This window comes from Streptomyces sp. AF1A (genome assembly GCF_047340315.1).
Classification (GTDB): domain Bacteria; phylum Actinomycetota; class Actinomycetes; order Streptomycetales; family Streptomycetaceae; genus Streptomyces.
The window spans coordinates 1-57,671 of the sequence record NZ_JBLEBI010000027.1 but is presented as its reverse complement, the minus strand read 5'-3'; the positions used below and the strand labels follow the sequence as shown (position 1 = coordinate 57,671).

The following is a 57,671-nucleotide window of genomic DNA, read 5'->3' as shown; positions in this document are numbered from 1 at the left end:
CCGCGACGGCGGTCGAGCACTCGCCGGTGAGCAGCGCGCCCACCGCGAGGTGCACGGCGACCAGCGACGAGGAGCAGGCGGTGTCCACGGCGAGGCTCGGGCCGTGCAGGTCCAGGTGGTACGAGACCCGGTGGGCGATCATCCCGGTGCTGCTGCCCGCGCCCAGCTGGGGCGTGGGCCGGTCCCGCCCGGACAGCGTCAGCCGGCCCCACTCGCCGCCCATCACGCCGACGTAGACCCCGGTGTCGCTGCCGGCGAGGGCGACCGGGGAGATCCCGGAGTCCTCGATCGCCCGCCACACGCACGGCAGCAGCAGCCGCTGGTGCGGGTCCATGGCGGCGGCCTCGCGCGGCGGCACGGCGAAGAAGGCGTGGTCGAATACGTCGATGCCGTCGGCGAAGCCGCCCCGCGCGACCTCGGGGTGGACGGCCGGGTCCCAGCGCCCCGGGGGCACGGCGCCGATGGCGTCGCCCGAGCCCAGCAGCAACTCCCAGTAGGCGTCGGCGCCGTGGGCGCGCGGGAAGAGGCAGTCGATGCCGGTGATCGCGATGTCGCCCATCAGCGCTCCCCGCCGTCGAAGGCGTCCGGGTGCGCCACCGGCAGATGGGCCAGCAGCCGCCCGACCGTGGGGTGGTCCCACAGCAGGGTCGGCTCGGCCTCGACGCCCCACTCGTCCTCCAGGTCACCGCACAGGCTGAGCGCCACCACGGAGTCGGCGCCGTAGTCGGCGAGCGGCACGTCCGGGTCGATCGTCTCGGCCGGCCGGTGCAGATACGCGGCGAGCCGGTCCAGCAGCCACCGCTCCAGGGAGGTGCCGGGCGTGGTGGGCCGGTGCGCGGGTGCGGTCATCGTGGAACTCCTTCGCGAGCACGCGGGGTCAGCCGCTCACTGGGGTGGTGTAGAGGTCGTAGCTGAGCTGGGCGCCGTAGCGGAGCTGCACCTCGTGCCGGATCCGGGCGGTGCACTGCGCGGGCAGGTCGGCGACCCGGAGCCCGAGCCTGCGGGCCACCCGGTGCAGGGCCGCGGCCGCCCAGGACGCGTCGGCCAGGAAGGGGTCGCCGCCGCGCCCGGCCTGCCGCCACACGCCGAGCACGGCGGCGGCGGCCAGCAGCAGCGCATGGCGGTCGACCAGCGCGAATCCGGCGGCCGGCCAGACGCCGGGGCGCGCACCGCGCTCCAGGCCGCGCACCCGCGCGCGCAGGTGGGCCAGTTCCGCGGCGAGCGCCCGGGCGTACGCGGCGAGCGCCCGCTCCGCCGGGCCGGCGCCAGGGACGCCGTCGGCGGCCGACGGCAGGCAGGCGGTGAGCGACTCGTGCCCCGACGCCAGCCGCAGCCGGTCCGCCGCCGTGGGCGGCACCGGGTCGCCGGGCCGGAACAGGGCGCCGGGCGGCGGCTGGGCGCTGCCCCAGGAGGTGCGGGCGAGCCGGAACAGCTGGGGGATGATCGTGGCCTGGCAGGCGGCCGTGCCCGCATGGCCGAGGCTCAGCACCGGGACGTCCCTGATGTGCTTCTGGAAGATGCCCAGCGAGCCCTCGCGGGCGTAGATGCCGGAGCCGAGCACGGTCGACAGGTCGTACATGGTCTCGATGAGCACCCTGGGCAGCAGGTACTTCAGGGCGGCCGAGTAGACGCTGGTCTGTTCCGGCAGCAGGTGCAGGGCGCGCAGCGCGAACACCGCGAGGCTGTCGTACAGCAGCAGGTTCACGAACGCGCCGGTGGTGGAGGCCGAGGCGCGGGCGGCGTCGGTGCGGCGGCCGGACCGGGCCGGTGAGGTCTGCGACTGCTCGAACATCACCGCGGTGCGCAGGACGGTGTCCACGGCCGCGACCGCGCAGGAGGCGATGACCGTGCGGCTCAGCTGGAAGGAGCGCAGGGCGGTGGCCACTCCGGTGCCCTCCGGGCCGAGCAGCGCCGTCTCCGGTACCGGGCACGCGTCGAACTCCAGCCCGGCGAACCGGCAGCCGCGCAGGCCGACGGCCACCCGGCGGGGCAGCAGCGCGGCCCGGTCGGCGGGCAGGGCGTCCGGGCGCAGCAGCAGCGCCGAGTGGCTGCGGCTGCCGCCCTCGTCGCCGGTGCGGCAGAACAGCACCAGCGCGTGGGCCCGTTCCAGGTTGTTGATCAGCGGTTTGGCGCCGCCCAGCACCAGGCCGTCCGGGGTGCGGCGGGCGGTCACCCCGCTGCGCACGTAGTCGTTGCTGTGGGCGGTCTCGTGCTGCGCGATGGCGGCCTTGCCGCCGCCGAGCAGCAGCCGGGCGACCCACGCACGCTGGTCCTCGGTGCCGGCCAGCCACACGTCGGAGGCGGCCATCCAGCTCATCATCCCGTAGCCCATGGCGAGCCCGACGTCCCGCCGGAACACGGGCCGCATGACGGCGACCAGATCCTCGTACGAGCACAGCCGCCCGCCGAGCCCGGCGGGCACGAACTCGGCGGGCGTGCCGAGGGAGTCGAGCAGTTCCTCACCGGCGTCGAACCGCTCGGCCAGCCGGTCGGCGGTGAGCAGCGCGGCGTACCCGTAGGGGTTGGCGGGGTCGGTGGGGTCGCCGAGCGCCGCCTCGACGCGCGCGGCACGGGCCCGGCCCGGCGCGGGGTCGCCGCACGACGGTGCGGGTGTGCCCGGCGTCTGAGCGAGCGCCGCGCTCACCACCGGCCGCCACCACCGGCCGGTTCGGGCAGCAGCAGGTCCTCGCCGAGCGCGGTGCGGCGGGCGCCCAGGAGGTCCCGCACCGCCGGGTCCAGGACCTGGTGGACGGCCTGCAGTTCACCGGACAGCAGCATGCGGCGGGTCTCCGCGCGGCGCACCTTGCCGCTGGTGGTGCGCGGCACCGTGCCGGGGCGCACCAGGAGCAGGTTGGCGAGCGGGGCGTTGCACTCGGCGCCGACGGCCTCCTGGAGGCGCCGGACGAGCCTGTTCGTCCGGCCGGCGTCCTCGAGTTCGGCGCGGGTCTCCTGCACCACCACGAGCTGCTCGCGCCCGCCCGCGTCGACGCAGAACGCGGCGGCGGCGCCGGGCCGCAGCCCGGCGGCGGCCTCCCGCACGGTCCACTCGACGTCCTGCGGGTACAGGTTGCGGCCGTTGAGGATGATCAGCTCCTTCAGCCGGCCCGTGACGTACAGCCGGCCGTCGGCCAGGACACCCAGGTCGCCGGTGCGCAGGAACCCCGTCTCGCCGTCGTCCAGGGTCGCCCGGAAGGTCTCCTCGCTCTCCTCGGGGCGCTTCCAGTAGCCCATCGCCACGCTGTCGCCGCGCAGCCAGATCTCCCCGACGCGGCCCGCGGGCAGCTCCCTGCGCTCCTCGGGCTCGACGATCCGCACGTCGTACCCGGTGACCGGCCCGCAGTCGACCAGCTCCCGCGCCCCGGCCACCGCCTCCGCGCCCTGCGGTTCGGCCAGCCGCCCGCGCTCCAGTGCCTCCGGGTCGGCCGCGCGCGTGCGCCAGGGCTCGCCGGGCGCGCCGCCGGAGACCAGCAGGGTCGCCTCGGCCAGCCCGTAGCACGGGTACCCGGCCGAGGCCCGCAGCCCGGCGACCGCGAAATGCCGGGCGAACCGGCGCAGGGTGTGCGGCCGTACCGGCTCCGCGCCGTTGAGCACCAGCCGCCAGCGGGAGAGGTCGAGGGAGGCGGCCTCCGCCTCGGGGATGCGGTCGACGCACAGGTCGTAGCAGAAGTTGGGGCCGCCGCCGACGGTCACGCCGTAGGTGTCGATGGCGCGCAGCCAGCGCATCGGCTGCCGGACGAAGGACTCGGGCGCCATCTGCACGGACATGCCGCCCAGCCAGACCGGGTGCAGCAGATGCGCGATGAAGCCCATGTCGTGGTAGTGCGGCAACCATCCGCCGAAACGATCCTGCGCATTGGTCCCCAGCACCTGCTGCAGCAGCCGCTGATTGTCCATCAGGTTGCGGTGGGACACCATCACCCCGCGCGGATCGCGCACGGAGCCCGAGGTGTACTGCAGGAACGCCAGGTCGTCGGGGCGGGTGCGCACCGGCTGCCAGGCGGCCGGGTCGCCGAGCTCCGGCCGGTCGGTGGCCAGGCAGTCGACGCCGTCCCGCCGCGCGTCGGCCAGCCACCGGGAGACCTGGGGCGCGCTCGCGGCCTCGGTCAGCACCAGGCGCGCGCCGGTGTCGTCCAGCATCGCCCGCACCCGGTCCGCGCGCCGCCCGTGACCGCCGGCGCCGTCCGGCAGCGGCGCGGGCACGGCCACCGCGCCCGCGTACAGGCAGCCCGCGTAGGCGCTGAGGAACTCCGCGGTGGAGGCGTACAGCAGCAGCACGGGGGTCCCGCCGGCCCGGCGCTCCTGCAGCACCGAGGCGATACGGCGGGCCCGCAGGCCGAGTTCGCCGTACGACAGCCGTACCGGGCCGACCGCCGCGCCGCGATGCCGCAGCTCGACGTGCGCCTCGGCGTCCGGCCGCTCCGCGATCCGCTCGCACAGCACATCGGTGAACGTGACCGGCCCGGTGGTGGACAGGTTCGACATCGCTCCCCCTCGCGACGATGACCGGCCGCACTCCCCCGTCCGGAGTACGGCCCCATGCCTGCTGTGCATGGTCGGACCTGCCGCTAAAGGGCCGCTTGGAGCGGCGGAAGGGGGATGCGGGGAGCCCGGTCGCGGCGTCGTACGGCCCGTCACCGCGCGGTGCGGGACGGCGGGCGCCGCCATTGTCCGGGGCAGACCTCGAGTTGCCGGTACGACACGCCGACCGTAACGTCCGTTTTGCCTGTGTTTGATCCACGTTTGGTGCTCGCCGGGCACCCCCCGCCGAGCACCGCCCATCTCCCAGGAGGAACCCTTGTCGGTCTATTCGCCGTTCCAGTCTGCCAGCGCCGCGGGCCAGGGAACGTACGGGCAAGCGCAGTCGTACGGACCGTTCCCGGCGGGGCATCAGGCCCGCCCCCAGGACCTCTGGGACAGCCTCGGCACACCGCAGCACACGGCCCAGACGGTCCAGCAGGTCGCGCAGACGGTCAAGACGATCTCCGACATCGTCGGCATGCTGAACGCCTCCCCGGCCGGACAGCAGCAGGGCATGCCCGGCCAGCAGGGCCAGTACGGCCACTTCGGCCAGCAAGGCCAGTACGGCCAGCAAGGCCAGTACGGCCACCAGCAGTTCCGCCCCCAGGACATCTGGGGGGACATCGGCTCGGCCATGAGCCAGACCGCTCCCTACATGCAGCAGATGCTGCCCGTCGCGGCCGCGATCCTCGCCGGCGCCTCCCACGCCGGAACGCACCAGGGCATGCCGGGCCAGTACGGCCAGCAAGGTCAGTACGGCCACCAGCAGACCGGCGCGCAGGGCGTCTGGGGCGGCATCGGTTCGGCCTTCAACTCGGCCGCCCCGACCGTCGAACACGTGGCCAAGGCCTTCGGCCCGCTCGTCCCCATCGCACTCGCCATGCTGAACGCGTCCCACGCCGCACAGCAGCAGGGCATGCCGGGCCAGCAGGGCGTGCCGCAGTACGCCGGCCAGCAGGGCGTGCCGCAAGGCCAGTACGGCCACCAGCAGACCGGCCCGCAGGACGTCTGGGGCGGCATCGGCTCGGCCATGAGCCAGACCGCTCCCTACATGCAGCAGATGCTGCCCATCGCGGCCGCGATCCTCGCCAGTGCCTGCCCCGCCGGACAGCAGCCCGGCATGCCCGGCCCCTACGGCCGGCAGTACTGACAGGACGCCGGAATGACGGATCCCGGCACCTGGTCCGGCAGCGCCGCCGGCACCGGGCAGGACACCGGATTCGGCCGGGCGGCGGCGTCCTCGCCCTGGGGAGGCGGGGTCGGCATGCCCGTCCCGCCGGGCGATGCGGGGCGCGCCCAGTGCGCGTCCCTGATCCTGCGGACGCACGCATGGCTCGAGCGGGCGGTCCCGCAGATGCCCGAGACGAACGGCCTCGTGCCCGTGGTGACACGAGCGGTCCAGCTCTACCGGACCGGTGACTACGCCGAGTGCTACGCGGTGATGAACGGTGTCGGCCAGGGCATCGCTCTCGCCGCGGCCCTGGCTCCGGTTGTCCCGCCGTGGTGAATCCCGGCGACCGCGGTCCGGGACCGGGAGAGATCCGGTCCCGGACCGCGCAGTACATGGTGGGTGCGACGGACCCCGGACTGCTCTCACGCGTCGCGGCGGAGCTCGGCGAGGAGGAAGGCATCACCGTGCGCACGGTCAGCGGGGCACCCGGCCGGCCCTCCGTCCTCGCGGTCTCGATGCCACCCGAGCGCGCCGACCGGCTGCGCGCCCAATACCTCGAACGGATCGCGATCGAGCCCGACGAGTCACTTCAGCACTACTGACACCGGCGGCGGAAGTCCGCACACGGATGACGGAGGAACGCAGACATGTCCGACACCCCCCAAGAGGCCCACGGCGACCACGCCCCGGAGCTCCGCCACCGGCCGAGGCAGTACCTGGTCGCGCCGATCCCGGAGCATCTGCTGCCCGCAGGGTTCACGCCGGTCGAAAGCGACGCCCTGTTCAGCCAGTTGCAGCAGGACCCCGAGGTCAGCGTGCACGGGCGCATCGTCCCGGCCCGGCACCCCTCGCTGGAGGGAAAGCCCCCCTTCCCCGAGGTGGCCGTGGTGCAGATGCCGCCGCACCGCGCGGCAGCCCTGGACCGGGACCCCCAGGTGCACATCGAACCGAACCACCACCTGCGCGTGGCCTGCCCGTATCCGACGGCCTGCGCACCGGCCGTCGAGGCACGCCGGTCCAACCCCGGTGTGCAGTTGCCCGCGGCCCCGCCGACCCAGGTGCCGTTCATGGTCTCGGCCAGTGACGGCGGCCCCCTCGCGAACGCCATGGTCGTCGTGCTGACCGACGAGCGGAACTTCCAGGCGACCACCGGCCCCGACGGGCGCGCGGTGGTGACCCTGACCGTGCACGACCCGACCATGGTGAACGGCGTCTACGTCAAGCCCGGCGGGGACTACTGGGAACGCTGGATCCCCCGCCCGGAGCTGTCCACCGAATCCGACAACCTGGTCATCCTCCACCCGCTGAGCGAGACCTTCCCCGGGCTGCCCGAGCGCCAGGCCAGCGGCTGGGGCCTGACGGCGATGGGGCTGGACCGCATCCCGCCCACCTACCGCGGGCAGGGGGTCAAGGTCGCGATCATCGACTCCGGGGCCGCGACGAGCCACCCGGAGCTGCGCAACCGTGTCACCCGGGGCATCGACCTCGTCGGCGACGAGGAAAAGCAGTGGTCGGTGGACGTCGTCGGCCACGGGACGCACTGCGCGGGTGTCATCGGCGCCGCCGACAACGGGGTCGGGATGCTCGGCATCGCCGTGGAGGCCGAACTGCACGCCTGCCGCGTCTTCCCAGGCGGGCGGTACAGCGAGATCATCCAGGCCCTCGACTACTGCATCCAGAACGAGATCGACGTCGTCAACCTCAGCCTCGGCGGCGACGAGCCCTCCGCCCTCGTCGCCCAGAAGATCGAGCAGGCCCGCCAGGCCGGCATCGCCTGCATCGTCGCCGCGGGCAACTCCGGTGGTCCCGTGGGCTTCCCCGCCCGGCTCCCGTCCGTGCTCACCGTCGCCGCGATCGGCAGGCTCGGCCAGTTCCCCTCCGACACCTACCACGCCACCCAGGTGTGGGGGCAGCCGAGCGCGCAGGGCTACTTCTCCGCCGCCTTCTCCTCCCACGGACCCGAGGTCGACGTGTGCGCCCCCGGGGTGGCGATCCTGTCGACCGTGCCGGACCACAGCTACGCGGTGTGGGACGGCACCTCCATGGCCACCCCGCACATCACCGGCCTGGCCGCTCTGGTGCTCGCCCATCACCCCGACTTCCGCAACGGCTACGGCGTGCGGGACGCCCACCGCGTCGACCGGCTCTTCCAGCTCCTGCGCGCCTCGTGCACCCCGCTGGACCTCGGCGACCCGGGCCGCACCGGTGCCGGTCTGCCCGACGCGATGCGGGCCCTGGGCCTGATGACCTCGCCGGAGGCGGCCGCCACCGCGGAACTCGCCCAGCTACGCGAGGCCATGCGGATGGCCGGCCTGCTCCCGGCGGTCCCGGGGGCGACCGCCGACCCCATCGAGCAGCTCCGCCAGCTGCTCAGAGCCGCGGGCCTGCTCCCCACGCCGTGAGCGCACGAGACCGTCGCCCGAGGTACTCGCCGGGACCGTCCCCGCACCGGCGGGGGCGGTCCCCGGTGCGCGCGCGAGCCCGCCGGACCGACGGATGCCCGGCTCCTTCGCGCCGCGGTCGCGGCCGCGCCCGTCCGGCGCGGCCCGCCTCCTCGTGCCGCTCGCTCCCGGGCCGCCGGTTAGCCCACCTGGCGGGGTGCGCCGGTGCGGATCCCCGATCCGCGCGGCCGCCCGTGCTTCGATCGAGCCAGGAGGCATATGACATGGCTGACGATCGATCACATCGCACCCGTTCCCCCCTCGTTCCGTCCCGCCGCAACGTGCTGGCCGCGGCGGCCCTGGCGCCCGTCCTCACCGCGGTGCCCGAGGCCCGGGCCCTGTCCGGGCCGCACGGCCGCGCCCTGGTGGCGCCGGTGCTGACCAAGCTGACGGACTGGGCGGACGTGGGCAAGGCTCTCGGCCGGCCCGGCGACATGAAGCGGTACATGTACCACACGGGTCTGCCGCGCCGAGACCTCAAGGTGTACTCCCGCGGCGTCCGGATCGACCCCGCGCTCGCCCTGGGTACGCACGTGTCCTTCGTCCGGTACGCGGACGGCAGCACGCTCCTGATGGGCGACGTCGTGGTCACCGAAGGCGAACTGCAGCATTTCACCGATGTCCTGCAAGAACACGACATCATGCAGACCGCCATCCACAAGCACCTGCTCGCCCACGAGCCGGAGGTCTGGTGGATCCATGTGCACGCCCACGGGCACGATCCGGTCACCGTGGCCCGCGGCCTGCGCGCCGCGTTCGACCGCACCGGCACTCCTCCGGCCCAACCGGCCACCTCCGCTCCCCGCGTCGACCTGGACACGGCCGCCATCGACGCCGCCCTGGGCGTCAAGGGCGTCCCCGACGGCGTGGTCTACAAGTCCACCTACGTCCGGAAGGAGACCGTCGCCGACGGCCCGCTGATCCTTCCCCCGGGGCTCGGCGCCACCACCTCCGTCAACTTCCAGCCGCTCGGCGGGGGCAGGGCGGCCGTCAGCGGTGACCTGGTGCTGATCGCCGGCGAGGTCCAGCCCGCGCTGGTGGCCCTGCGGCGCGGCGGCATCGAGCTCGTCGAGCTGCACCACCACAACCTGACGGACGAACCGCGCCTGTTCTTCGTCCATTACTGGGGCATCGGCGATGCCGTCGCTCTCGCCAAGGCCATCCGCCGGGCCGTGGACATCACCAACGTCGTACCCATGCCGGGAGGAGCCAGCTCATGACCACGGACGACGAGCCGATCACCTGCCCGTTCGACTACAGCGAGGCCCTGGACTTCGACCCCGAGCTCGCGGACCTGATGCGCCGGGACACCCCCGCCCGCATCCGGCTGCCCTACGGCGACGCGGACGCCTGGCTGATCACGAATTTCGAGTCCGTCAAGCAGGTGACGACCGACCAGCGGTTCAGCCGGGCGGGCATCATCGGCAAGGACTACCCGCGCATGACGCCGGAGCCCATCGTCTCGCCCGAGTCGATCAACGTGATGGACCCGCCGCAGAGCAGCCGCGTCCGCCACCTGGCGTCCCAGGCCTTCACCCAACAGCAGGTCGAGGCCATGCGGCCCCGCATCCTCCGGCTCGCGGACCGCCTGCTGGACGACATGGAGCAGGACGGGCCGCCCGCCGATCTGGTCAAGTACCTCTCGGACCCGCTGCCCCAGCACACCGTCCTGGACCTCCTCGGCGTCGAACGCGCGGAGTGGCCCCGCATCCAGGAGTCGGTGCACCAGCTCCTCGTCGTCGGTGAGGACAACAAGGAGGTCGCCGCGAGCGCCAAGGCGGACCTGACGGCGTACTTCGGCAAGCTCGTCGAACAGCGCCGCTCCTCGCCCGGCCCGGACCTGATCAGCGCCATGGCCGCGGCGCGCGACGGCCAGGAGCAACTGGACGACAGGGAACTGGCGGTCATGGCCCTGGTGCTGGCGCTCAGCGGCCAGGACACGGCGACCTGCCAGATCAGCGACATCACCTACCTGCTCCTGACGCGCCCCGAGCTGATGGAGCGGCTCAGGAGCCGCCCCGACACCCTCACCGACGTCCTGCACGAACTGCTCCGCGTCATCCCGTTCCGCAAGGGGGTGGGCATCCCCCGCGTGGCGCTGGAGGACGTGGAACTGGACGGTGCCCACATCCGGGCGGGCGACTTCGTGCATGTGTCGTACCTGACGGCCAACCGCGACCCGAAGCGCTACTCCGACCCGGACCTCATCGACCCCGACCGGCCCAGCGCCCCCCACATGACCTTCGGCTGGGGCGGACACCGGTGCATCGCCATGCCGTTGGCCATGGCCGAGCTCGAAGTGGCCATCGGACGGCTGGTCGAGAGGTTCCCCGGGCTGCGGCTCGCGGTGCCGCCGGAGGAGCTGCGGTGGGACGCGAAGACGATCAGGCGCTTCCCGCTGAAGCTGCCGGTCGCCTGGTAGGGACACGCGCACCACGAGCGATGGGCCACTTCCGGGGGCGCTCCCGGAAGTGGCCCATCGCCATGTGGTGGGAGTACGTCGCGCGGATTCGTACGCGGATACCTCCGGCGCGCTCAGCGACGGGCCCCCGTCCGGCGCACTCGGCGACGGACCGCCACGAGCCGGTCAGACCGGACGCGTCAGGCGCCCCGCCGGCACACGGGCCCGAACCCGCACGACCCGTCAGACCCGCCCCTCGAAACGACCCGCAAGCACACGGGCCCGGGCCTGCTGGACCGCCCCCGCCCGGGAGGCGGCGAACCGCAGCAGGCCCGGGGGCGTCCGCAGGTGCAGGGTGTCGACGACGACGCTGCCGGCCCGGTCGCCCTCGACGGCGAAGCGGTAGCTCATGCGGACCCGGCCCGGGCTGCGGACCTCGCCGGAGACCTCGGCGGAGCGCGGCAGGCCGTCCGGGACGGCGACGAGCGAGACGTCGATGAGGTTGTCGTACCGCAGCACGCCCAGGAACCGGAACCGCTCCACCGCCGTGTAGTGCACGGTGCCGCCGTCGCGGCGCACGTCCCGGACGGCGACGACGAGCGGCGACAGTCCGACGTAGTGCGCCGGCTCGGCCAGGTGCGCGAACACCTCCTCCGGTGACGCGTCGATCCGGAACGTGTGCTTCAGCTCGATGGACGGCACCTCGGACCCCTCCCCCACGGCGACACGACGGCACGGTGATCCTCCCACCGTCGGCGCCGGCACGGCAGCGATGGGGCGTGAAGCGCGCACCCCCCGCCGCATCGCGCCGCCCGCCAGCGGTGGTGGCCCGCGCCGAGGGGGTTCAGGATGGAGGAAGCGGCGGATTCGGAGCCACAGTGATCATCGCGCTGGACCGGTCGCCCTCCTGCCCGGCCCCTGCCCTCGCGTGCACGGCCTGCTGCGCGAGTGCCCGCTCCCCGGCGCCCAGGGCGAGCGATGGTCGGAAGGAAGATCGTCATGCCTACCGACACCGAGCTGCTCAGCACCGACGACAAGGGGCTGGAGGAGCTCTTCCGCAAGAGCCCCGCCGGTGAGATCCCCAAAGGCCCGCTGGAGGGAACGGCGATCATCACCGGCGTGGGCCCGGCGGGAACGCGTCTGCTCGCCGGCCTCGTCCATCTGTTCGGGTGGCGGGGGAAGGTGTTCAGCCCGGACGGCTACCTCAGCAACCGGCTCACACCGCTGGACATCCTGTCCATCGTCGCGACGGTCGGACCCGGCCCGAGCCGCCTGGACGACCAGGACTGCATCGTCATCGACTACTCCGACACCTCCCTGGTGTTCGGGGGCGTGCGGGACGAGCTCCGCCAGGTCGGCCCGGACCTGTACCTGGGCCTGATCTGGCTGTTCGGCCGCAGGATCGGCTGGTTCACGCTGCGTGAACCGAACAGCGGCACCGAGTAGACACCGAGCAGAGGGGGCCCGCCTTGTTCACCCCCGGCACTGGTATCCGCAGCACAACGCGCGGAAGGACGCGCGGCGCCGGACGGGCCGAGTCGCACCTCGCACGGTCGGGCAACGCCCTGGCCGCCTCGGTCACGATGGCACTGGCCCTCACGGCGCTTCCGGCAGCGGCGCCTCCGGGCACGCCGGCCCCGCTGCACGGGACCGTCACCAGCGCGGGCAAGCCGCTGTCCCACGCCGACGTCAGGCTCTTCGCGGGGGACCAGCAGGGCGTACGGGAACTGGGGCACGCCACCACCGACGCGAGCGGGTCGTTCCAGATCCGGCCCGGCCGGCGCACCGGCTCGGTGCTGTACGTCGATGCCACACGCTCCGGTGACCGCTCCCTGCGGCTGCGCTCCGTCGCCGGATTCGGTCCGGGCGGCGGCGTGCCGCAGCGTTCCGAACCCGCCGTCACCGTCAACGAGTTCACCACCGTCGCCGCCGCCTACGCCCTGGCCCAGTTCACCGGCCCGCGCGGCGTCACCGGGCCGAGCCCCGGCCTGGAGAACGCCGCGGCCACGTCCTACAACCTCGCCGATCCGGCCACGGGGAAGCCCGGCAGGGTCGTCACGGACCAGAACAACGGCAACAGGAACGACACCCTGGCCACCCTCGGCACCCTGGCCAACCTCGTCTCCCTGTGCGCGCCGGGAGCGGACGCCGGACGCTGCCGGGACGTGCTGCGCCTGGCCACGCCGCAGGGTGGACCGGCCCCGGGCGACACCACGCAGGCGGTCCTCGGTCTCGCCCGCAATCCGAGGCTGGCCACGGGCAAGCTGTACGCCCTGGCCCGGCAGGCACAGACGTACACGCCCGCCCTTCCGGCGGCACCGGCGGCCTGGGTCCTGGCCCTGCACTACACCGCGCCCTACGTCTACGCCCCCGGCCGTATCGCCTTCGACGCGAAGGGCAACGTCTGGGCCGCCAACAACTGGCTGCCCGGAACGCGCAACCCCAGTCCGTACGTCACCGTGCAGGACCCGGTGGGCAATCCGACCCTGAACAGCCCGCTCAGCGGCGGCGGCATGAAGGCGGGCGCGTGGGGCATCGCCATCGACCACAGGGGTTCGGTATGGGTGCCCAGCTATGCCGGCAACGCCATGGTGAAGTACTCGGCGGACGGCAAGCTGCTGTCGCCCGGCACCGGGTTCAGGAACGGCGACCTCAACCATCCCCAGGGCACCGCCGTGGACCAGAAGGGCAACATCTGGATCGCCAACTTCTACGGCCTGAAGGGCAACCAGGGCCGGGGAAGCGTGATCGTCTACCCGCACGGCGACCCCTCGAAGGCGATCACCATCACCGGTGGTGGCCTCGACCACCCGTTCGCCCTCCAGATCGACGGCTACGGCCGGGCGTGGGTCTCCAACGCCCGCCTCAACGGCGCGAAGTTGCTGGACTCACGCCCCCTCAAGGGCCACGCGGGCGGAAGCGTCACGGTCATCGGCCCCGACTTCAAGCCGACCTCGTTCTCCCCGATCAAGGACGAGTCGCTCGACTGGCCCCTGGCCCTCGCCGTCGACTCGAAGAACAACGTCTGGGTGCCCAGCTTCCTCGGCAACTCCGTCACCAGGATCGGACCCGACGGCAAGGTCGCAGGCGTCTACGGACTGCCCACGGCCATCGCACCCTGGTCCGTGGCCGTCGACGGCTCCGACCGCGTGTGGGTCGCCGGGTTCGGCGCCCCGTCCGTGTCCGTGCTGTGCGGTGTGAACACCCGCGCCTGCCCGCCCGGCTCCGCCACCGGCTCCCTGCTCTCCCCGCCCGGCGGCTACCGCAGCGCCTCCATCCAGCACCTCACCGCCGTCCAGCTCGACCAGTCCGGCAACGTCTGGCTGGCCAACAACTGGTCCCGGCTCGCCCCACCCACCGGCGGCAACGGCCTGGTCGAACTCATCGGAGCCGCCACACCCGTCTGCACACCCCTGACCCCCCTCCCGGCACGCCCGTCGTCGACCACCTCGCCCGCCTGCCCACCCCAGACCAGCACGCAGCCGAGATGACGGGGCTCTGCTCAGCAGGGGACGCCTGCCGTCGCCTCACCAGGGCCTGACTGCCGTCCGGCGCCCCTGTCCGCGGTACGCGACCGGCCGGTCCCGGCGCCGCGCCGAAGCCCGGCCCGGGTCGCTGCCCTGAAACGGCAGGCGGAACGGGCCGCGTCCCGCCGCCGCTGACCAGGGGCGCCCGAACGGGCGGACCTCCCTGTCACCGTGGGCACCAACGGCAGCGACAACCCCGCCTCTTCAGGAGCAAGCAGCTAGGACGCGAGCTGCCGTACGGATGAGTACAGGTTCCGGCCGTTCTCCAGGGGCTGATCGGGAACGTGTCCCAGCCACAGCGTGACGCCGTGGTGCCGTTCCCAGTAAGCGGCGTACGCCGCGTTGGCGAGCCGTTCCGGCACGAGTACCAGCGGCACGAGGGCCACCAAGGGCTCCCAGAACAGGGCAGCGAGCAGCGTCGGCACCACCAGGAAGGCTACGAACCTCAGGGCCTGGCTACGAGGGAGAGACGCCCCCAGCGTGGGAAGCACCGTGTCGGGGTTCAGGGGAACCGCCCTCTCGAAGTCCCGCTTCTCACCGCGCCGCCCGAACACAGGACTGACGGCGACGACGCCGGCGATGACCAGCCAGCCGGCGTCCACCTCGGGGATGTCGCGCACACCGAACGTCACGACCGCGCTGATGGCGACGGCGCACACGGCCTGGACCACCATCGTCAACTCGTTGTGGACATACCTGAGCATGCTCTCCCCCTCCCCACCCGCCTACGTGCAGCCGAGCACCGCCCCCACTATGCCTGCGCGGGGGGATCGACGGTGATCGCGGTGCCGGGACCATCCCCGCGGGCGCGGGGAGCACGCGGACCTCGTCGGCCAGATGGTCAACGGCCTGGGACCATCCCCGCGGGCGCGGGGAGCACCCACCTAGGGGCCCGACCGGCGTCCCTGGCCGGGGACCATCCCCGCGGGCGCGGGGAGCACACGTGGCTGGAGATTCCGGGCAAGGGTCTGCTGGGACCATCCCCGCGGGCGCGGGGAGCACCGCTTGAAGCGATCGGTCGCGAAGCCCGTCCCGGGACCATCCCCGCGGGCGCGGCGAGCACTTGCGTCGCGTGGTGGGAATCATGGCCCCAGGGGGACCATCCCCGCGGGCGCGGAGAGCACTGGCTGCTGCTGGTAGAGGGCCCACCAGACGCGGGACCATCCCCGCGGGCGCGGGGAGCACCTGTTCGTCGAGCTCGACCCGACGGTCGAGGAGGGACCATCCCCGCGGGCGCGGGGAGCACACAATGGCCGAGGGATTCGGTCCTGACTATCCGGGACCATCCCCGCGGGCGCGGGGAGCACCGGCGCGTCCGGTGGCGCATGGCGCGCGCCGAGGGACCATCCCCGCGGGCGCGGGGAGCACGGCGAGGGCGAGGGCGGCCTCGGCATGGTCGTGGGACCATCCCCGCGGGCGCGGGGAGCACGATCGGAGGGGTTCAGGGGCGCACGTGACCGTGGGACCATCCCCGCGGGCGCGGGGAGCACGGCCGCCCATGCCTCCATGAACGAGGTGGCCTGGGACCATCCCCGCGGGCGCGGGGAGCACCCGGCCGTGGTGCCCGGTTCGTGCACGAGCGCGGGACCATCCCCGCGGGCGCGGGGAGCACGGAATGTCCGCCTGCATGAATTCGCATACCCAGGGACCATCCCCGCGGGCGCGGGGAGCACGGTCCTGATCATCGGGACCCTGTGGCGGCTCGGGGACCATCCCCGCGGGCGCGGGGAGCACGCCCCGAACTCGGAGACGACCTGCCGGCGCTGGGGACCATCCCCGCGGGCGCGGGGAGCACCATGGAACAGGCGGCTGCCGGGTTTGAACCGGGGGACCATCCCCGCGGGCGCGGGGAGCACCTCTTCGATGCGGGCGAGGTTTGCCTTATTCGGGGACCATCCCCGCGGGCGCGGGGAGCACGTGAGGGTCTTACGGCCGACGGTGGTCTGTTCGGGACCATCCCCGCGGGCGCGGGGAGCACTTCGCCGTCCTCGCCGAGAAGTCCGACGCAGAGGGACCATCCCCGCGGGCGCGGGGAGCACCTCGCCGTCGAAGCCCTCGCCGCCGCCCTCGCGGGACCATCCCCGCGGGCGCGGGGAGCACCATGGATCCCCCTTTGAGGCGACCTCGATGACGGGACCATCCCCGCGGGCGCGGGGAGCACACCGCCCCAGTCGGTGTCGGGGACGGCGGCGAGGGACCATCCCCGCGGGCGCGGGGAGCACGCGGTTCGGAGTTCGTCGGCGGGTGTCATCGGGGGACCATCCCCGCGGGCGCGGGGAGCACATGAGCTCGACGATGTTCGGGTGGAGCGGCCAGGGACCATCCCCGCGGGCGCGGGGAGCACGGTTAGGCGATGGATTCGGCGGCGCCGGGCCGGGGACCATCCCCGCGGGCGCGGGGAGCACTTCGCAGGTCAGCGGCCAACAGGGGGGTCGGTGGGGACCATCCCCGCGGGCGCGGGGAGCACACCGAGGCCGAAGAAGGGCCGGAGTTGCTGTCGGGACCATCCCCGCGGGCGCGGGGAGCACCCGGTGAGCCTTTACCGTTGGACCGGAATGCCGGGACCATCCCCGCGGGCGCGGGGAGCACACGCACGAGCTGGGCAAGAGCTCGGGCGGCACGGGACCATCCCCGCGGGCGCGGGGAGCACCCGGACAGCCCTGACTCCCCCCAACTCGCCCTGGGACCATCCCCGCGGGCGCGGGGAGCACCCGATCCGTCACACCCATCACGCCCTTGATCACGGGACCATCCCCGCGGGCGCGGGGAGCACCAGAATGCCGCCCCCGAGTATCTGCGCGGCGTGGGACCATCCCCGCGGGCGCGGGGAGCACGTCGACCCGACCGACTGCCCGGAGTGCGCCGGGGGACCATCCCCGCGGGCGCGGGGAGCACCAGGAAGTCCATCGTTCGGTCGATGATCTGCCGGGACCATCCCCGCGGGCGCGGGGAGCACTCAATCCGGATTCGGAGGGGAGGCGGGAGAGGGGGACCATCCCCGCGGGCGCGGGGAGCACTTCGATCCGTAGCGCCAGGCGATCTCGCCGAAGGGACCATCCCCGCGGGCGCGGGGAGCACAATTCCTGTTGGTTCAGGGTCTCCACGGTCGCGGGACCATCCCCGCGGGCGCGGGGAGCACACCTGCGCCACCGCGAGTTTCGCCTGTGCCAGGGGACCATCCCCGCGGGCGCGGGGAGCACCAACGGTGTGTACACCGCCACCGCCGGCTCCGGGGACCATCCCCGCGGGCGCGGGGAGCACGCTGACTGGAGGGTGCCGCGGACGGTGACGTTGGGACCATCCCCGCGGGCGCGGGGAGCACGCTTCGCGACCTGCGGCTTTATCCCTGAGGCAGGTCGCTTTGAAGCAGTTTCACTGATTCCGGCAAAGTACGGATAAGGGGCATAGCTACGCCCACTAGCTCTTGCCGTAGCGTCGTCGCTTGGATGCGTTGCTCCAGCCTTTTCGTGGAGTGGTCGTGGCATTTGAGGGGCTCTGGGGGTTCGGGCGGCGGATCAGGGTCAGGCCCTCGTGGTCGACCGGGTGCCAGGCATGGTCGTAGGTGCGGAAGGTGAAGCCCTGTTCATTGTTCGTCGTGTGGGCAAGGAGGGCACGGCCCTGGCCGGCGTACTGCTGGACCTCGTCCCAGAGCAGGTCACGGATTCGGGCGGACGGGTTGCCGATGAAGACGCCGGCGGAGATTTCGAGGAGCCAGCGCGTGAGGAAGCCCCTCAGGCCGGACGGGCAGTTGGTGAGGACGATGACGGTCACCAGGAGAACTCCACGTCGGCGTTGGCGTCGTGCTCATCGGCTCCGTCGCCGTAGTTGCGGCCCGCAGCGACGGTGTGGCCGCTGTCGCTGTGGAGGGTGACGACGTCAAGGTCGTCGTTCGTCGCGACGGCCGAGGCAGCGTCCGGGAGCAGGAGGCGTTTGATGTCGTTGACGCAGCGGTCGAGCAAGGACGTCTCGTTGATGCGGTCCCGTAGGGCACGGCGGGTGCGCGGGCCGACGTCTTCCGCGTCCTCTGCGGCGACGTCGAACGCGAGCGGGATGCCGATCTCCGTCTTGTACAAGTCGGCGATATCGAGGACGAAGGACAGTTCGTGGCCGGAGTGGACGAAGCCGAGCGCCGGACTGCAGCCGAGGGAGGCGACGACTGCGTGGGCGATGCCGTACATGCACTGGGCGGCGGCGGTGACGGCCTGGTTGACCGGGTCGCCGCTGATGAAGTCGCCAGGGGTGTAGCGGCGACCGTGCCAGGGGACGCCGGTGCGGGCGGACTGGGCCCGGTAGCAGTCCTTGAGGCGGCGGCCTTCGCGGCCGAGGAGTTCCTGGCGGGTAAGGCCGGCCGGGTCTTCGTTGGGGAAGCGCAGTTTGTACATGGCGCGGGCGACGGCGAGTCGACTGCGGGTGTTGGCCCATTGCAGGGCCTGCGCTTCGGCGAGTGCGGAGGAGCGGGTCAGGGCGCGGCCGCCGGCGTAGTAGCGCACGCCCTGCTCTCCCACCCAGCAGACGGCGGCACCGGTTTCGCCAAGAACGCTCATCGCCTGGTGGGTGATACGGGTTCCGGGTCCGAGGAGGAGAGTCCCGATGGTCGCCGACGGGATGTGGGTGGTGCCGTCGGCGTCCTCGGCGGTGATGGCGTTGGCGTCCCGGTGCACTGTGCAGCGCTCGAGGTAGACGAAGGACACCCGTTCGCCGGTGCGGGTGAGCTGGCGCGGGGTGAGCGCGGTGCGCCGGGAGACCGTGGTCACCGTCTCACCTCGGCGTGCCGAGCGGTGCGAGGGTGAGCAGGCCGCAGCCGTATGCCTTGGCCTTGCCGATCCCTTGGGTCAGGGCGCGCCGCATCAGTTGCGGGTCGGTGATTTCGAGGCGGCCGTCGAAGGTGACGGTGACCAGGCTGACGGGTGCTTTGCGGCCGCTCTGGGTCGCGGTGCTGCGGGACTTGTCGAAGGCGAGGGCGCGTTTGTCACGGACGGTCAGTTCGTACCGGTCGCCGTGGTGGGGCTGTTTGGTGTCAGTGGTGCCGCTGGGAAGCAGTCGCTTGTCGTCCGCCTTTTCCAGTACGCGGAAGCCGCACGCTTCCTGGCGCTTGAGGAGCCAGCCCATCTGATGCACGGGGGTGAGATGTGCGGTGCGCTTGGTCGGTTCGTCGTCCTTGCGGCGGGCGTGGTGGACGGGGTTGGCGGTGAGGCGGAACGCCCACCGGTCGCCGGTGGCGAGCCGGTCGAGGAGCGGGCCGTAGGGGCGGCTCTGCCAGCCGGGCTCGGCCGGGTCGGCGGCGGCCGCGGCGGGCCAGCCGGCTTGTTCGACGAGGTGGGTGAGGTCGGGCCGCTCGGGGCTGACGATGTACAGCATGACTTCGGCGCGGGTGGTGTGGTCCAGCCGCCACAGCACGCGCGGGCCGTCTGACGGGGGTGTGTCGGTGGGCAGGAGCGTCGGGAAGGACGACATGACGGCCGCGTGCATGGCCTGCGGTGAGGACAGCAGGCGGCGGGCACCGGACCGCGCGGTGTTCACGCGGAAGCGGGTGAGGTACATCAGTCGCTCTCTTCGTCCAGGGCGTCGAACGGGTCATGCCGAGACAGGTGTCGGGCGGACGGGTTGGGGACACGCACGCTGCAGGTGACCTGGGTGCGCAGGGTGTGGCGCCGGTGCTCGGCGGCGAAGCTGAGCGGCTGGTCGCGCAGGGTGTCCGCGGCGCTCTGCTCGTGCTCGTCCGCCTCGCGCAGCACGGTGAGTTCGACGTCGTCCTGGTCGCGGTACTGCTTGCGGTACCAGGGCGAGGCTTGCCAGGGTTCCCGGCGCAGGGCGTCCTGCAGGCCGCCGTGGTCGTGGAGGTGGAGCTCGATGGGGAGGGAGGGCGGGCAGGAGCGGCGGCCGAGGAACGGCGCGTACACCGGGGTACGCAGCGCTGTGTGCAGGTCGGCGAGCAGTTGGTGGTCGCCTTCGAGCGCGGCGACGAACACGGCGTCGGCGAGGTAGAAGCGTTCGGACAGCGGCATGGACTTGCCGGTGACGCCGTGATGGGCGGTGTGGAAGTCCCGGACCCGGGTGCCGGGCTGGTCGATGCGGACGCCGAACCGCAGGGCGGTCAGCGGCCCCAGCCCCTCGTCGTCGCCGCGTTCGATGCCGGCTGCGGCAGCGAGCATGCCGATGACGCCGCTCTTGGTGGGGGCGGACTCGGTGGTGCGGCGGGCGAAGCGGGCCGAGGCCCCCCAGGACTGCAGGGGGCCCGCGAGCCGGAGGGTCAGCACGGTCATGCGGGCTTCTCCAGGCGCTCGGCGACGGCCTGACCGACGGCGGTGACGAGTTCGCCGATGCTCTGCGCCTCGGTGCCGATCCCGGCGAGCTTCTGGGTGTTCGGGCCGACCCGCAGCACCCAGGTCAGCGTCGATTCCTCGGCGCCGTACGCGCGCTCGATGTCGGGGATGTACTCGGCCAGGCGTTCGGACGCCTCGCGGACGTAGCCGCCCCTCTCGCCGCGCACCGGGTCCTCGAAGGCGGCGACAAAGCTGACGGGCCGGGTGGTGCGCAGCTTGACGATCACGGCGTCGGGCAGCGTGTGGTGCCCGAAGGTGTTGATCTTGCCGGTGGGCAGGGAGGCGACGAAGCCGTGGACGAAGGCCTCCACGGCTCGGCGGACCGGATCGGTGCGCGGCTCGTCGTCGCGCAGGCCCTGCCCGAGGTTGGCGGCGAGCTGGTGGACGCCGACAGCGGCGTAGCGGTAGAGGGTGGCGGAGTTGAAGTCGACGGTGCCGATCATGCCGGCGCCGGTCTCTGCGTCGGTGTTCTCGTCGTCGACGGCGGTGTAGTAGTCGGACTCGTTGTCCACCCGGTGGACGCTGATGGCGTGCGCGACCTGAACGGACGCGTCGACGTTGATGTCTGCCTCGTCGGCCACCATGCGGCCGAACAGGGCGATGTCGACGGAGTGATGGGTGTCCGCGATCTGCTTCGCCCGGCCCTTGTTCTCCTTGTCCTTCAGATACGCCGTGATGTCGGGGGCGCCCTCGACGGCGAGGCGGGCCAGGCCGTCGAGCTGGCGGGCGCTGAGAAACACCAGGTACTTGGACTCGGGTGCGGGTTCCGGCTCACCGTCCTTGGCCGCGGCCGCCTTGCGCTTCGGAACCTCGGTCTTCAGCCCGATGGCCTTCACGGTCTCGTCCGCGATGCGCAGCGCTGTCTCGCCGGGGAGAGAGGGATCGAGGGCGGTGATCCGGTCGGCGATCGCCTCCACGATCTTCTTGGTCCGCACGCCGAGCTCGCTCGCGTCGAGCAGGTGCTCTTCCTTGAAGTACGTGCGGGTGGCTCGCTTCCAGGCCTGGCTGGAGACGCGGGCGCGCGGCACTCCGCCGTACACCGCGGTCTTCGGCGCGCCGGTGTCGTCGCGGTTGATGTTGCTCGGCGGGACGGTCTGCAGGGCGTGTACGTCGAGGAAGATGCGGTTCACGAGGCGTCCTTGTCGGTTTCCGTGGTGCTGGTGGTGTCGGAGCTGGCGGAGGATGACGTGCCGTCGGTGGGCTTGTCGTGCCAGGCGTGGAAGGAACGCCCCCACTCCCTGCGGACGGTGTCCGCGCCGCCGGGCCACTGCCAGGCGTAGAGCTGCCCGGCGAGCTGCGCGTGATCGAGTTCGATGCCCTCACGGCGCAGCAGGACGACGATGTCGCGCAGCCGCTGGGCAAGGACGGCCAGGTCGGGGGAGGTACCGGCCCGGACCAGGCGCTTGTGCACGGGTTCGTCGATCTCGCCGGGCTTCATCATCCGGCGCACCGCGGCTCCCAGGCCCCGGCGGCGGCCCGGCCGGTCGGCCTGGTACATGCCCGTGGAGCGGGACTGCTGGTGCAGCGCGTAGAGGGTGAGCGCGACGTGCAGGGCGTCCTCAGCCCGGATCAGTTCGTTCTCGCTCAGCGGCCGCGCCCCGTCCGGCGTTTGGTGCAGGGGACCGGTGTCGATCAGTGCCCACAGATCCGGTAGCTGCCCGGCCTCCCGGCCGGCGCCGCGACGCAGCCGGGCGAGCGCCGCGACGGCGTGAGGCCGGTCCTCGAGGTAGCCCCGCTGCAGGGCGGCGATGTGGCCGGCAGCGAGCCGGACGACGCGTTCGCGCGGGGTGACAGGTGCGGTGACGGTGGTCATGCGGGTGCCTTCACGGTGGTCTCGGGTGCCGGGCTTGTGTCCGCGTCCGCCGGCGTGTCAACGGAGTCAGGGCGCCCCAGGCCCTTGTACAGAGCGGAGCGGAACCACTTGGCGGCCAGCGCGGAGTTGAACCACTCGGTGCCGTGCTTGAGCTTGACGATCCGGCCCTGCCAGGCCGCGTCGCCGGCCGCGGCCATCAGCCGGTCGCCGAGCTTGCTGACGATTCCGTACACCTGCTGCTGCCAGTCGGTGCGCTTCACGTACGGGTCGTCGGTGTCGGCCAGGTGGGCGAGCCAGGTGCGGTACGGGGCCTCGAGGAGACCGTAGGCGAGATCGCGTGCGCTGGAGCGGGGACCGTCCATCTCGGTGCCGGCCGCGCGGGCGAGGTTGGTGGCGAGGTCACCGAGCGCATTGACCGCGAGGTCGGCGTCGCGGACGGCCGCGACGGCCTGCTCGGCATAGCGCCGGTCCTGCTCATGGAGCAGGACGACGGCCATGGCCACGTGGTCGTCGACGATCTCGTCGATCACCGACTGCTGCGTGCCGTAGCGTGCGCCGATGATCCGGGCCCGGACGAGGAAGCCGCGCTCCAGTTCTCCCTCCGTCACCAGGCGGGCCACCCATTCCAGGATCCCCGGCCGCAGGTAGTCGGCAGGCTCCGGCCCTTGGGCCGAGCCGGCCTCGTTGGCGACCAGAGCCCCGAGCCCGCGCCATGCAGAACGCTCGGGCGCGTGCTCGCGCGGCAGATAGACCGGGCTCCGGCGCAGTTTCGCCTCCTGAGGCTTGCTGCGCCGCCATGCGGTCATCGGCTCTCGGTGCTGACGGTCGCGGGGGGCGAGCGGGTCGCCGTAGCCGAGGACGACGCCGTGCACGCCGCTCTCGTCGAAATGGAGCCGCAGGCGCCGCGTCTGCCAGGTGTACAGGTCGCGTACACCGGTCGGGGCGCGCTCGGCGCCGCCCGGGCCGCACGGTTCCCTCCGCCATGCCGGCGCATCCGCTTCGTCGATCTCCAGGTTGGAGGTGTCGGCGGCCACCAGGTTCAAGAGCAGCGTCTCGCGCAGGGTGCGGCCTTCGACGAAGACGCCGCCGAGGTTCCCGGCCCAGCCGACGCCGAGCGGGTAGACCTTGCCTCCCTTGGCGCGTTGGTCGCCTTCCACGCCGGTCTTGATGCCGGAGGTGTCGTACGCATGCGCGTGGACGACCCAGCGGGCTGCCTCGGCGAAGGTGAGCCGCTCGCAGGCGGGCATGCGGGCGGTGAAGAACGGTTCTCCGTTGGGAACGTCGGCCACGATCCGATTGAGGGAGAACACCTCGTCCTTCGCCGTGCGCAAACCTGCGGTCTGGAAGAACGGCGCCTTGGCGTCCAGCAGGTCGAACCGGCTTCGATGCGCCTCGAGGTACGCGCCGACCGGCGCAAAGCAGGACTCGTCGGCCCACAACTCCGCCCACTCGTCGGTGTCCTGCGGGCCGTCGAGTGCGTCGTGTGCCACCGCGAGCAGCAGACGGACCAGGGCGAATTCCTGGGTGGGCAGGTCACCGACGACGCGCCGCAGGTCGTGCGCCTGCTCGAACACCTGGCGCAGCGACAGTTCCTCCTGGCTGCCGTCCCCTCTGAGCACAGGGATCCACGGCTTGGTGGTGAGGTCGAACGACAGCGCACCGTCACTGTTGCTCTGGTCGGTTTCAGGCACGAGTCACCTCAAGACCGTCGCTGGGGCTGTACCGGAGACGGAAGCCTGCCAGGTGGGTCTGACAGTCCTCGTCGAGCGGCAGGATCAACTGGCCGGCGAGCCAGTGACTGGTTTTCACCTGCCAGGCGCGGATGTGGAGTTCCTCAAGTTCGTCGATCGCCCGGTCGATGACGTCGGCGTAACTGAACTGGATCGGCAGCCGCAGTCCACAGCTCGCCGCGGTGCGGGCCGCAAAAGCGGGGGGCACCTGGTCCGTGGGCAGGGGGAGTCCGGCGCGGGAACGGCCTTTGCGGTCGGGTGCGAGCCACGGCACCGTGGCGAGGGTGCCGTCGGCGTGCCGCTGTACGACCACGACCTCCAGGCTCTCGCGGCTGTCGCGGACCTGGGCCCGCCCTTCGCGGGTGTCGTCCGCGTCGCCGACCCCCGCTGCGATCCAGCCGAACAGTGGCCGGCCGGGGCGGCCGGCGGCATCCAGCCGGAACGTCGCGGCGCGCTCGGCCTGGTCCGCCCGGTGCTTCTCATAGCGCGCGCGAGCGATGTCCAGCTCCTCCGCCCAACCGGGCGGGACCTCGAACTCTTCGGCGTAGGCACGCTGCACCAGTGGGCTGATGTCCGCCGGCAGCCTTACGGGGCACTCCTGTCCGCCGTGGAGGTGCGGCAGCAGGACGGCAGCGGAACACAGCAAGGCGTACGCCCCGTATACGGCGCGCGAGCCGCGCACCGGCGTGGGAACGGGGGTGCTCCAGTCGACGCCTGTGACCAGGCAGCGCGCCCGGCGCAGCGGCTCCGGTCGGTCGGTCTGTTCCTCGCCGCCGCGCAGGTGCCGGTGCAGGCGTCCCATGCGCTGCAGCAGGAGGTCGATCGGGGCGAGATCGGTGACCAGCAGGTCGAAGTCGACGTCCAGGGACTGCTCGGCGACCTGGCTGGCGACGACGATGTGCGCCTCCTGCGGCCGATCGGCCTTGCCCGGCGGCCCGAACCGTTTGAGGAGGCCGGCGTCCTTGGCGGCACGGTCGACGTCGATGAAACATGAGTGGGCGACGGTGACGTTCGACTCACCGAACCTCTCTCGCAGCGCAGCCGCTGCCTCCAGGACACGGCGCACCGTGTTGCGTACGACGAGGACGCAGCCGCCTGCGGCGAGTTCCCTCTCCAGCCGGTCGGCGAGGACGTCCAGGTCGTCGTCGAGACGCTCCAATTCGACATCCGTGGCGCGGGCCGAAGCCGCAGGGCGCCGCATGACCGGTTCGCCCCCGGGCGTGACCGCCGTCAACAGCGGATACTCGTCGGCCTGGGCAACGGCCTCGAACGAGACCACGGCCTCACCGGTGACCTTCCCCGCGTACGCCTCAGCCAGCTCTTTGCGCCGTCCGGCCGGCAGCGTCGCGGACAACACCACCACCGGCACCCGGTACGCACCCAGCCACGACAGCACCCGGTCGAGATACACGCTCATGTACGTGTCGTAGGCGTGCGCCTCATCGATGACGACGACCTTCCCGGCGATCGCGAGGTGACGCATCGCCAGGTGCCTGCTCTTGAGCCCGGCGAACAACAACTGATCGACCGTGCCCGTAACGAACGACGACAGCAGGGCCTTCTTCCGCCCCCGCAACCAGGCGTGGGCGACGAGTTCGGCGGCAGCGAAACGGTTCCGGCTCGTCGGCCGCCACTCACGTTCCTCGGATCCGTCCACGTCGACCGCGGCGATCCGCCGGCCCTTGCCCATCAGGTCGGTGAAGTCGTCGTTGAGCGCAGCCTTGGAGTGGGCCAGCTGCACCGAGTAGCGGGTTCCTTCAGGGGCCGGCAGACGGTCGAGCCAGTGCAGCAGCCGGGGGAACATCGCGTTGCCGGTGGCCATCGTCGGCAGGGCGAAGAACACGCCACCCGCCCCGAACCGCGAGGCAAGGACCTCCACAGCGGCGAGCGCCGCCTCCGTCTTCCCCTCCCCCATCGGCGCCTCGATCACCATCAGCCCCGGCTCGTCCATCCCCCGCGCCAGTTCGACGGCCGCCTCCTGCACCGGCCGGACCTTCGCCCCCGGCGGAAGGTCGAACCGGGATGCGAACAACTCCTGCACATCCCCGACCGGTTCCTCGGCATGCCACGGGCCCGGCAGATCCAATCCACGCCAGGCGGCCGCGATGCGCTCCGGGCCGGTGCGGGGTACGTCCTCAGGGAAGTAGGGAAAGAGGTCGGGATTGCTGGCGATCCAGTCGGAGACGATGACGAGCGCGGACAGCAGCACTTGTACTGGCTGTGGCAGTTTCACCACCCGCCAGGCCGTCAGGCGCTCCCGTACGCCGAACTCATCCGCGCACGCGTCGAGCAACTCCTCCTGCACCCGCTTCCACAGCGCCCGGCTCACCCCGTGCGTGCGCAGCAGATGCGGGTGACCGTCGAGCGTCTGGATCTGGCCGTGCTCGGGCGGCACCCCGTGATGCCCACCCACCGCGACCGTGAACTGCCCGGCCTGCTTGACCGTCCAGCCGTGCCTTTCCTCCAGCCACTCCCCCAGCAACACCTGCCCAGCCAGCCCATGCGGCGCGAGCCGCCGGTCCGCGCCCATCGCCTGCCGCGAGCGCATCTCCAGCCCATGGCCACGCATCACCTCCGCCAACTGCTCCACCTGGCAGGCGAACGCGGGCGTCGCCTTCCCGATGTCGTGCACACCTGCCAGCCATACCGCCAGCCGACGCGCATCCACCTCCCCGCCGGGCAACACGCTGGCGATCAGCCTCCGCACGGACAGCGGCAGCCACTCGTCCCACAACCGCCCGGCCACGGCGGCGCTGTCCTCCATGTGCCGCCACAAGGGCAGCCATCCATCGGTATCGCGATCATGCTTGGCCCACACGCTCAGCGCCGGCCTGCCCAGCCGGGCGCGAAGCCCCACAGGGGCGCCCCCGTCGCCTGTCATGCCAGATACATACAGGATGTGGACGAAGTGTGAAGGCAATATGGTGAAAGCAAGGGAGATCTACTGTTGGTCGAGGCCGCACCCGCAGACTCCGACGCAGAGACGACTCCAAAATGGATCTTCGACTGACTGTCGCGACAGGAACCCGAAAGGGATGTAGTTCCCTTTTGCCGGACTCTCTGGAACTCATGAAAACCACAGCACTCACGTCCTGAACCCGCAGGTCACGCAGCCTGCTCCCCGCACCCGCGGGGATGGTCCCAGCACAGGCCACAGGCTCGGGGAGACCGAGCACTGCTCCCCGCACCCGCGGGGATGGTCCCGGCACGGTCGTACTGTCCGCGAAGCTGTGCCGCTGCTCCCCGCACCCGCGGGGATGGTCCCTACTGGGGGCCGATGACCGTACGCGTGTGGGCCTGCTCCCCGCACCCGCGGGGATGGTCCCCTCCCCGTCGCGGGCCGCGTCAAGAAGCGCTACTGCTCCCCGCACCCGCGGGGATGGTCCCGACCTACAGCGATCCCGACAGTTGCGTGTTCGCTGCTCCCCGCACCCGCGGGGATGGTCCCTCGGCGGCCAGGTCTGTCGGCGGGGACACCACCTGCTCCCCGCACCCGCGGGGATGGTCCCCGTTGGCCGCGCTTGCGCTCCGTTCCGCGTACCTGCTCCCCGCACCCGCGGGGATGGTCCCTCGGGGGCGGGCGCGTCGGGGTCGCTCAGGGTCTGCTCCCCGCACCCGCGGGGATGGTCCCGCGTCGGCTCCGACTCCGAAACCGACCTCCAACTGCTCCCCGCACCCGCGGGGATGGTCCCTCGAACGCGTCGGCGTGGGTGGCGCCGAAGGACTGCTCCCCGCACCCGCGGGGATGGTCCCGAGAGAGCTGTCCTACGCCCACCCCTTGTGGCCTGCTCCCCGCACCCGCGGGGATGGTCCCGTGGACACGAACCGGGGCGCCAAAGATCCGGGCTGCTCCCCGCACCCGCGGGGATGGTCCCCTGTGCCCCGGCGCGTCCATGTAGGCCGTGATCTGCTCCCCGCACCCGCGGGGATGGTCCCCTCTTCCAGAACACGGCGTTCGAGACGCCGGACTGCTCCCCGCACCCGCGGGGATGGTCCCACATTCGGCCCGACCCGATCGGGGTAGTGGTGCTGCTCCCCGCACCCGCGGGGATGGTCCCGAGACGAGCAGGAAGGGCCCGGACGGCAAGGGCTGCTCCCCGCACCCGCGGGGATGGTCCCTTCGGATCTCGCCCACCCGCTGAAGATGGGAACTGCTCCCCGCACCCGCGGGGATGGTCCCAACACGCTGACCACCATTTTTTGGACCGTGCGCTGCTCCCCGCACCCGCGGGGATGGTCCCCCCGGCGGGATTCCGCCTGTTGGGGGATTGCGCTGCTCCCCGCACCCGCGGGGATGGTCCCGCCGCGAGCAGTCGGCACGCCTGCCGGAAGCCCTGCTCCCCGCACCCGCGGGGATGGTCCCTCGAAGCCGCCGTCCCCGACACCGACTGGGGCCTGCTCCCCGCACCCGCGGGGATGGTCCCGCCGGCCCGTCGAGGAAGTCCGCGCGCACCGTCTGCTCCCCGCACCCGCGGGGATGGTCCCGCCGACGTCGCCCGACAGCTCGCGTTCCAGCGCTGCTCCCCGCACCCGCGGGGATGGTCCCTTGGTGGACTTCTCGGTGCGGGCGCAGAACATCTGCTCCCCGCACCCGCGGGGATGGTCCCCAGCCGCCTCGGCGAGAGCCTGAAGTCCCTTGCTGCTCCCCGCACCCGCGGGGATGGTCCCGAAATGTTGCTCCGGGAGGGAGCACCGTTCGGCTGCTCCCCGCACCCGCGGGGATGGTCCCGAAATGTTGCTCCGGGAGGGAGCACCGTTCGGCTGCTCCCCGCACCCGCGGGGATGGTCCCTACGTCACCGCTCACAACGGACTCGTGCCCGTCTGCTCCCCGCACCCGCGGGGATGGTCCCGCGACCGTGGAGACCCTGAACCAGGATGAGCTCTGCTCCCCGCACCCGCGGGGATGGTCCCTTGCTTCCGTCCCTGGCGACCTCTTCGTCCGCCTGCTCCCCGCACCCGCGGGGATGGTCCCAGCGGACTCACCCGCGGGGGCGGGGGCGTGCTCTGCTCCCCGCACCCGCGGGGATGGTCCCCCGTCGCAGCTCAGGAATGATCCGGGTGAGCTCTGCTCCCCGCACCCGCGGGGATGGTCCCGACCCGGGCGAGAAGATCGACCAGCATCCGTGCTGCTCCCCGCACCCGCGGGGATGGTCCCGACGAGATCGCGAACGGCAGCTACCAGCTGACCTGCTCCCCGCACCCGCGGGGATGGTCCCCACGGAGGCTGAACGATGAAGCACAAGATGTGCTGCTCCCCGCACCCGCGGGGATGGTCCCGATTTCGAGGACAACGAGCGCGCGGCGCAGCTCTGCTCCCCGCACCCGCGGGGATGGTCCCAGGAGCGGCTCGCCAATTCGACCTACGCCGGCCTGCTCCCCGCACCCGCGGGGATGGTCCCCCACGGAAGTGCAGCCCGACAGGGCCGGAGCCCTGCTCCCCGCACCCGCGGGGATGGTCCCATGATCATGCAGCGGGCGGGAGTCGTCCCGGGCTGCTCCCCGCACCCGCGGGGATGGTCCCATCACCGAAGTGATCGTGCTCATCGTGTATCTCTGCTCCCCGCACCCGCGGGGATGGTCCCCACTCGCCCCGCTCCGCGAGGGCCTGCGCCACCTGCTCCCCGCACCCGCGGGGATGGTCCCGCATCCGTAGTGCGGTGCACGCGCTCGCGGGCCTGCTCCCCGCACCCGCGGGGATGGTCCCGTCACGGTCGGCGCGGTCGAGTTGGACCCGGACTGCTCCCCGCACCCGCGGGGATGGTCCCAGCCCCAGCTACAACACCGGATGGTCCGGCAGCTGCTCCCCGCACCCGCGGGGATGGTCCCACGTAGACGCCCGTGGGGCGCGGCATCATCGTCTGCTCCCCGCACCCGCGGGGATGGTCCCACCAGCATCACAATTTCGGGACTCCAGCCGAACTGCTCCCCGCACCCGCGGGGATGGTCCCTTCCGCACCTTGTCCGGTGTCACCGACGCATCCTGCTCCCCGCACCCGCGGGGATGGTCCCCCGCAAGGACCAGCAGTGACCTTCCACTACCGCTGCTCCCCGCACCCGCGGGGATGGTCCCTGGGGCGCGACCTGCTGGGATTCGGAGGTGTCCTGCTCCCCGCACCCGCGGGGATGGTCCCCGTTCAAGATCAACCTGAACAGCAACGGGTTCCTGCTCCCCGCACCCGCGGGGATGGTCCCGTCACCGGCACCATCCGGTGGACCGACTCCCCCTGCTCCCCGCACCCGCGGGGATGGTCCCACCACCGGCAACTTCATCCCGTCGTGGGCGGGCTGCTCCCCGCACCCGCGGGGATGGTCCCGGCCATGATCGGCCCCTTCCACTTGGAGTGAGCTGCTCCCCGCACCCGCGGGGATGGTCCCGCTTGCACGAGTGCCAGGTAGTGCATCCACGGCTGCTCCCCGCACCCGCGGGGATGGTCCCCATGAAGGACATCACCGAAGTGATCGTGTTGACTGCTCCCCGCACCCGCGGGGATGGTCCCTTCCCGGGCATGGATACCGGCTTCGGCAGGCTCTGCTCCCCGCACCCGCGGGGATGGTCCCGACAGCAGGTTCCCGGCGAACCGCAGTGGATACTGCTCCCCGCACCCGCGGGGATGGTCCCGGGTCTCGCGCATCGCCGCGGAGTGCGGGCCCCTGCTCCCCGCACCCGCGGGGATGGTCCCGGCATGGGCGTGCGCTGGCACGACGGCAACGGCTGCTCCCCGCACCCGCGGGGATGGTCCCAAGCCGTCCGCGCCCGCAACAGCACAGCCCCCCTGCTCCCCGCACCCGCGGGGATGGTCCCGGCTGTACGACGACCTCGACCGGTACGCGGAACTGCTCCCCGCACCCGCGGGGATGGTCCCTGGGCCCCGACGGCAAAGCCACCGGCGTCAAGCTGCTCCCCGCACCCGCGGGGATGGTCCCCGCACTCCGGTGCCGACGCCACGCCCTGGGCCCTGCTCCCCGCACCCGCGGGAATGGTCCCACCTGGCGATCGTCCACGGGCGTCCGGCCCCGCTGCTCCCCGCACCCGCGCGAAGGCGCTCTCGTCGCAACTCTCGGTGTCAAGTACAAGGCCGGGCTTGACACTCGACGGCGGTAGGCAGGTTGGCTTGATCATGTACGGGCTGGTCGGAGGGGCTGCGCCAAGCCGTTGAGGGCCGGCGCGGGTGCGCTGCTGTCAGGACTTCGGCGGGTTGCCCTCACGGCCCCACCGGGTGGCCCAGTACAGATCACGTACGGGCACGTACTCCTGGAACGCCCTCATCGCTTCGGTCTGCGCATCCCGCTCGGCTTTGGTCAGGGCTGGAGGCTCCTCCCCAGAGGCAAGTGGCTGGGGATCACCCTTGACGTCCCGCAAGACCCGACAGGCTTCGCTCAACCGGTTCAGGGTCGCCCTGTACCGGGCTTCCAGTTCGCCGAACGATTCACTCATGTCGCTTCCCTTCCAGCCGTCTTGGCAGGGTGGAGCGAGAAGGTACGACCGCACCCGAGGATCCGCAAGCAGTAGGGCTCGACCCAGGATCACCCGACGAGGTCGCCACGCGATCGGTCGCCGACAGTGACGCCCGAGCGGCCCGCAGGCTGACAAAGGATGCGCCCCGAAGCAGGTCGGCGGCGCGCTCAGCGGGACGCAACTGCACCCAGCGGGCCACTCCCGGGTCCCCCCGTCGGCGGCCCGCCTCCTGCGTCGCAGGCGAGGTGGTGCCCGGAGCCGGACTTGAACCGGCACGCCCGCGAAGGGGCAGCGAGGTTTAAGCTCGCCGTGTCTGCATTCCACCATCCGGGCAGGCCATGGGCTCCGCTACGAGGTTCCGAGCCTATCGGGACGCATCCCCCGAACAGCGGAACAGCGGACCGATGTTGTCTTATTTTATTGGCGCCTGAGGGTGCATCAGCCCACGGAACAGGCCATCCGCACTTGCCAACAGCGTGGCGCGAGGTACGTGCACGCGCACGCGAAATGACGGAATTTCACCGTCCGGGCGAGGGCGTTCCACCTGTTCTCGACACCGTTCGAGGACGTTCGAGGACGTTCGAGGACGTTCGACGCCGTTCGGCGATGTGGAGGCGGTAGCGGTGGACGCCGGAGGCGTGGCCGAACCGGGCCCTCGGGGTCGGCCGTCCTCCCCAGGTATGACACGGCGCCCCGCCGTCCGACCGGAGTCGCCCCCGAGAACCGGAACAGCGGCTGACTCCCCGGGCGACGCGCGCCGGGACGATGGACAGGTCCCCAGGAACACACGTCGTCCCGACAGGAGCACCGTCCCGTGACCACCACACCCACCGCCGGCCGGACCACGGCCGTGGCCGCACGCGCCACGGAGTTGTCGAAGATCTACGGGCAGGGTGAGACCCGGGTGGTCGCCCTGGACCGGGTCTCCGTGGACTTCCGGCAGGCCGAGTTCACCGCGATCATGGGCCCGTCCGGCTCCGGGAAGTCCACGCTGATGCACTGCGTGGCCGGGCTGGACACCTTCTCCTCCGGGTCGGTCAGGATCGGCGACACCGAGCTGGGGTCCCTGAAGGACAAGCAGCTCACCAGGTTGCGCCGGGACAAGATCGGTTTCATCTTCCAGGCCTTCAACCTGCTCCCCACGCTGACCGCGCTGGAGAACATCACCCTCCCGATGGACATCGCGGGCCGCAGGCCGGACCGGGAGTGGCTGGACCGGATCATCGGGATGGTCGGCCTGTCCGACCGGCTCGGCCACCGGCCCGCCCAGCTGTCCGGCGGCCAGCAGCAGCGCGTGGCCGTCGCCCGTGCCCTCGCCTCCCGGCCCGAGATCGTCTTCGGTGACGAGCCGACCGGGAACCTCGACTCGCGCTCCGGCGCCGAGGTGCTCGGCTTCCTGCGCAACTCCGTGCGCGAGCTGGGCCAGACCGTCGTCATGGTCACGCACGATCCGGTGGCAGCCGCGTACGCGGACCGTGTGATCTTCCTGGCCGACGGGCGGATCGTGGACGAGATGCACGCCCCCACGGCCGACTCCGTCCTCGACACGATGAAGCAGTTCGACGCGAAGGGCCGCACCAGCTGATGTTCCGCACCGCCCTGCGCAACGTACTCGCGCACAAGGCCCGGCTGCTGATGACCGTGCTCGCCGTGATGCTCGGCGTGGCCTTCGTCTCCGGGACCCTCGTCTTCACCAACACCGTCTCCGACGCCTACCAGAAGAGCTCGGCCAAGGGCTTCGACCACGTCGACGTCGCCGTGGTACCCCGGTACCAGGAGTCCAAGGGCGACAAGGTCGGCAAGCCGGCCGACCTGACCCGGGCCACGCTCGACAAGGCCGCCTCGGTCCCCGGCGCCGCCTCCGCGACCGGTGTCGTCGGCGGCTTCACCGCCGTCGCCGACCGGCACGGCAAGCTGGTCGGCGGCGACTGGCAGTCCCAGGGCGGCAACTACTGGGGCACCCGGGACGCCCGCTACCCGCTGGCCGGCGGCCACGCCCCGCACGGCCCCGGCGAGGTACTGCTGGACTCCAGGACGGCCGGGCGGGCCGGCTACAAGGTCGGCGACACCGTGCGCCTGTCCGTGAACGGCCCGGTCCTCACCCCGACCCTCGTCGGCATCTTCACCACCGACGACGGCAACGTGTCCGCCGGCGGCAGCCTCGCCCTGTTCGACACGCCGACCGCGCAGCAGCTGTTCGGCAAGAAGGGCGCGTACGACGAGATCGACGTGCGGGCGAAGGCGGGCACCAGCCAGGCCGCGCTCAAGGCCGAGCTGGACAGGGCGCTGCCGTCCCACCTGGTGGAGACGACCACCGGCCGCAAGCTCGCCGACGACCAGGCCCGGCAGATCGCCGACTCGATGAGCGGGCTGAGGCAGGCGCTGCTGGTGTTCGCCGGTATCGCCCTGTTCGTCGGGACGTTCATCATCGCCAACACCTTCACCATGCTGGTCGCCCAGCGCACCAGGGAGCTGGCCCTGCTGCGGGCGGTCGGCGCCTCCCGCCGGCAGCTCACCCGCTCGATCCTCGTCGAGGCCTTCGTGGTGGGTGCGGTCGCCGGGGCGACCGGCCTGGTCGCCGGGATCGGCATCGGCGCGGGCCTGCGCGGCCTGCTGGGCTCGTTCGGCGCGAGCGTGCCCGACGGGCCGCTGGTGATCACTCCCGGCACGGTGGCGGCTGCCCTCGCCGTCGGCGTCCTGATCACCATGCTGGCCGCGTGGCTGCCCGGCCGCCGGGCCGCGAAGATCCCTCCGGTGGCGGCGATGAGCAGCGTGCACGCCAAGGCGACCACCAAGTCGCTGGTGCTGCGCAACACGCTGGGCGCGCTGTTCGCGGCGGCCGGCGTCACGGTGGTCCTCGCGGCCACGACGATGAACGCCGACTCCGCGCAGGGTCCGATGGGTCTGGGCGCCGTGCTGCTGATCATCGGCGTGTTCATCCTGACGCCGCTGCTGTCCCGGCCGCTGATCGCGGCCGCCGCCCCGGTGCTGCGCGCGTTCGGCGTCTCGGGCAAGCTGGCCCGCCAGAACTCGGTGCGCAACCCGCGCCGTACGGCGGCCACGGCCTCGGCGTTGATGATCGGCCTCACGCTGATCACCGGCATGACGGTGATGGCGGGCAGCCTGCAGACGTCCATCGACAGGATGGCAAGCTCGGCGATCCGCGCGGACTACGTGGTCTCGATGGCCAACCGCTCCCCGCTCTCCCCGGACGTGGCGAGGAAGCTCGCCGCCACCGACGGGGTGACCGCCAGCAGCCCGCTGCGCAACGCCGAGTCCCGCATCGACGGGAAGACGGAGTTCCTCACCGGTGTCAACGGCCCGGTGATCGGCAGGCTCACGGACCTGAAGGTGGACCAGGGCGCCTTCGAGGTGGGCGGCACGCGGGTCGTCGTCGACAAGGACCGGGCGAAGGAGTACGGCTGGACGGTCGGCTCCCGGTTCACCGTGCACTACGAGGACGGCAGGGCGCAGCGGCTGACCGTCGCCGGGATCTACGAGGGCAACGACATGATCAGTGGGATCATGCTCGACAACGCGGTGCTCACCCCTCATCTGAAGGACCCGGCCGACATGCAGGTCATGGTCAAGACGGCGGGCGGTGCGTCGAGCGCGACGAAGGACCGGCTGGAGAAGGCCCTCGGCGCCAACCCGGCGATCAGGGTCCAGGACAAGCAGGACATCTCCCACGACATCGCGAAGATGTTCACGCTGATGCTGAACATGGTCTACGGCCTGCTCGGCATGGCGGTGATCGTCGCGGTCCTCGGCGTCATCAACACCCTGGCCATGTCGGTGTTCGAGCGCTCCCAGGAGATCGGCATGCTCCGCGCGATCGGCCTGGACCGCAAGGCGGTCAAGCGGATGGTCCGCCTGGAGTCGCTGGTGATCTCCCTGTTCGGCGGGGTGCTCGGCATCGGCCTGGGCGTGTTCTTCGGCTGGGCGGCCGGTGAGCTGCTGAGCACGAAGATGCCGACGTACGAACTGGTCCTGCCCTGGGGCCGGATGGCGTTCTTCCTGCTGCTGGCGGGCACGGTCGGCGTGCTGGCGGCCCTGTGGCCGGCCCGGCGCGCGGCCCGGCTGAACATGCTGGCGGCGATCAAGGCCGAGTAGCCGTACGGCGCCGCAGGGGCCCCGCGGAGCGGACCGCGGGGCCCCTGCCGTCGCTCAGGCGGTCCAGGTGCGGGTGCGCAGCGGGAGCCCGGAGGCCCCGGACTCGGGGGTGCGGATCGCGAGCACCTGGTTGACGCCGATGCGGTGGTGTTCGAAGGCGAGCGCGGAGGCGGCCATGTACAGCCGCCAGACGCGGGCCCGGCCGGGGCTGGTGAGGCGGACGGCGCGGTCCCAGCCGGCCTCCAGGTTGGCCACCCAGTCGCGCAGGGTGCGGGCGTAGTGCTCGCGGATGGCCTCCACGTCCCGCACCTCGAAGCCGGCGCGCTCCAGCTGGGTGACGGTGGTCCCGATGGGGGCGAGCTCGCCGTCGGGGAAGACGTACGCGTCGATGAACTGGTCCACCTCGTACGACGATTCGTCGCGCTGCGGGCGGCGGGCGATCTGGTGGTTGAGCAGCCGGCCGCCGGGGCGCAGCAGGTCGTACAGCCGGCGCGCGTACTCCAGGTAGCGTTCGGCGCCGACGTGTTCGGCCATGCCGATGGAGGAGATCGCGTCGAAGGGGCCGTCCGCGACGTCCCGGTAGTCCTGCACCCGGATCTCCACCCGGTCGGTCAGGCCCTCGTCGGCGACGCGCTTGCGGGCGTAGGCGGCCTGCTCCTGGGAGAGGGTGATTCCGACGACGCTCACGCCGTGCTCGCGGGCGGCGTGGATCGCCATGGCCCCCCAGCCGCAGCCGACGTCCAGCAGCCGCTGACCGGGCTTCAGGCCGAGTTTGGCGGAGACGAGTTCGAGCTTGTCGCGCTGGGCGGACTCCAGGGTGTCACCGTTGTCGGCGGCCCCCCAGTAGGCGCAGGAGTACACCATGGAGGGGCCGAGGACGAGCTCGTAGAAGTCGTTGCCGACGTCGTAGTGGTGGCTGATGGCCCGCTTGTCGCTGCTGCGGGTGTGCAGATGGCGGCGCCTGCGGACCTCCTCGCGCGGCGGGGCGGGCGGGATCGGCGGGCCCGCCAGCTTCAGCAGCTCCCGGGCGGCGGCGCGCACCGCGGGGTCGCGCAGGGCCCGCACCAGGCCGCGGGCGTCCTCCCCGCGCTCCCAGACGAAGCCGGCCATGGCGTCGAGGGCGGTGTAGAGGTCGCCCTCGATCTCCAGGTCCCCGGCGACCCAGGCGCGGGCCAGGCCCAGTTCACCGGGTTTGAACAGCATGCGGCGCAGGGCGCGGCGGTTGCGGACGACGAGCGCCGGCGCGCCCGGCGGGCCCGCCTGCGACCCGTCCCACGCCCGGATCCGTACCGGGAGCGGGGCTCCCAGCACCTGTTCGGCGAGACTGCTCAGCCGCGACGCGGCGTCGGCCATGGCGCACACCTCCAAGACGACGATCCCGGATGCCGGGTACCACGTAAACACCGTCGGGTCTTCCGCGCAGTCCTGCAAAGGAGTTACAACTGGGCAAAATAGTTGTACGGGCCACACGGATGGCGGTCCGGGAACGCCGAAGGACCTCCCGCACCACGGATGGCGGGAGGTCCTTCGGTTGGATCAGCGACCGGTGGGGGTCAGGAGGCCTTGGCCTTCTCCTCGGTCTTCGGCGCGGCGGCGACCGGCGCCGGCTTGGCGGCCTCGTAGAACTCCTCGCGCGGGTTCTCCATGGCGCCGAGGGAGACGACCTCGCGCTTGAGGAACATGCCGAGCGTCCAGTCGGCGAAGACGCGGATCTTGCGGTTCCAGGTCGGCATCGCCAGGCCGTGGTAGCCGCGGTGCATGTACCAGGCGAGGCGGCCCTTGAGCTTGATCTTCATCTTGCCCATGACGATCATCGCCACGCCCTTGTGCAGGCCGAGACCGGCGACCGCGCCCTTGTTGGCGTGCTCGTACTCCTTCTGCGGGAAGCCCCGCATGCCGGAGATCACGTTGTCGCCGAGCACCTTGGCCTGGCGCAGCGCGTGCTGGGCGTTCGGCGGGCACCAGGCGTTCTCGTTGCCCGCCTTGCGGCCGACGAGGTCCGGGACCTGTGCGTTGTCACCGGCGGCCCAGATGTAGTCCGTGCCCTTGACCTGGAGGGTCGGCTCGCAGTCGACGTGGCCGCGCGGGCCGAGGGGCAGGCCGAAGCGGGCGAGGGCCGGGTTCGGCTTGACGCCGGCGGTCCAGACGATCGTGTTGGAGTCGACCTCGAGGCCGTTCTTGAGCACCACGTGGCCGTCGACGCAGGAGTCCATGGAGGTGGAGAGGTAGATCTCCACGCCCCGGCTCTCCAGGTGCTCCTTGCCGTACTGGCCGAGCTTGGGGCCGACCTCGGGGAGGATCTTGTCGGCGGCGTCGACGAGGATGAAGCGCATGTCCTCGCGGGACACGTTCTTGTAGTACTTGGCGGCGTCCCGGGCCATGTCCTCGACCTCGCCGATGGTCTCCGCGCCCGCGAAGCCACCGCCGATGAAGACGAAGGTGAGTGCCTTGCGGCGGATCTCCTCGTCGGTCGTGGAGTCGGCCTTGTCCAGCTGCTCCAGGACGTGGTTGCGCAGCCCGATGGACTCCTCGATGCCCTTCATCCCGATGCCCTGCTCGGCGAGGCCGGGGATCGGGAAGGTGCGGGAGACCGCGCCCATGGCGATGACCAGGTAGTCGAACGGCAGCTCGTACGCCTCGCCCACCAGCGGGGCGATCGTGGCGACCTTGCGGTCCTGGTCGATGGTGGTGACCCGGCCGGTGAGGACCTCCGCCTTCGGGAGCACGCGCCGCAGCGGGACGACGACGTGGCGAGGGGAGATGCTGCCGGCGGCGGCTTCGGGGAGGAAGGGCTGGTAGGTCATGTACGACCGGGGGTCGACGACCGTGACGGTCGCCTCGCCGTAGCGCATCTTCTTGAGAATGCGCCGAGCTGCGTACAGGCCTACGTACCCACCGCCTACTACGAGGATCCTGGGACGCTCCGTGGTGCTCATGCCATCGAGTATCCACCTGCCCTGGGGGGGTCGCTCGTGCGCCCCTTCACAAGCTCGGGCAGGGGCTGTGTTAAACTCCGCGACCCGCATGGTCCAGGCCATAGGGCCGGACGGGGCACGCGCGGCGGTTCGCCCCGTTGTCAAGGCCGCGTGAGCTGCCTCTCCGGGTGGGCGGAGCCTCCGTGAGGGAACCGGAACACGCCCGGAACCTCCCTCTCCAGGGCCCCGTCGCACACCCCATCTGAACATGTTCAAACGGCTCTTGACCCCCCGAACGGGCCAACCGGACCACTCCGCGGGCCTCACCGGGGCCAATTCCTTGTGAAGAACTTCACGAACTTTCCCGGCGGGACGCGACCGAGGGGCCCCGAAGGGCCCCTCCACGTCGCTCAAACGTTATCCGACCTGCTCAGCCGACGGCTACCAACGGGTAACAAAAGAGAGCTACGCCACCGACCACGCGATACCGTCGAGGATCGCGCACGAACGCGCTTCCCTCTACGGATGCATCGTGTACACGCTGATGCGTACACTGGCTCCATGACTGAGAACACCGTGACCGTACGGGAAGCCCGCGCGCACCTCGCCGACCACATCAACCGGGCCGAGGAAGGGGTTCCGACCGTCATCACGCGCAACGGTGCTCCGGTGGCGGCCGTGGTTCCGATCGCGGACTTCGAGGCGCTGGAGGAAGCGGCCGACGTGATGTTGGCGCGCGAAGCCGAAGCGGTCCTGGCCGAGGGCGGTCCCACCGTGACGATGGCGGAACTGCTGGCTGATCTGTTCACCGAGCACGACGGCGAGGCGGCGTGAAGTACGCCTTCCGGTTCACCGCGGCGGCACAGCGTCAACTCCGGGCGATCAGCCGACCCGACGCCATGCGCATCCTGACCGCGTTGACCGCACTCGGTGACGACCCGTACCGCCAGGACGCCGACGTCAAGAAGCTCACCGGCCCGTCGGGTCTCTACCGGCTCCGGGTCGGAAGCTACCGAGTCGCCTACCAGATCAACGATGGTGAACTCGTCGTCCTCGTCGTCAAGGTGGGCGACCGGCGGGACGTCTACCGCAACCTGTGACGCCCCGCCCGGTGCCGGCATCGTCTGAAGTGCCCCTCAGCGCGCCTCGGCGGCGCAGCTGTGAGCTATGCCGTCGAGGATGTCGTGCTCGCTGACGACGACCTCCTCGGCGCCGGTTCGCTCCATGATCGCGAGCAGGACGAGGGCGCCCGCCCCGATCACGTCGACCCGGCCCGGGTGCATGGAGCCCACCGCCGCGCGCTCGGCGTGCGTGGAGCGCAGCAGCCACTCGGTGATCTCGCGGACGCGGTCGCGGGTGATCCGGGAGTGGTGGATGCGTGCGGAGTCGTACTCGGGCAGGTCCTGGGCGATCGCCGAGACGGTGGTGACCGAGCCGGCCAGCCCCACCAGGGTGCGCGCCTCGCGCAGCGGGACGGTCTCCTCCGCGAGGTCCAGGGCGGCCTCGATGTCGGCCCGTATGGCGGCGACCTCGTCCTCGGTGGGCGGGTCGGAGACCTTGCCGTCGTGCACCAGGTGCCGTTCCGTCATCCGCACGCAGCCGACGTCCACGGACCGCGCGGCCCGCACGTGGTCGTCGCCGACGACGAACTCGGTGGAGCCGCCGCCGATGTCCACCACCAGGTAGGGCCGGGCGAGGTCCGTACGGCCCGTGAGCTCCTTCGTGGCTCCCGTGAAGGAGAACTCGGCCTCCTGGTCCCCGCTGATGACCTCCGGCTCCACGCCGAGGATGTCCACGACCCCACGCACGAACTCCTCGCGGTTCTCGGCGTCGCGGGAGGCGGAGGTGGCGACGAACCGCACGGTGGCAGCGCCGAGTTCACGGATCACGCCGGCGTACTCCCGGCACGCGGCGAAGGTCCGCTCCAGCGCCTCGGGCGCGAGCCGGCCGGTGCGGTCCACATCCTGGCCGAGCCGCACGATCGTCATGCGCCGGTCCAGCTCCAGCAGCTCGCCGGTGGCCGGGTTGACGTCGGCGACGAGCAGCCGGATGGAGTTGGTGCCGCAGTCGACGGCGGCGACCCGGGAGAAGCCCTCCGCGACCAGCGGCCGGTCCGCGAAGAACCCGCTGCGGGCCTCGGCCGGATCGAGGACCGCGCCCTGCTCCCCGGGGTGCTCGTCCGCCGGGTCGGGCGCCTTGAGCGGCTGCACGCACGGCCCCTTGCGCCACCACTCGGGCAGCATCGCGATCGCCTCGTCGCCGAGCGGGTTGACGCCGGGGCCGGCGGCCAGCGAGTGGGCGACCAGGACGTGCAGGCACTTGACGCGGTCCGGCATGCCGCCGGCGCTGGGGAAGCCCTCCAGGACCTCGATCTCGTCCCGGCGCCTGATGTAGTCCTCGTGGGCGGCCCGGTAGGCGGCGGCCAGCTCGGGGTCGTCCTGGAGCCGCTGCGTCATCTCCTTCATGACGCCGTTCGCCTCCAGCGTCCCGATCGCCGAAGCGGCGCGCGGGCACGTCAGGTAGTACGTCGTCGGGAAGGGCGTGCCGTCGGGCAGGCGCGGTGCCGTCTCCACGACGTCCGGCTGACCGCAGGGACAGCGGTGCGCGATGGCCCTGAGGCCCCGCGGCGGGCGGCCGAGCTGCTGCTGGAAGGCCTCGACGTCCGCGTCGGTGGGCTCGGAGCGCGGAGTGGGCGGCGGAGGGGTTTCCATGACTGCTTTTTCGTCAGGCTTTCTGTGGGTCACTGGTCGGAGGCGTCGGACTTGTCGACCCCGTCCCAGACGTTCGTGTACCAGGGCCGGTGGGCGGCCCCGAGGTCGGCGCGGGAGTGCCGGCCCGCGCCCGGGTCGACGACCACGTACCCGGTCTCGCCGGGCATCACGTAGTGCAGCCGCCGCCGGATCTGCTGCTCGGCGTAGGCGTCGTCCTGCCAGCGCGCCTTGAGGTCACGCAGCTGTTCGACGCGTGCGCGGGCCTGCTCCTGCTGCCGCTGGAGGTCGGCGATCTGGGCGCGCTGGGAGACGTACTGCCGCATCGGGTAGGCGAGCGCGACGACCAGGGAGCACAGCACCAGGACGAGCAGCGCCGCCCGGCCGGTGAGCCGGGACCGGCGGGCCTGCCGTCTGGTCTGGGAGCGGTAGACCCGGGCGGCGGTCTGTTCGCCGAGCAGCCGCAGCCTGGTCGCGGTGGAGAAACGGTCCCGGTCCTTCACGGCCATCTGGTGCTCCGCCTCCCCTTGTGCCGTCTGCCTCACACGTGCGTACGTCCCCGGACACGGTACGGGACCGGGTACGGGGACGTACGGAGGACTGGCGGGACGTGGCCCGGGAGGGCTCAGCCCTTGAAGCGCGGGAACGCGCTGCGGCCCGCGTACACCGCGGCGTCGTCGAGGATCTCCTCGATGCGGAGCAGCTGGTTGTACTTGGCGACGCGCTCGGAGCGGGCCGGGGCGCCGGTCTTGATCTGGCCGCAGTTGGTGGCGACGGCCAGGTCGGCGATGGTGACGTCCTCGGTCTCGCCGGAGCGGTGGGACATCATGCACTTGAAGCCGCTGCGCTGGGCCAGCTCGACGGCGTCCAGGGTCTCGGTGAGCGAGCCGATCTGGTTGACCTTCACCAGCAGGGCGTTGGCGGCGCCCTCCTCGATGCCGCGGGCCAGGCGCTCGGGGTTGGTGACGAACAGGTCGTCGCCGACGAGCTGGACCTTGTCGCCGAGCTTGTCGGTGATGACCTTCCAGCCGGCCCAGTCGTCCTCGAACAGCGGGTCCTCGATGGAGACGAGCGGATAGGCCGCGACGAGCTCCTCGTAGTACTCCGTCATCTCGGCGGCGGAGCGCTCCTTGCCCTCGAAGAGGTACGTGCCGTCCTTGTAGAACTCGGACGCGGCGACGTCGAGCGCGAGGGCGATCTGCTCGCCGGGCGCGTATCCGGCCTCCTTGATCGCTTCGAGGATGAGGTCGAGGGCCTCGCGGTTGGAGCCGAGGTTCGGGGCGAAGCCGCCCTCGTCGCCGAGGCCGGTGGACAGGCCCTTGTTCTTCAGGACCTTCTTCAGGGTGTGGTAGACCTCGGTGCCCCAGCGCAGGGCCTCGGAGAAGGACTCCGCGCCGATGGGGGCGATCATGAACTCCTGGATGTCCACGTTGGAGTCGGCGTGCGAGCCGCCGTTCAGGATGTTCATCATCGGCACCGGCAGCAGGTGCGCGTTCGGACCGCCCAGGTAGCGGAAGAGCGGCAGGTCGGACGCCTCGGAGGCGGCGTGCGCGACGGCCAGGGAGACGCCGAGGATGGCGTTGGCGCCGAGGGAGCCCTTGTTGTCGGTGGCGTCCAGGTCGAACATGGCCTGGTCGATCAGGCGCTGCTCGGTGGCGTCGTAGCCGACCAGCTCCGGGCCGATCTGCTCGATGACCGCGAGGACGGCCTTCTCGACGCCCTTGCCCTGGTAGCGGTTGGGGTCGCCGTCACGGAGCTCGATGGCCTCGAAGGCGCCGGTGGAGGCGCCGGACGGGACGGCGGCACGACCGGTGCTGCCGTCGTCGAGGCCGACCTCGACCTCGACCGTGGGGTTGCCTCGGGAGTCCAGGATTTCCCGGGCTACGACGACGTCGATGGACGGCACGAGCATCTCCTTCTTGGATGTGACGCTGAAAGTGCGGGGCTGTGTGCCTTACGGCTGTGCCTTGCGACTAGAGCCTAACCGTCCCAGGGGCGCCGGCCACCGACCGACCGCCCCGTGGACGGAAGGGACACGCAGACGGTACCTATTGTTCACTCGCGGAACAAAGGGTGGGTGCACAGGACACGCAAAAAGACCCCGCCCCGGCGCGTACGGGGGAACACGCGCCGGGGCGGGGAGTCCGTGGGGACGGGGGCCGGCCGGAGAGCCGGCCGACGGGGTGGGCCGGGCTTACTTGAGGTGCAGCTGCTGGCCCGGGTAGATGAGGTCGGCGTCCCGCACGATGTCCTTGTTCAGCTGGAACAGCTTCTGCCAGCCGCCCCGGACGTGGTGCCGCACGGCGATGGAGCTGAGGGTGTCACCCTTGACAACCTTGTACTCGCCGTCGCCCTTCTTGACCTTCGTGCCGGTCGGGGTGGTGACGGTCCTGCTCGCCTTCGGCGCCGTACGCGTGGTGGAGCGGGTGGCGGCCTGCCGGTCGGAGCGGGTGGTGGTGCTCTTCGAGGCGGTCGGCGCGGAGCCGTTGTACGGGGTGCTCGTCAGGCCCTTGCCGCAGACCGGCCAGGCGCCCTTGCCCTGCGAGGCGAGGACCTTCTCGGCGACGGCTATCTGCTGCGCCTTGGTGGCCTGGTTGGCCTGCGGGGCATAGGCGGTGCCGCCGTACGCGGCCCAGGTGGAGGCGGAGAACTGCAGACCGCCGTAGTAGCCGTTGCCGGTGTTGATGGACCAGTTGCCGCCGGACTCGCACTGGGCGACCGCGTCCCACTGCGAGGCGGTGGCGGCGGAGGCGTTGCCGGCCGCCATCAGCGGGGCGGCGACCACGGCACCGGTGACACCGGCGATCGCGACGGCACGGTTGGTCTTGGACGGGCGACGGTGCTTGCCCTTGCCGGAGAACAGCATGGATCGATCCCCTCACCGACGCCTGCGAGGTGAGCTGTCGGGTTCGGGCCGGTTGAGTTGCCCGGCCGCGCCCCTCTCGTGAGGCGCGGCTTCACCCCGAGCCGGTCCGGCGTCAACCGCCGGGACCGGCACCTACCTTGGGTCCCCCGCTCCTGCCTGCGGCGCATGACGCGACGACTGTTCCCGGGCAACCGCTGGCAGGATTCGGCGTTGCGGCTGCCGGGGCTCGTGAGGACGAGCGGATCGACCGTAGACAGGCGGTCGGCGGAATTTCAAAGGCGATCAGGGCTTCTGAGACTCATCCCACACTTTCACCGAACCGGACATCAGGTGCGAAGTGGGGCGTCAACTCCCGCTAGTCCGCGTCCGTTTCCGTACCGACTTTCAGGGTCTGACCGGCATTGATGTGGTTCGGGTCGGCGCCGATGGCCTTCTTGTTCGCGGAGTAGAGGGCGTGCCATCCGCCGTCGACGTCAAGGGAGTCGGCGATGGAGGCGAGGGTGTCGCCCTCGCGGACGGTGTAGGCGCCGGCCCCCGGAGAGGCGTGCCGGCCGGACGAGGTGGCGTTCTGTCCGTTTGCCGCGCTTTCGTCCGCACTGCCGCCACGGTGACGCCCGCCGCTGCCGAGGGAGCCGGTGTCCACCAGGCTCCAAGAAGCGACGGGTTGCTGGGAATTGTCCGCTTCGCCCACCGGAGGGATGGCAGGGGGGGAGGCGGTGTCACCCTGGGAGGCTCCGGTGTCGATAGAGGGCGACTTGTCCGACTTGGGGGTCTTGGTCTCCGGGGAGCCGGTGGCCGTCCCCGGGTCCGCCGTCGCGTCCCCGGCGGAGCCGGGGGTCGCCGAGACCGTCGAGTCGGAGGACGAGCCGTCGCCGGAGCCGGAGTTGGCGTCGGACGAGGGCAGGGAATCCGACAAGCCGGACGAGTCGGAGGTGTCGCTCGATCCGGACGAGTCGCCCGAATCGTGGCCGTGGCCGGAGCCGCCGACGCCCGTGTCGACGTCCACGGAACCCGTGTTGGAGGTCAGCCCGGACAGCAGGGCGCAGGTGGCCCAGGGAGTGGTGCCCTGGTCGGCGAGGATCTTCTCGGCGACGGCGATCTGCTGCGAGCGGCTGGCCCGGTCGGCGCTCGGGGCGTACTGCGTGCCGCCGTACTTGGCCCAGTCGGCCTGGGATATCTGCAGGCCGCCGTGGTAGCCGTTGCCGGTGTCCGCGCTCCAGATGCCGCCGCTCTCGCACTCGGCCACCTTGTCCCACGTGGTTCCGTCGGCCGCGTTGGCGCTCGCGGCGCCCAGGAGGGGGATCGCGATGGCGGAGCCGGTCACTCCGGCCGCGACGAGGAGGGCCGGAGCCTGACGGGGGCGACGGTGACGACCGTTCCCGGAGAGCATGCGGAAGCCTTTCGTGCGACGGCAGAACCGCGTGGCGGCGACGTGTGCCGCCACACTGATGGGTGAACGTATAGGCAGACGATCACTTGTCACAAGTTCATGCCGCGCAGATCACGTGAAGATCACATAGTTGAACGCCCTTCACGTTTGCCGTTCTGCGGCCTTTCCGGCCTCCGGGGTGAACTCCACGGGCAGGGTGCGCAGGCCCCGCATGATGAGCCCGCCGCGCCACCGCAGATCGGCCGGATCGGCCCCGAGCCGCAGGTCGGGCAGCCGGGACAGGAGCGTGGCCAGCGCGGTTCGCCCTTCCAGGCGGGCGAGCGGCGCGCCGAGGCAGTAGTGGATGCCGTGCCCGTAGCCGAGGTGCTGGTTGTCCCGCCTGGCGAGGTCCAGCACGTCCGGGTCGGCGAACCGCTCCGGGTCCCGGTCGGCGGCGGCCAGGACGACGAGCACGGGGTCGCCGGGCGCGATGCGCTGCCCGCCGATGGTGAGCGGCTCGGTGGCGAAGCGCCAGGTGGCCAGCTCCACCGGGCCGTCGTAGCGCAGGAGTTCCTCCACTCCGGTCGCCAGGAGGCCGTGCTCGCCCCGGGCGAGGGAGTCCTGGAGACGGTGGCGCTGCTCGGGGTGGGTGAGCAGGGCGTACGTGCCGTTGCCGATGAGGTTGACGGTGGTCTCGAAGCCGGCGAACAGCAGGATGAAGGCCATCGCGGCGGCCTCGTTCTCGGTGAGGTGCTCGCCGTGGTCGAAGGCGCGGATGAGACCGGAGATGAGGTCCTCGCCGGGCCTGGGCTCGGCGGGCAGCGCCTGCCGCTTCCTGTGGATCAGCTCGGCCAGGTAGCCGCGCATCATCTTGACCGACCGGGCGACCCCGCCGCGCCGCCCCCCGCCGTGCCCCGCTTTTGTATGTCGCAGCATCATGCCCGCCCAGTCCCGGAAGTCGTCCTGGTCCTCGCGCGGGACGCCGAGCAGGTCGCAGATGGCGTAGATGGGCAGCGGAAAGGCGAACTCGTGGATGAGGTCGGCGCTGCCGCGGGCGGCGAAGCCGTCGATGAGCCGGTCGGTCAGCTCCTGCACCCGCGGCGCGAACTCGGCGACCCGGCGGGGCGTGAACGCCTTGCTGACCAGCCGGCGCAGCCGGGTGTGGTCCGGCGGGTCGATGTTCAGCAGATGCGTCATCAGCTCGGCCTTCCGCTCGCCCGGAATGCCGGTCTTGCCCTTGGCGTGCGCCGGCTCGTCGTGATGCGCCGGGTTCTTGCTCAGCCGCTGGTCGGCCAGGGCCTGCCGGGCGTCGGCGTACCGCGTCACCAGCCACGCCTCGACCCCGCTGGGCAGTCGCGTCCGGTGCACCGGCGCGTGCTGTCGCAGCCAGGCGTAGGCGGGATACGGGTCGGAGGCGAACTCCCAGCCGAAGAGGGCGGGCGCGCCGTCGTCGGGGCGGTACTGCTCGGTCACCCCTCGACCGTATCCGGCGGCGGGCTACCGGCTCTCGTTCGGGCCGGGGCCCTCCGCCGCGCGTATCGCGTCCCGGTAGGCGCGGGCCGCTGCTCGCAGGGCCGCTTCCGGGTCGATGCCGTCGGCTTCGGCGCGCACGGCGAGCGCGAGGAGCTCGTAGCCGACGCCCTCGCCCCGGGGGAGGGGGACGTCCAGGCCGGCGATGCGGGTGCGGGAGGCGAGTTTGGCGGCGAGGGCCAGGCCGGGCTGGCCGAGCGGGACGCCCTCCGTGACCGAGGTGCGCCGCTTCTCCTCGGCCTTGGTGCGCAGCCAGTGCTCCTTGACGTCCTCCGGGGTCTCGGCCTTCTCGTCGCCGAAGACGTGCGGGTGGCGGTGGATCAGCTTGGCGACGATGCCGGCGGCCACGTCGTCGATGGAGAACGGCTCGTCCGGGTCCTCCTCGGCGATGCTGGAGTGGAAGACGACCTGGAGGAGGACGTCGCCGAGCTCCTCGCGCAGCTCCGCGCGGTCGCCCGCCTCGATCGCCTCGACCAGTTCGTACGCCTCCTCGATGCCGTACTTGGCCAGGCCCTCGTGGGTCTGCCGGGAGGACCAGGGGCACTCGGCGCGAATGCGGTCCATGACCTGGACGAGGTCGAGCAGGCGGGCGCCGGGCAGGTCGTAGGAGGCGGGCAGCAGCTCCAGATCCGGCATGCGCACCCGGCCCGTGCCGGCCAGCCTGGCCAGGCCGTCGGTGAGGGCCGGCTCGCCCTCCCCGGTCGCCACGACCACCACGCTCCGCCCGCCGGCGCAGGCGCCGACCAGCTCCTCGGCGGTGGGCGAGGCCTGTGTCACCGCTATCCCGGCCTCCCGCAGATACGGCAGCTGCGGATGGGCGCCGTCCGCGCAGAGCACGGCGTCGGCGGCGCGCAGGGCCTGCCAGGCGGGCCAGGACAGCAGGCCGGGGGCGACGCGGTGGCTGGTGGTGAGCAGGACGATGCGGCCGGGGTCGGCGGAGTCCGGGCCGGTGGGCCCGGCGCCGGTGGCTTCGGGGCTGGATGCGTTCACGCTCCGAACGTAACCCACCGCGGCGGCGAGCGGATCTCCGTTGTCCACAGGCCCGGGGGATCGTGTGATCGTATGACCACTGAGCCCTCCTCGGGCCTGCCCGCCGCCCCGCCGTTCCGGCTCCCCGGCGGCCCTACGCCGTCAGCGGCTGCCCGCCCGACGCCGTCGAGACCTCCCGCACCCACGGCGTCTTGGCGTCCACCCGGCTGCTCTTCTGCACGTCCCAGGTGCCGTACCGCGGGTTGAGGTCGACGTGCAGCTCCTGCGAGGCCTTCGACAAGGCCTTCCAGAAGGCGGGCTGGGTGGGGTCGGTGCCGAGCCGGGCCGCCAGCTTCTGCGCCTCCACCTGCAGCCGCAGGTTGTCGTCGAGGCGCGCGGGCGCGATGCCGTACTTCTGCAGCCAGGCGGTCTCCAGGCCCTTGGAGCCGCCCGCCTGCTGCTCCAGGCTCGCGCGCATCTGCTGGATCTCCCTGCGGGTGACCGTGACGCCCTCGTCCTGCGCGGCCCGGTGCAGCACCCGGTCGAGGACCATGTTGTGCAGGGTGTCGCGGGTGAGGCTGCTGGTGGCGGCCAGCACCTGCTGGTACTGGGTCGGGTCCGGCACCGCGGCCCGCTGGGCCCGCCGGACCTCGTTGACCCGGTTCTCCAGCTGGGAGACGGTGATGCGCTGTCCTCCGACGACGGCCGCCGTGCCCGGGTGCGCATCGTTTCCGCAGGCGGTCAGGAGGGGTGCCGCGGCGGCGATCGCGGCGGTGAGGACGAGCGCGGTGCGACGGCGGCGGTGCAAGGAGAACCTCCAGGGGAGATTGTGCGACGGTGCACAAGGTCTTGCGGTGATCGATGGTAGGCAGCGGCACTGCTCCGGCCAACCCATTCGACCAACGATTCACCGCGACTTCGGGCACCGCCGCGCCCTCGCGCGCTCCGCTCAGCCGGTGATGGCCACCGGGGCGTCCCAGGCGTCACGGTCCACGGTGATCGTGTAGCCGCCCCGCGTCTCCTTGCTGTTCACCATGTACTGGTGGGCGCGGCTGTGGTTGGTGAACTGCTTGGAGCCCCACGGCCAGTCCGTGGTCGTCGTGTTGTGCTTGTCCCACAGCGCGTACCAGAGGTTGCCCGGCAGGTCCGTCTTGTCGGACGCGGTGGCGACGGCCTTGGCGCTGGAGCTGGTGAAGCCGTAGTAACCCGCCCGGTACGTCTTGGCGTGCAGCGCCTTGTCGAAGGCGCGTACGTACGTCAGCACGGCGGTGTTGCACGACGTGTTCGTGGTGTCGTACGCCTCCATGTCGAGGTAGATCGGGCTGCCCGCCTTCATGCCGAGCGCCGACGCCTTGGCCACCGCGTCGGCGCCGTCGGAGGCGCCGAGGGAGGCGGCGGTGGAGGCCGTCATCTTCTCCGGGTTGGAGCCGGACTGGCAGGACGGCTGGGCGCCGACGTAGATCGGGACGAGCTTCCAGCCGAGCGAGCTGACCGACTTCACCCAGGAGGCGGTGAGGTTGGGCTGGGAGCAGCCGCGGTTCTTGCCGCCCACGTACACGGCGGCGGCGCCGTAGAAGCCGGTGTGCCAGGCCTTCATCGCCGACAGCGAGGGCGCGGCGCACGTGTCGAACGCGCGGCCGGTGAACGTCTTCTGCGCCGGCCAGGTGGTGGCCGCCATGGAGGCCTGCGCGGCGACCCCGGCCCCGGCGGCGACGGCGGCCCCGGCCACCGCCCACGTGATGTATCTGCGCTTCCTGGACTGCCGATGGCCGGCCATGAGTCCCCACCCCTGTTCGTACGTACCTGGCAAAGCGAAGCGCAACCTATCCAGCGCTCTTCATACCGTTGGAAAAAGCGATCCCCTGAGGATCACAAGATTTGTTCAGGGAAGCGCAAAGACTATCCGCGCACCTGCCCCAGCCACTGCAGCGTGCGGCGGATGTCCGCCGCGAGGGGGTGCGCCGGGCCGTGCACGCGCTCCACGTCCATCAGCAGCCGCGCGAGGGTGTCGTGGGCGGCCGGCCGGTCGCCCAGCGCGAGCAGCAGATGGCCGATGCGCCGGCGGACGTCGTGGGCCTGCTGCGGGTCGCCGGAGACGTACTGGTTCTCGTAGTACGGCAGCAGCGCGCGGTACTCGGCGAGCGCCGCCGCGGGCTCGCCGAGCTGCTCCAGGCACTGCGCGGCCTCGTAGCGGAAGCGCAGGGACTGCGGGTCGGCCTGGCCGGCCTCGGCGGCGCGTTCGTCGGCGAGCCGGCGCAGTTCGGGCAGCGCGCGCCGGTACTGGCCGTCGTCCATGAGGGTCGCCGCGTACTGCTTGCGCAGGGTGCGCACGACCGGCGAGTGGTCGCCGTGCCGCTGGGCCGCCACGGGCAGGATCGCGCCCAGGATGTCGACGGCCTGGGTGATGCGCCCCTCCCCCAGGAGGCGCTTGACCTCGTCGACGGCGGCGGCGACATCCGGCTTCCCGGCCGCCGGCGGCGCCGACGCGACCGGGGCGGGCTGGGGCGCGGGCGTGCGCGCGCGGTCCGGCCACGGGGCGTGCGGGCGCAGGAAGGGCCGCGTGGGATCCAGGGGCGCCCCGGTGGGCATGCCGCGCGGGGGCAGCAGCGGAGCCAGCTCCTCGTACACCTGCTGCGCGGAGGCCGGCCGGTGCTGCGGGTCCTTGGCGAGCAGGCGCAGGACGACGCTCTCGAGCGCCTCCGGGACCTCCGGGCGGATACGGCGCACGGGCAGCGGGGGCTCGTACAGGTGGCGGTGCAGCACGCCGAGCGCCGTCGTGCCCGCGAACGGCACGTCGCCGCTGAGCAGTTCGTGCAGCAGCACCCCGAGCGCGTACAGGTCGGTGTACGGGCCGACCGCGCCGCCCATCGCCTGCTCGGGCGCCATGTAGGCGGGCGAGCCGATCGGGGAGCCGGTGTGGGTGAGGCGGGTGGTGTCCGTGTCCATGACGGAGGCCACGCCCAGGTCGAGGACCGTGACCGTGCCGTCCTGCTTCACCATCACGTTGCGCGGCTTGAGGTCGCGGTGGATGATCGGCACGGCGTGCACGGCGCTCAGCACGGCGCACAGTTGCGCGGCCACCGCCACCGCCCACTGCCACGGGTACGGGTCGTGCTCGGCCAGGTGGTCGGAGAGGTCGGCGCCGTCCACGTACTGCATGACGAGGAACAGCTCCTCGCCCTCGCTGCCCGCGTCGTGCACCGTCACCAGACCGGGGTGGTCCACCTGCGCGGTCACCCGGCACTCGCGCACGAAGCGGCGGCGCAGCTCGTCCGCCTCCTGGCCGGCCACCTTGTCGGGGCGCAGCAGCTTCACCGCCACGCGCCGGTCGAGCCGCTGGTCGTACGCCGTCCACACCTGGCCCATGCCGCCCTGCCCGATGAGGGTGGACAGTTCGTAGCGGCCGGCGACGACACGTCCTGTCGCCACGGTCACCTTCCGCCCTCGTCGTGCCCGTCGTGCTTGCGCAGGAAGTCGCTCAGCTCGTCCAGTTCGGCGCGCACCTGGTCGATGTGGCTGGGCGCGGGGCGCTGGGGCGGCGCGGGAACGGGTGGCTGGGGCAGGGACACGGCGGGCGTCGGGGCCGGGGTGTACGGGGGCTGCGGCAGGCTCGGCGCGCTCGTCGCGCCGAACGGCGGCACGGGCTGCGGGTACGCGTAGCCCGGCCCCGGCGGCAGGTGCCCGGTGTGGGCCTGGCGGAGCCGGCTGAAGTGGCGTATGTCCGCGTAGAGGTAGTAGGCGACGCAGGCCACGGCGTTCAGCAACAGGATGATCATGCCCGCGTTGCCGTTCGGGGTGCTGAAGTCGTCGGTGTGGTCCGTGCTGAGGAAGGCGAAGCTGATGCAGAGGACCAGCACCGACCCCGCGAAGAACAGCCACTCGGCACGCCTGCGGGTCACGATCGCCGCGCGCAGCGGCGCCACCCACGCCAGGAAGCCGATGCTGAGGAGCGCCACGGCCACGAAGATCACACGCAGCACGACCAGCACCCCGGTCGAGGGTGGCTGCGGGCGAGGCGGCGCGTAGCCGGGGCCTTGCATGGCTGCTCCTGGAGGCCTGATGGGTTGCTTGACGGGTCGGGCGTGTGTGCCGGATCCGAGCGTATAGGCCGCCGCGGACAACCGGTCCCGGGTCTACCGAACCGTTGTCGCACCGATCGGCACCAATCGGCACCGATCGGCTCCGTGCGGCCCTCCGGCGAGCTCAGTCCGGTGCCACCGTCCCGTCCGTGAGCCCGTCGTACATCCCGCGCACGAGGTGCTCCCCGAGCCGGCTCGCGTGGCGCAGGGCCCGCTCGAACTCGTCGAGGGCGCGGAACCGCGCGCCGTAGCGCCGCTGTTCGTCCAGCGGGAGCCGGGGCAGCTGCAGCCGGCGCACGTCCAGGCGGGTCGCGGTGGAGGCGTAGCTGCTGGCCTGCCGGTTGTTGGCGGTTCCGCGCAGGAAGCCGGCGAGGAACCACGGGTCCAGCGCCGCGTGGTCGGGGCGCAGCAGCACGAGGTTGCGCCCGAGCACGGCACCCTGCGTCGCCTCGTCGATCACGCGCGCCATCGAGCCCCCGCCGAGCACCGGTACGACGACGTCGCCCGGCTCGGTCAGCACCGCCTCCTCGTCGCTCTCGGGGAGCGAGCCCGAAGGCGCCGTTCCGGCGAGCACGTCGTGGTCGGTGAGCACGGGCACGCGCGCGTGGCCGCCGTTTCCACCGGTGCGCAGCAGCAGCGCGCCCCCGCGCGCGAGCTCGCCGACGGTGGTGAGCGGCCAGCGCGCGGGCGGGGCCGGGTCGGCGGGCGGCGGGGTGAGGTCGGCGGTCAGGCGCAGGGTCGCGCCGAGGCGCTCGCGCACCGCCGTGAGCTGCTCCGCGCCGTCGGCCACGGCGGGCGGGAGATGGCGCGCGGGAGCGAAGTCCACGTCGTCGTCGAGGAGTTCGATGACCGGCAGCGACCGTGCCAGCCCCGGCCTTTCCTCGAGCCGCCCCGCGCGCGTGAAGGCACGCCAGGCGTCCAGGACGGTGTCCCGCACCGCCTCCCAGTCCGGCCCGCCCCGCCCCTCCCCGGCGAACCTCCCCGTGTCCACGAGCAGCACCTCGGGCGTCGCCGGCGTCCGGTCGGGCCGGCGCAGCACCCACACGTGCAGCGGGATGTTGTACGGCGGTGCCGCACCGACCGGCAGCGCGACCACCGCCCTGAGCGCACCCCGGCGCAGCAGGTCGGCGCGGATCCGGCGCCCGGAACGGCGGGACGCGGCGGCCGGCGGCATCAGCAGCACCGCCGTGCCACCGTCGGTGAGCCGGGCCAGCGCGTGCTGCACCCAGGCCAGCTCCGACTCGGTGCGCGCCGGGAAGCCGTACTCCCAGCGCGGGTCGTAGGCGAGTTCGTCGTGGCCCCAGTTGCGCTCGTTGAACGGCGGGTGGCACAGCACGGCGTCGGCGCGCAGCTCGGGGAAGGCGTCGGCGCGCAGGGTGTCGCCGACCGCGCCGCGCACGGCGGCCCGCGAGTGCAGCGCGAGTCGCAGCGCGGTCAGCGCGGCGAGGTCGGGGGCGCTGTCCTGGGCGTAGAGCTCCTGGTCGGGGCGGACGTCCACGGCGCGCAGCAGGGCGCCGGTGCCGCAGGCCGGGTCCAGGACGGTGCGGGCGGTTCCGGCGAGGTCGGCCATGAGTCCGGCGAGTTCGGCCGGCGTGAGCGTGTACTGCCGTGGGTTGGCGTCCAGATGCCGGCCCAGCAGGAACTCGAAGGTCTGCCTCGCCCCGATCTCGGCGGCCAGCTCGGCGGCCCCGCGCAGCAGCGGGGCGGAGGGCAGGAGTTGGGGGCCGGTGGGGGTGCGCAGGGCGGGACTCGGAGCGGCGCTGCGGGCGGCGCCGGCGGCGGCGCTGGGGGCGGGGGAAGCCGCGGTGCCTGGAGCCGGGTGGGCGCCGGGCGCGGGGTGGGCGCCGGGCGCGGAGGGCGTGCCGGGCACGGGGTGCGCGCCGGGCGTGGGGTGCGTGCCGGGCGTGGGGTGCGTGCCGGGCGTGGGGTGCCCGGCGTTCACAGCAGGAGCCGTGCGGTCGGTGTGCGCAGCGCGGGCCGCGGCGCCGGCGTTCACACCGGGCATGGCTGAGCCCGCGTTCACACCGGGCGCCGGCGGGGAGGCGTTCACACCACCGGCGGGCGATGTCGCGTTCACACCCTGTCCACCGCCGGCCGGGTTCACACCCTGTCCACCGCCGGCCGCGTTCACACCCTGCGCGCCGCCGACCGGGTTCACACCCTGTGCACCATCGGCCGTGTTCACACCCTGTGCACCACCCGCCCGGTTCACGTCCTCCGCACCACGGCCGGTGTTCACACCCGCCCCGGCACTCGCGGACCACCCGCTGTGCACCGCACGATCCGGCGCTCCGCCGAAGCGCGGGGTCAGCACCTGCTCCAGCGCGCCCGGCAGCATCGCGGCCAGGCGCTCGTCCGAACCCGCGCAGACGTCGAGCCACACGGTGGGGCGCTCGTGGATCAGCAGCAGCGCGCAGCCGGCGTGCACCAGGGCCGTCAGCGGCCCCTCGGGATGCCCGGCGAGCTGCTGCCAGACCCGCTCGCGCAGCGGGACCTCGGCGAGTTTGCCCTGCTTGCGCAGCCAGGCCTCGACCTCGGCGAGGGCGAACGACGGGCTGGTCTCGGTGCCGCCGACCGGCTTGGGGAAGTCGGCGTGCCGGCGGCGCCAGTTGCTGACGGCGGCACGGCCCACCCCGGCGAGCCGTGCGATCCCGGCCGCGGTCACCTCTGTCGCGTTGTCCTGCACCCGCCGCGCTCCCCTCGTCCCGTATTGCGCCGAGCATAGCCGCGGATTCAAGATCCAGGCATTCACGAGCGTGTACTTGGCCAATCCTGTGAACCGTGTTGACTCGGTTCACAAGCTCTGCTGTTATTGACCCAGCGAACGAGCGGTCACCGGAGGGGGGGCCGCCTCTTGGGGAGGGATTCGCCATGGGCATGAAGGCCAAGATCGCGCTGGGCGCCGTCGTGGGGGTTGTCGTCATCGGCGCCGTGTCGGCGAACGGCGGCAGTGACGGCAAGCACAGCGGCTCCGGCAGCGGCGACAAGGCCTCGTCGGCCTCCGCCGGGCACACGCCCGGCAGCAAGAAGGGCTCGAAGGGCGCCGCGGCGACCGAGAAGAAGAAGGCCGCCTTCGGCGGGGACGGCGACTACCGGGTCGGTTCCGACGTGAAACCCGGGACGTACCGCACGAGCGGCAACAGCGCCGACGACAACTGCTACTGGGAGCGCGCCAAGGACGCCAAGGGCGAGATGGACTCGCTGCTGGCCAACGACAACGTCACCGGCACCAGTTACGTCACCATCAAGGCCACCGACAAGCTGTTCAAGTCCAGCGGCTGCAAGGACTGGGAGGCCGTCGACCCGAAGGCGAAGGGCACCCCCGCCACCTCCATGGACGGCGACGGCGGCATGTTCAAGGTCGGCGCCGACATCGCGCCGGGCACCTACCGGTCGACCGGCAACAGCGCCGACGACAACTGCTACTGGGAGCGCACCAGGGACGCCGCGCACGGGCTCAACTCGATCATCGCGAACGACAACGCGACCGGCACGGCCGTCGTCACCATCGGCCCGTCGGACGCCTACTTCAAGACGTCCGGGTGCGGCGACTGGAAGAAGACGGCCTGACCACGGCCCTCCCGGCTCCGGCGTCGCCGGCGCCGGGCCCCGGTGCCCCGAGCGCCGGCCTCCGGCGACCCGAGCGCCCGGCACTCCGCCGGGCGCGCGCAGCCGGCCCACCGGGTCCGCCACACCCGGCCTCAGGGCGGAGCGCTCACCTCTGCGAGCGCTTTGGCCTCCCTGTGAACCTTATGTGATCTTCATGTGACCCCATACGGCATACCGTACACAACCGTTCCACCACTACGAGAAGGACTCCGATGCGTCTCCCGTCCCGTGCCGTGATGCTGATCGCCGCCACGGCACTCCCGCTGGCCCTGTCCGCCTGCTCCCCCGATGCGTCCTCCGACTCCGGCTCCGGCACCGCCGCGAAGGCGAAGCCCGCCAAGCCGAAGGACCCCAACGCCGGCCTGTTCACCGGCACTCAGCTGAAGAAGGCGCTGGCCCCCGCGTCGGCCTTCCCGTCCGGGCTGACCCTGGAGGCCGACGGTTCCGCGGACAGCGGCGCCAAGTTCCTCTCCCCGTCCGCGAAGAAGGCCGGCAAGCCGGACTGCGCGAGGCTCGAGACCACCTCCTGGATCCAGGTAACCGGCTACAAGGGCGGCGTCTCCTTCGCGCAGAACGACTACGTCAACTCGGACAAGACCGAGGAAGTCGCCCAGGAGATCGACGCGTTCCAGGGGACCACCGCGCAGGACGTGATGAAGGACGTGCAGTCGGTGGCCGGCGCGTGCGCCACGTTCACGGACACCGACGCGCACGCCAAGGTGAAGGTCAGGGGCCGGTCCACGTCCGGTCTCGGTGACGAGGCCTACACGATGACGCTGACGAGCGGCAGTTGGCAGAATGGCCAGACGCTGATCGCCGCGCGTGCCGGCAACTCCGTCGTCACGGTGCTGTCCACGGCGGGCACCGACAACGGCGCCGCGTCCGCGAAGAAGGTGACGTCGACGATCCTGGCGGCGCTGAAGTAGGAGGCCGAGCCGGGCGGCCAGGCGTGAGCACCGGCGTCCCGTTTCCTCACCGTTCCGTCCCCCGTGAAGGATGCCGATGCCTCCGACCTCCCGCCCGGCCGGCAGGGCGCCCGCCGAAGAAGCCGCCGCACGCGGCCGCGGCGTGCCCGCAACCCCGGTGCGTGCCGCGCTCGCCCTCGGGCTGCTGATCGGGTTCTATCTGCTGGCCGTGCTCGTTCTGGTCGCGGTGGCGGCCCTGGACGTGTTCCTGGCCCGGGGCCCGGGGCTCACGGTGGTCGCTGTCGAGGGCTGGCTCGGCTCGCTGGCGATCGCCTGGTGCGTGGTGCGCGTGGTCGTGCTCAGCCGGGGCCGCCCGGCCGGGCGGGACGAGATCCCCGGCCTGTCGCTGACGCCGCAGGAGCAGCCGGAACTGTGGCGGCGCCTGCGCGACCTGGCCGAGCGGGTGGGCACGCGGCCGCCCGCGCGGATCCAGGTGATCCCGGGTGCCGGCGCCATGGTGCAGGAGGATGCCCGGTGGCTCGGGCTGGTCGCGGGTGAACGGCGGCTCTTCCTCGGCGTGGCGCTGCTGATCGGCCTGCCGGAGGACGAACTGGACGCCGTGCTCGCCCACGAGTTGGGGCACTACGCGCACGACGACACGCGGCTGGCCTGCCTGTTGTGGGCGCTGCGCAGCAGGCTGCTGCACACGGTGCGCACGCTGGAGCACCGGGCCGCACGCGAGGAGGCCGAGCAGCAGGAGGCGTTCGCCGCCCGGGCCGCGCGCCGCCGGGCCGCCGGCAAGCCGCCGCCGGTGAAGCGGGAGCCCACGCGGGGCCCGGACCACTACCTGGCCCTCGTCTTCTCCGCCTACGCCCGGCTGTGCCTGCGCCTGACCGAGGCCGTCAGCCGCCGGGAGGAGTACGCGGCCGATCTGGTCGCCGCCCGGATCGCCGGACGGGACACCACGGCCGCCGCGCTGCGCCGCATCCCCGCGCTCGAAGCCGCCCACGACCTCTACCTGGACGCATACGCCCTGATGGGCTGGGAGGCCGGCCTGCTGCCGCCCGAGGGGCAGTTCCACGGCGGGCTGGCCCTCCTGCTCGCGGACTCCGCCCGCCGGGCCGAGCTGGAGGCGCTCACCCGGGAGCCCCTGCCCGAGGAGACGTCCGAGGAGAGGTCGCCGTACGACAGTCACCCGCCCACGGCCGACCGCATCGCGGCGCTGGA

General features: G+C 72.2%; 44 protein-coding genes, 1 tRNA gene, 1 pseudogene, 2 CRISPR repeat arrays and 1 riboswitch (1 of these 49 running past the window's edge). Of the genes and pseudogenes, 15 read left to right on the top strand and 31 right to left on the bottom strand.

What is annotated here, in order from left to right; all coding sequences use genetic code 11:
• From ACLU3S_RS11705 to ACLU3S_RS11690, 4 genes are all read right to left on the bottom strand, one after another.
• Positions 1-559 carry part of the coding region annotated (locus ACLU3S_RS11705) for a polyketide synthase (RefSeq protein WP_413951713.1) on the bottom strand (this coding region is incomplete at its 3' end). Its footprint begins 651 nt before the window's first position, so 559 of the 1,210 annotated nt are shown.
• Positions 559-849 (bottom strand): acyl carrier protein, encoded by a 291-nt coding sequence (locus ACLU3S_RS11700; RefSeq protein WP_413951712.1) that lies wholly within the window; start codon positions 847-849, stop codon positions 559-561. The genes ACLU3S_RS11700 and ACLU3S_RS11705, both read right to left, overlap by 1 nt.
• Before the next feature lie 28 nt (positions 850-877).
• Positions 878-2,644, bottom strand: coding sequence for an acyl-CoA dehydrogenase (locus ACLU3S_RS11695; RefSeq protein ID WP_413951711.1), 1,767 nt, complete (start codon positions 2,642-2,644; stop codon positions 878-880).
• Positions 2,641-4,482, bottom strand: coding sequence for a fatty acyl-AMP ligase (locus ACLU3S_RS11690; protein ID WP_413951710.1), 1,842 nt, complete (start codon positions 4,480-4,482; stop codon positions 2,641-2,643). Before ACLU3S_RS11690 ends, ACLU3S_RS11695 begins: the two co-directional genes overlap by 4 nt.
• Positions 4,483-4,795: 313 nt before the next feature.
• Between ACLU3S_RS11690 and ACLU3S_RS11685 the strand changes: the two genes are divergently transcribed.
• The 6 genes from ACLU3S_RS11685 to ACLU3S_RS11660 all read left to right on the top strand — a co-directional run bounded on the left by ACLU3S_RS11685 (position 4,796) and on the right by ACLU3S_RS11660 (position 10,552).
• Entirely contained in the window at positions 4,796-5,668 is an 873-nt protein-coding gene (locus tag ACLU3S_RS11685; RefSeq protein ID WP_413951709.1) for a hypothetical protein, read from the top strand.
• 12 nt (positions 5,669-5,680) lie between these two features.
• A complete protein-coding gene (locus ACLU3S_RS11680; RefSeq protein WP_413951708.1) occupies positions 5,681-6,025 on the top strand; it encodes a hypothetical protein in 345 nt (114 codons plus the stop codon).
• Positions 6,026-6,081: 56 nt separating this feature from the next.
• Positions 6,082-6,291, top strand: a complete 210-nt coding sequence (locus tag ACLU3S_RS11675) for a hypothetical protein (protein WP_413951707.1) — start codon at positions 6,082-6,084, stop codon at positions 6,289-6,291.
• A gap of 45 nt (positions 6,292-6,336) precedes the next feature.
• Positions 6,337-8,091, top strand: coding sequence for a S8 family peptidase (locus tag ACLU3S_RS11670; RefSeq protein WP_413951706.1), 1,755 nt, complete (start codon positions 6,337-6,339; stop codon positions 8,089-8,091).
• Positions 8,092-8,354: 263 nt separating this feature from the next.
• Entirely contained in the window at positions 8,355-9,350 is a 996-nt protein-coding gene (locus ACLU3S_RS11665; protein ID WP_413951705.1) for a DUF1259 domain-containing protein, read from the top strand.
• On the top strand, positions 9,347-10,552 hold the full coding sequence (locus tag ACLU3S_RS11660; RefSeq protein WP_413951704.1) for a cytochrome P450: 1,206 nt from the start codon (positions 9,347-9,349) through the stop codon (positions 10,550-10,552). Before ACLU3S_RS11665 ends, ACLU3S_RS11660 begins: the two co-directional genes overlap by 4 nt.
• A gap of 222 nt (positions 10,553-10,774) precedes the next feature.
• On the opposite strand, the gene ACLU3S_RS11655 is transcribed toward ACLU3S_RS11660, so the two are convergent.
• Positions 10,775-11,233 (bottom strand): SRPBCC family protein, encoded by a 459-nt coding sequence (locus ACLU3S_RS11655; protein WP_413951703.1) that lies wholly within the window; start codon positions 11,231-11,233, stop codon positions 10,775-10,777.
• Positions 11,234-11,530: 297 nt separating this feature from the next.
• Here ACLU3S_RS11655 and ACLU3S_RS11650 point away from each other — a divergent pair, with 297 nt between their 5' ends.
• Both ACLU3S_RS11650 and ACLU3S_RS11645 read left to right on the top strand, forming a co-directional pair.
• Complete coding sequence (locus ACLU3S_RS11650) at positions 11,531-11,977, top strand: hypothetical protein (RefSeq protein ID WP_413951702.1); 447 nt, start codon at positions 11,531-11,533, stop codon at positions 11,975-11,977.
• Between the two features lie 137 nt (positions 11,978-12,114).
• Complete coding sequence (locus ACLU3S_RS11645; RefSeq protein ID WP_413951701.1) at positions 12,115-14,022, top strand: hypothetical protein; 1,908 nt, start codon at positions 12,115-12,117, stop codon at positions 14,020-14,022.
• A gap of 254 nt (positions 14,023-14,276) precedes the next feature.
• Here the strand turns inward: ACLU3S_RS11645 and ACLU3S_RS11640 are convergent, their stop codons facing one another.
• The 11 genes from ACLU3S_RS11640 to ACLU3S_RS11590 all read right to left on the bottom strand — a co-directional run bounded on the left by ACLU3S_RS11640 (position 14,277) and on the right by ACLU3S_RS11590 (position 31,714).
• Positions 14,277-14,762, bottom strand: coding sequence for a hypothetical protein (locus ACLU3S_RS11640; RefSeq protein ID WP_413951700.1), 486 nt, complete (start codon positions 14,760-14,762; stop codon positions 14,277-14,279).
• Positions 14,763-14,848: 86 nt separating this feature from the next.
• Positions 14,849-17,380: a CRISPR direct-repeat array (repeat unit 29 nt; unit sequence GGGACCATCCCCGCGGGCGCGGGGAGCAC).
• A 95-nt stretch (positions 17,381-17,475) separates the two neighbouring features.
• Positions 17,476-17,829, bottom strand: coding sequence for a type I-E CRISPR-associated endoribonuclease Cas2e (gene cas2e / locus ACLU3S_RS11635; protein ID WP_413951699.1), 354 nt, complete (start codon positions 17,827-17,829; stop codon positions 17,476-17,478).
• Complete coding sequence (cas1e, locus tag ACLU3S_RS11630; RefSeq protein WP_413951698.1) at positions 17,826-18,812, bottom strand: type I-E CRISPR-associated endonuclease Cas1e; 987 nt, start codon at positions 18,810-18,812, stop codon at positions 17,826-17,828. Before cas1e ends, cas2e begins: the two co-directional genes overlap by 4 nt.
• A gap of 4 nt (positions 18,813-18,816) precedes the next feature.
• Entirely contained in the window at positions 18,817-19,599 is a 783-nt protein-coding gene (gene cas6e, locus ACLU3S_RS11625; protein WP_413951697.1) for a type I-E CRISPR-associated protein Cas6/Cse3/CasE, read from the bottom strand.
• Positions 19,599-20,321: a type I-E CRISPR-associated protein Cas5/CasD gene (gene cas5e, locus ACLU3S_RS11620; protein ID WP_413951696.1), complete on the bottom strand. Its 723-nt coding sequence runs from the start codon at positions 20,319-20,321 to the stop codon at positions 19,599-19,601. Before cas5e ends, cas6e begins: the two co-directional genes overlap by 1 nt.
• A complete protein-coding gene (cas7e, locus tag ACLU3S_RS11615; protein WP_413951695.1) occupies positions 20,318-21,511 on the bottom strand; it encodes a type I-E CRISPR-associated protein Cas7/Cse4/CasC in 1,194 nt (397 codons plus the stop codon). The genes cas5e and cas7e overlap by 4 nt, the downstream gene beginning before the upstream one ends.
• Complete coding sequence (gene casB, locus ACLU3S_RS11610) at positions 21,508-22,194, bottom strand: type I-E CRISPR-associated protein Cse2/CasB (RefSeq protein WP_413951694.1); 687 nt, start codon at positions 22,192-22,194, stop codon at positions 21,508-21,510. The genes cas7e and casB overlap by 4 nt, the downstream gene beginning before the upstream one ends.
• Positions 22,191-23,885, bottom strand: a complete 1,695-nt coding sequence (casA, locus tag ACLU3S_RS11605) for a type I-E CRISPR-associated protein Cse1/CasA (protein WP_413951693.1) — start codon at positions 23,883-23,885, stop codon at positions 22,191-22,193. The genes casB and casA overlap by 4 nt, the downstream gene beginning before the upstream one ends.
• Complete coding sequence (gene cas3, locus ACLU3S_RS11600; RefSeq protein WP_413951692.1) at positions 23,878-26,688, bottom strand: CRISPR-associated helicase Cas3'; 2,811 nt, start codon at positions 26,686-26,688, stop codon at positions 23,878-23,880. The genes casA and cas3 overlap by 8 nt, the downstream gene beginning before the upstream one ends.
• A 350-nt stretch (positions 26,689-27,038) precedes the next feature.
• A CRISPR array of direct repeats spans positions 27,039-30,910; the repeat unit is 29 nt; unit sequence CTGCTCCCCGCACCCGCGGGGATGGTCCC.
• A 195-nt stretch (positions 30,911-31,105) separates the two neighbouring features.
• Entirely contained in the window at positions 31,106-31,360 is a 255-nt protein-coding gene (locus ACLU3S_RS11595) for a hypothetical protein (protein WP_413951691.1), read from the bottom strand.
• A 267-nt stretch (positions 31,361-31,627) separates the two neighbouring features.
• A tRNA-Leu gene (locus tag ACLU3S_RS11590) sits at positions 31,628-31,714 on the bottom strand.
• A 481-nt stretch (positions 31,715-32,195) separates the two neighbouring features.
• Here ACLU3S_RS11590 and ACLU3S_RS11585 point away from each other — a divergent pair.
• Both ACLU3S_RS11585 and ACLU3S_RS11580 read left to right on the top strand, forming a co-directional pair.
• Complete coding sequence (locus tag ACLU3S_RS11585; protein WP_413951690.1) at positions 32,196-32,966, top strand: ABC transporter ATP-binding protein; 771 nt, start codon at positions 32,196-32,198, stop codon at positions 32,964-32,966.
• Positions 32,966-35,494, top strand: coding sequence for an ABC transporter permease (locus ACLU3S_RS11580; protein ID WP_413951689.1), 2,529 nt, complete (start codon positions 32,966-32,968; stop codon positions 35,492-35,494). Before ACLU3S_RS11585 ends, ACLU3S_RS11580 begins: the two co-directional genes overlap by 1 nt.
• A 54-nt stretch (positions 35,495-35,548) precedes the next feature.
• Here ACLU3S_RS11580 and ACLU3S_RS11575 read toward each other — a convergent pair whose 3' ends face one another.
• Positions 35,549-36,847 (bottom strand): class I SAM-dependent methyltransferase, encoded by a 1,299-nt coding sequence (locus ACLU3S_RS11575; protein ID WP_413951688.1) that lies wholly within the window; start codon positions 36,845-36,847, stop codon positions 35,549-35,551.
• 200 nt (positions 36,848-37,047) lie between these two features.
• Positions 37,048-38,430, bottom strand: a complete 1,383-nt coding sequence (locus ACLU3S_RS11570) for an NAD(P)/FAD-dependent oxidoreductase (protein ID WP_413951687.1) — start codon at positions 38,428-38,430, stop codon at positions 37,048-37,050.
• 540 nt (positions 38,431-38,970) lie between these two features.
• Between ACLU3S_RS11570 and ACLU3S_RS11565 the strand changes: the two genes are divergently transcribed.
• Both ACLU3S_RS11565 and ACLU3S_RS11560 read left to right on the top strand, forming a co-directional pair.
• Positions 38,971-39,243 carry a type II toxin-antitoxin system Phd/YefM family antitoxin gene (locus tag ACLU3S_RS11565; RefSeq protein ID WP_018385071.1) on the top strand — a complete coding sequence of 91 codons (273 nt, stop codon included), beginning with the start codon at positions 38,971-38,973 and terminating at the stop codon, positions 39,241-39,243.
• On the top strand, positions 39,240-39,509 hold the full coding sequence (locus ACLU3S_RS11560; protein WP_062774287.1) for a type II toxin-antitoxin system RelE family toxin: 270 nt from the start codon (positions 39,240-39,242) through the stop codon (positions 39,507-39,509). Before ACLU3S_RS11565 ends, ACLU3S_RS11560 begins: the two co-directional genes overlap by 4 nt.
• Before the next feature lie 36 nt (positions 39,510-39,545).
• Here the strand turns inward: ACLU3S_RS11560 and ACLU3S_RS11555 are convergent, their stop codons facing one another.
• The 13 genes and pseudogenes from ACLU3S_RS11555 to ACLU3S_RS11495 form a co-directional block, all read right to left on the bottom strand.
• Entirely contained in the window at positions 39,546-40,514 is a 969-nt protein-coding gene (locus ACLU3S_RS11555) for an exopolyphosphatase (protein ID WP_413951715.1), read from the bottom strand.
• A 156-nt stretch (positions 40,515-40,670) separates the two neighbouring features.
• Positions 40,671-41,120, bottom strand: a pseudogene (locus ACLU3S_RS11550) (DUF501 domain-containing protein); the annotation flags it as partial.
• 29 nt (positions 41,121-41,149) lie between these two features.
• Positions 41,150-41,626: an FtsB family cell division protein gene (locus ACLU3S_RS11545; RefSeq protein ID WP_413951686.1), complete on the bottom strand. Its 477-nt coding sequence runs from the start codon at positions 41,624-41,626 to the stop codon at positions 41,150-41,152.
• Positions 41,627-41,742: 116 nt separating this feature from the next.
• On the bottom strand, positions 41,743-43,029 hold the full coding sequence (gene eno / locus ACLU3S_RS11540; protein ID WP_413951685.1) for a phosphopyruvate hydratase: 1,287 nt from the start codon (positions 43,027-43,029) through the stop codon (positions 41,743-41,745).
• A 282-nt stretch (positions 43,030-43,311) separates the two neighbouring features.
• Positions 43,312-43,983 (bottom strand): transglycosylase family protein, encoded by a 672-nt coding sequence (locus ACLU3S_RS11535; RefSeq protein WP_413951684.1) that lies wholly within the window; start codon positions 43,981-43,983, stop codon positions 43,312-43,314.
• Between the two features lie 4 nt (positions 43,984-43,987).
• Positions 43,988-44,157, bottom strand: a riboswitch (cyclic di-AMP (ydaO/yuaA leader).
• A 181-nt stretch (positions 44,158-44,338) separates the two neighbouring features.
• Entirely contained in the window at positions 44,339-45,373 is a 1,035-nt protein-coding gene (locus ACLU3S_RS11530; RefSeq protein ID WP_413951683.1) for a transglycosylase family protein, read from the bottom strand.
• Between the two features lie 141 nt (positions 45,374-45,514).
• Positions 45,515-46,825, bottom strand: coding sequence for a cytochrome P450 family protein (locus ACLU3S_RS11525; RefSeq protein ID WP_413951682.1), 1,311 nt, complete (start codon positions 46,823-46,825; stop codon positions 45,515-45,517).
• Positions 46,826-46,849: 24 nt separating this feature from the next.
• Complete coding sequence (locus ACLU3S_RS11520) at positions 46,850-47,872, bottom strand: nucleoside triphosphate pyrophosphohydrolase (protein ID WP_413951681.1); 1,023 nt, start codon at positions 47,870-47,872, stop codon at positions 46,850-46,852.
• A gap of 133 nt (positions 47,873-48,005) precedes the next feature.
• Positions 48,006-48,659: a SurA N-terminal domain-containing protein gene (locus ACLU3S_RS11515; protein ID WP_413951680.1), complete on the bottom strand. Its 654-nt coding sequence runs from the start codon at positions 48,657-48,659 to the stop codon at positions 48,006-48,008.
• A gap of 141 nt (positions 48,660-48,800) precedes the next feature.
• A complete protein-coding gene (locus tag ACLU3S_RS11510) occupies positions 48,801-49,628 on the bottom strand; it encodes a glycoside hydrolase domain-containing protein (RefSeq protein ID WP_413951679.1) in 828 nt (275 codons plus the stop codon).
• A 122-nt stretch (positions 49,629-49,750) separates the two neighbouring features.
• Positions 49,751-51,244, bottom strand: a complete 1,494-nt coding sequence (locus tag ACLU3S_RS11505; protein ID WP_413951714.1) for a protein kinase domain-containing protein — start codon at positions 51,242-51,244, stop codon at positions 49,751-49,753.
• Between the two features lie 38 nt (positions 51,245-51,282).
• Positions 51,283-51,891 (bottom strand): hypothetical protein, encoded by a 609-nt coding sequence (locus ACLU3S_RS11500; protein WP_413951678.1) that lies wholly within the window; start codon positions 51,889-51,891, stop codon positions 51,283-51,285.
• A 163-nt stretch (positions 51,892-52,054) separates the two neighbouring features.
• The gene (locus ACLU3S_RS11495) at positions 52,055-54,616 is read right to left on the bottom strand and encodes an N-6 DNA methylase (protein WP_413951677.1); all 2,562 of its coding nucleotides are present in this window, start codon (positions 54,614-54,616) and stop codon (positions 52,055-52,057) included.
• 185 nt (positions 54,617-54,801) lie between these two features.
• On the opposite strand from ACLU3S_RS11495, the gene ACLU3S_RS11490 reads away from it, so the two are divergent.
• From ACLU3S_RS11490 to ACLU3S_RS11480, 3 genes are all read left to right on the top strand, one after another.
• A complete protein-coding gene (locus ACLU3S_RS11490; protein WP_413951676.1) occupies positions 54,802-55,500 on the top strand; it encodes a hypothetical protein in 699 nt (232 codons plus the stop codon).
• Positions 55,501-55,751: 251 nt separating this feature from the next.
• Positions 55,752-56,465 (top strand): hypothetical protein, encoded by a 714-nt coding sequence (locus tag ACLU3S_RS11485; protein ID WP_413951675.1) that lies wholly within the window; start codon positions 55,752-55,754, stop codon positions 56,463-56,465.
• Positions 56,466-56,541: 76 nt separating this feature from the next.
• A partial coding sequence (locus ACLU3S_RS11480) for a M48 family metalloprotease (protein WP_413951674.1) occupies positions 56,542-57,671 on the top strand: 1,130 nt, incomplete at its 3' end.

Excerpts from the sequence above, each read along its gene's own strand:
- ACLU3S_RS11580 (WP_413951689.1), top strand. The coding sequence starts at position 32,966 with ATGTTCCGCACCGCCCTGCGCAACGTACTCGCGCACAAGGCCCGGCTG.
- eno (WP_413951685.1), bottom strand. The coding sequence starts at position 43,029 with ATGCTCGTGCCGTCCATCGACGTCGTCGTAGCCCGGGAAATCCTGGAC.
- cas5e (WP_413951696.1), bottom strand. The coding sequence starts at position 20,321 with ATGACCGTGCTGACCCTCCGGCTCGCGGGCCCCCTGCAGTCCTGGGGG.
- ACLU3S_RS11575 (WP_413951688.1), bottom strand. The coding sequence starts at position 36,847 with ATGGCCGACGCCGCGTCGCGGCTGAGCAGTCTCGCCGAACAGGTGCTG.
- cas6e (WP_413951697.1), bottom strand. The coding sequence starts at position 19,599 with ATGTACCTCACCCGCTTCCGCGTGAACACCGCGCGGTCCGGTGCCCGC.
- casB (WP_413951694.1), bottom strand. The coding sequence starts at position 22,194 with ATGACCACCGTCACCGCACCTGTCACCCCGCGCGAACGCGTCGTCCGG.
- ACLU3S_RS11565 (WP_018385071.1), top strand. The coding sequence starts at position 38,971 with ATGACTGAGAACACCGTGACCGTACGGGAAGCCCGCGCGCACCTCGCC.
- ACLU3S_RS11570 (WP_413951687.1), bottom strand. The coding sequence starts at position 38,430 with ATGAGCACCACGGAGCGTCCCAGGATCCTCGTAGTAGGCGGTGGGTAC.
- ACLU3S_RS11700 (WP_413951712.1), bottom strand. The coding sequence starts at position 849 with ATGACCGCACCCGCGCACCGGCCCACCACGCCCGGCACCTCCCTGGAG.
- ACLU3S_RS11675 (WP_413951707.1), top strand. The coding sequence starts at position 6,082 with ATGGTGGGTGCGACGGACCCCGGACTGCTCTCACGCGTCGCGGCGGAG.
- ACLU3S_RS11660 (WP_413951704.1), top strand. The coding sequence starts at position 9,347 with ATGACCACGGACGACGAGCCGATCACCTGCCCGTTCGACTACAGCGAG.
- ACLU3S_RS11670 (WP_413951706.1), top strand. The coding sequence starts at position 6,337 with ATGTCCGACACCCCCCAAGAGGCCCACGGCGACCACGCCCCGGAGCTC.
- ACLU3S_RS11530 (WP_413951683.1), bottom strand. The coding sequence starts at position 45,373 with ATGCTCTCCGGGAACGGTCGTCACCGTCGCCCCCGTCAGGCTCCGGCC.
- ACLU3S_RS11650 (WP_413951702.1), top strand. The coding sequence starts at position 11,531 with ATGCCTACCGACACCGAGCTGCTCAGCACCGACGACAAGGGGCTGGAG.
- ACLU3S_RS11665 (WP_413951705.1), top strand. The coding sequence starts at position 8,355 with ATGGCTGACGATCGATCACATCGCACCCGTTCCCCCCTCGTTCCGTCC.
- ACLU3S_RS11645 (WP_413951701.1), top strand. The coding sequence starts at position 12,115 with ATGGCACTGGCCCTCACGGCGCTTCCGGCAGCGGCGCCTCCGGGCACG.
- ACLU3S_RS11535 (WP_413951684.1), bottom strand. The coding sequence starts at position 43,983 with ATGCTGTTCTCCGGCAAGGGCAAGCACCGTCGCCCGTCCAAGACCAAC.
- ACLU3S_RS11490 (WP_413951676.1), top strand. The coding sequence starts at position 54,802 with ATGGGCATGAAGGCCAAGATCGCGCTGGGCGCCGTCGTGGGGGTTGTC.
- ACLU3S_RS11510 (WP_413951679.1), bottom strand. The coding sequence starts at position 49,628 with ATGGCCGGCCATCGGCAGTCCAGGAAGCGCAGATACATCACGTGGGCG.
- ACLU3S_RS11545 (WP_413951686.1), bottom strand. The coding sequence starts at position 41,626 with ATGGCCGTGAAGGACCGGGACCGTTTCTCCACCGCGACCAGGCTGCGG.
- cas3 (WP_413951692.1), bottom strand. The coding sequence starts at position 26,688 with ATGGAGGACAGCGCCGCCGTGGCCGGGCGGTTGTGGGACGAGTGGCTG.
- ACLU3S_RS11500 (WP_413951678.1), bottom strand. The coding sequence starts at position 51,891 with ATGCAAGGCCCCGGCTACGCGCCGCCTCGCCCGCAGCCACCCTCGACC.
- ACLU3S_RS11680 (WP_413951708.1), top strand. The coding sequence starts at position 5,681 with ATGACGGATCCCGGCACCTGGTCCGGCAGCGCCGCCGGCACCGGGCAG.
- ACLU3S_RS11640 (WP_413951700.1), bottom strand. The coding sequence starts at position 14,762 with ATGCTCAGGTATGTCCACAACGAGTTGACGATGGTGGTCCAGGCCGTG.
- ACLU3S_RS11485 (WP_413951675.1), top strand. The coding sequence starts at position 55,752 with ATGCGTCTCCCGTCCCGTGCCGTGATGCTGATCGCCGCCACGGCACTC.
- ACLU3S_RS11690 (WP_413951710.1), bottom strand. The coding sequence starts at position 4,482 with ATGTCGAACCTGTCCACCACCGGGCCGGTCACGTTCACCGATGTGCTG.
- ACLU3S_RS11595 (WP_413951691.1), bottom strand. The coding sequence starts at position 31,360 with ATGAGTGAATCGTTCGGCGAACTGGAAGCCCGGTACAGGGCGACCCTG.